This is a genomic window from Bradyrhizobium sp. OK095 (genome assembly GCF_900109945.1).
In the GTDB taxonomy this organism is placed as follows: domain Bacteria; phylum Pseudomonadota; class Alphaproteobacteria; order Rhizobiales; family Xanthobacteraceae; genus Bradyrhizobium.
Genome location: NZ_FOBX01000001.1, coordinates 1 through 57,671 on the forward strand (window position 1 = coordinate 1; position 57,671 = coordinate 57,671).

Below are 57,671 nucleotides of genomic sequence, written 5' to 3' on the forward strand. Positions count from 1 at the left end.
CCGAACTCGTCGGCCAGCTTCTGTTCACCCGCCGAGCCCTTGCCACGATCGACAAGCCCCCGCCCATCAACCCCAGCCGCCGCCAATCCTGCAAAATCCCCGGCCAGATCGAGTTCTGCTACGGCTGAGTTTCCCCGGACAGCCCTGCGTAAGAACGGGGCGAGGGAGCGTACCGCCGGCGTGGCGAGAGTTCAGCTCGATCTCATCAAATCACGTAGCCGTCTTCGGCCGCAGCCGGTCAACCGTCCGCGCGATCAGCGACGCGACTTCCGCGACCTTCGGTCCGATCCGAAACTCCGGCCCTGCGACAACCACCGAAAGTCTGCGATCCCCAATCGGCAACGGGATCGCGGCACCGGCGAGGTCGCGGCTGTAATCGGCAAAGCTCTGGCAATAGCCGCGATCGATCGAGTTGCGCAGCTCGGTCTCGACGGCCTCGATGCTGATCGGCGTCGACGGGCCGTACTGCTTGAACTCGATCTTGCGATAGACGGCGTCGCGCTCCTCCTGCGAATATTGCAGCAGCAGCGCGCGGCCGCTCGCGGTGGCGTGGATCGGCACGCGGTGGCCGATGGTCGCGAAATAGCGGATCGCGGCCTGGGATTCGACGACGTCGATGAACACGGCCATCGTCCCCGCCGGCGCCACGATGGATGCGGTTTCGCCGGTCTCGGCGGAGAGGTCGGCAACCAGCGTATGGGTCCACGGCGGCAGCGGCTCGACCTCCGAGATCATCCGCGCCATGGTCAGCAGTCGCGGCGTCGGATAGAAGCCTGCGCGCGGCCGCGGCTCATAGAGATAGCCCTTCTCGGACAGCGTCGCGAGCAGGTTGAAGGTTGACGAGCGCGGCCAGCCGAAATGATCCGCGATCTCGGCAAGCGTCGCCGGCTTCTTCACTTGCGCGAAGAATTCGATGATCTCCAGAACATTTGCGGCTTGGCGAACGATCATGGCGGGGCTTTGCGTCCTGATCTAGGGCTGACCGAGAATTTTCTTCGCGGCGCGAAGATGCGGCTTGTCGATCATCTGGCCGTCGAGGCGCAGCGTGCCGGAATCAGGATTGCTCGCGAAAGCCGCGATCACCTTCTCCGCCCAAGTGCGTTCGGCGTCGGTCGGCTCGAACGCGGCGTTGACCACGTCGACATGCTTGGGATGGATCAGCGCCTTTGCCGAGAATCCGTCGCGGCGCGCGGCGCGCGTTTCCTGTTCGAGGCCGGCGAGATTGTCGATGTCGGTATAGACGGTGTCGATCGGCGCCACCTCGGCCGCGGCCGCCGCCATCAGGCAGAGATCGCGTGCGAGACGGTAAGGGCTGTGGAACACGCCGCCCGTGGCCTTTTCAGTAGCACCCAGCGAGGCGGAGAGATCTTCAGCGCCCCACATCAGGCCGGCGAGGCGAGGGGAGCAGTTCTTGTAGCTGCCGAGACCGAAGATCGAGCTGGCGGTTTCGGTCGCGACGCAGACGATGCGCGTTGCGCCGACGGTGATGCCAGAAGCAGCTTCCAAAGCTTCGAGCCAGGTCGCGACCTGCCGCACATCGTCTCCGCCTTGCGATTTCGGCAGCACGATGCTGTCCGGCTTGCCTGGCATCACCGCGGCGAGGTCGGTCAGCGTCATGCCGGTGTCGAGCGCGTTGACGCGGACATAGAGCTGATGGAGCTTGCTGCGGCCCTTCAGCATCGCGAGCGTCAACCCGCGCGCCTCCGGCTTCTTGTCGGTGACGACGGAATCTTCGAGATCGATGATCAGCGCGTCGGCATTGCCTTCGCTGGCTTTCTCGAATTTGCGCGGGGAATCGCCCGGCACGAACAGCATCGAACGCATCAGACCGGCCTCTTGTGCATCATCGCCATGCGGCGGCATTTGCCGACGATCTCGTCGTTCTGGTTCAGAGCGTGGTGCTCGAACTCGACGATGCCCGCTTTCGGGCGCGATTTGGATTCTCTCAACGAAAGCACCTTCGTCGTCGCCCGCAAGGTGTCGCCATGGAAGACCGGTTTTGGAAAATTGACGTCGGTCATGCCGAGATTGGCGACGGTGGTGCCCATTGTCGTATCATAGACCGTCATGCCGATCATGATGCCGAGGGTGTAAAGGCTGTTGAAAATGCGCTGGCCGAATTCGGTCTTGGCCGAGAAATGCGCGTCGATGTGCAGCGGCTGCGGATTGAGCGTCAGCAGGCTGAACATGGTGTTGTCCATTTCCGTGACCGTCCGGGTCAGCGGATGCCTGAACTCCTGGCCTACGGAAAACTCTTCGAAATAAAGTCCGGCCATCGCAGTTTCCTCCCTGTATCTTTGCGATTTTGGCCAGCGCTGCCCTTAGGGTGGCGCCGCCAGATGAACTGCCTTTTGCTCTGCGAGCTGCTCGATTTCGTCAGCCGAGAAACCGGCCTCGCGCAAAATGTCGCGGCCGTGCTGGCCGAGCGTCGGCGCCGGACCGGCGGGTTCCGGCTGGGTCACGCTCCAGGTCGAGGGCACGCGCATCTGGCGGATGCGGCCTTCCACGGGGTGATCCACTGTCTTGAAGAAATCGATCGCTTGGAGATGCGGATCCTCGAGGATCGTTTCCAGTGTGTGCATCGGCATCACCGGAATGTCGGCGCGCTCCAGCAGCTCGCGCCATTCCGCGGTGGTGCGCGTTGCAAAGATGTGGCCGATCTCCTCATAGATCTCGTCGATGTGCTTCGTGCGCGACGCGTGGTTGGCGAAGCGGGGCTGCTGCAAAAATTCCGGCCGGCCGATCGCCTCGAAGAAGCTGCGCCAGTGCTTGTCGTTGTAGATGAGCACGCAGAGATAACCGTCGCTGGTCTTGTAGGGGCGGCGATAGCGCGAGAGCAGGCGGGCGTAGCCGCCATGGTCGAGCGGCGGATCGTAGGTCAGCCCGCCCAGATGATCGACCAGCACGAACTCGGTCATCGATTCGAACATCGGCACGTCGATGCGCTGGCCCACGCCGGTACGGGTCTGGTGCATCAGCCCGCCCATGATGGCGTTGACCATCATCAGGCCGACGATGCGGTCGGCGATGGTAACAGGGACGTAGCGCGGCGTGCCGTCGCCGGCGGCCGCGAGCAGCGTCGGAATCGTCGCCGCGCCCTGGATCAGATCGTCATAGGCGGGCTTCGCAGCATAGGGGCCGGACTGGCCGTAGCCGAAGGCGCCGACATAGACGAGTGCGGGATTGATCGCGGCAAGCGTTTCGTAGTCGAGGCCGAGCCGCGCCATCGCCTGCGGGCGCACATTATAGATGAGCGCGTTGGCGCGCTTCGCGAGCCGCAACAGCGTCTCGCGCCCTTCGGGCTTCTTCAGGTCGAGCACGATGCTGCGCTTGCCGCGATTGGCATTGAGAAACATGCCGCCCATGCCGGGCGTGCGGCCGGGGCCGATCTGACGAACGATGTCGCCCTCGGGGCTTTCGACCTTGATGATGTCAGCGCCCATGTCCGCCAGCACCTGGGTGCCATATGGGCCCATCAGCACCGAGGTCAGGTCGAGAATGGTGAAGCCGGCGAGCGGTCCCATGGGGCCTCGTGGGATAAATTCATATACGTGGAGTTAGAGTTCATAAAACACGGGTGTCAATCCAGTGGCGCCATCTGCCGCTGCATAGCCGTATGCACAGTTCATATACTTGACAGATAAATTCACATATATGTACATTTTCCTCAAGCAAGAAATGGAGTGAGGGCCGGACGGCTGGCGGCGAGAAGCTGCCGCCTTCGGCATGGGGACGCGTGAGGGAGAACGATATGAAGACGAATCTGGTCCGGGCTGCCGCAGCGCTCGCTCTTTCGCTGCCGGTCTCGACACTATCGGCGCAGGCGCTCGAGCTGAAGGTCGCCGATAGCTTCCCCGCCGGACACTATCTCGTCCGCCTGATGCTCAAGCCGTGGATGGACGACGTCACCAAGCGCACCAATGGCGCGGTGACCTTCACCTATTTTCCGAACCAGCAGATCGGCAAGGCGGCGGACATGTTGCGCCTCACGCAGTCAGGTGTGGTCGACATCGGCTACATCGGCCCGTCCTACGTCTCCGACAAGATGCCACTGTCGGAAGTCGCGCAATTGCCGGGCGCGTTTGCGACCAGCTGCCAGGGCACGCTCGCTTATTGGAAGACCGCGCGCGAAGGCATTTTGGCCAAGCAGGAATACGCACCCAACAAGATCAAGCTGCTGATGGCCGTGGTGCTGCCGCCCTACCAGGTGTGGACCATCAAGTCGAAGGTGGAAACGACCAAGGACATGCAGGGCCTGAAGCTGCGGACCACGGGCGGCGCACAGGACCTGACGCTGCGTGCCCTCAACGCCGTGCCGGTGCGCATGGCCGCGCCCGATGCCTATGAGTCGCTGTCGCGCGGCACCATGGATGGCCTGCTGTTCCCGCTCGACAGCGTCGTGTCCTACGGCCTCGACAAGCTGGTCAAGCACGCCACCGAAGGCGTCAGCTTCGGCAGCTTCATCGTCGCCTATTCCATCAACCAGTCGGTCTGGGACAAGCTGCCTGACGACGTGAAGAATGCGATGAATGAGGCCTCGGAAGCCATCACGCCGAAGGCCTGTGCCGACGTCGACAAGGAAGGCGCAGTCACCAAGAAGCAGATGCAGGACGAGGGCGTCAGCTTCGATCCGCTCCCCGAGGCAACGCGCGCCGAGATGAAGGACAAGCTGAAGGGCGTCGGCAAGGAGTGGGCGAGCGGGCTCGACAGCCGCGGCAAGCAAGCATCCGCCGCGCTAAAGGAGTTCGAAGACTTGCTCGCCGCCGGCGACACCAAGTAACGCGCCAGGCAATCCGATTGATAAAAAGGAGGCGTTAGAGGTGATCAAACGGGCAGGGGATGTGCTCGGCGCGCTGGAACGCGCGCTGACGGTGATCGCGGTGGTGTTCATGTTCGTGATCATGCTGCTGGTCGTGACCGATGTGTTCATGCGATACGCACTGAACAGTCCATTCTCCTTCACCTATGATTTGATCGGCCTCTATCTCCTCGCTGGCGTCTTCTTCTTCACGGTGTCAGACGCGTTGCGCGAGCACGTGCATGTCGGCGTCGACATCCTGCTGTCGCGCTTCTCTCCAGCGGGGCGGCGGCTGTCCGAAATCGTCACCGCGCTCGCCGGCCTGTTCGTGTTCGTCCTGATCTGCAAGGTCGGCTTCGAGCGCGCTCTGGAGAACTACGAGCAGCACGACGTTCTCTCCGGCGCGATTCCCTGGCCGACCTGGATCTCGGCGGCGCTGGTGCCGCTCGGTTGCGGCGTGCTGGTGCTTCGGCTGGTGTTGCAGCTCATCGGCAATGTGCTGAGCCTCATCAGCGGGCGCGACCTCTATCCGCTGCCGCCGGTGACCGGCGTCGGCGAAGTACGCAGCTTCGAGTAACGGCAGGCATCCATGACACCCTTCATCGTTCTCGCCTTGCTGTTCGGCCTGCTTGCACTCGGCACGCCTGTCGGCTTCGCCATGGCTTTTTCCGGTTCGGTCGGCCTCGTGATGGTCGGCGGCTGGCCCACACTGTTCGGCATCTTGCAGACCGCGCCGCTCTCGACGGTTTCGTCCTACGAACTGATCACCATCCCGATGTTCTTGCTGATGGCGGATCTCGTGCTGCTCTCGGGTGTCGCGGATGATCTGTTCAAGACGGCTTCTGCCTGGGTCGGCCGCATTCCCGGCGGCCTCGGCATGGCGACCGCGCTCGCCGGCGCCGGTTTTGGTGCGATCTGCGGCACCTCGACGGCATCTGCCGCGACGCTGTCGTCGACCAGTCTGCCGGCGATGATCCGCCAGGGTTACGAGCCGAAGATGGCGGCCGGCGTGGTTGCGATCTCCGGCACACTGGCGATGCTGCTGCCGACCAGCGTCGCGCTCGTCATCTTCGGGCTGCTGGCCGAAGTGAACATCGGCAAGCTCCTGATCAGCGGCATCATTCCGGCGATCCTGGTGATGTTCACCATCATGGCCACGATCTACTTCCTGGTTTGGCAGGATCCCTCGCGCGCCCCGGCCGCGAAGTCGGTGCCGTGGCGCGAGAAGTTTGCGCTGCTGTGGCAGGTCTCGCCGATGGTGGCGCTGTTCTCGGTCGTGACAGGGACAATCTATCTCGGCGTCGCCACTCCGACGGAAGCGTCCGCCTTCGGTGCGTTCGGCGCCTTCCTGCTCGCGATCGTCAAGGGCAAGATCACGCCGTCCTCGCTGTATCACACGCTGCTGCGCGCCAGCCACGGCACCTGCATGATCATCATGATCCTGGTCGGCGCTTCGATCTTCGGCTACTTCTTCACGCTCACGCATGTGACGCAGGATCTCGTCGCCTGGATCGGCGGCTTGCAAACCTCGCGCTGGGTGATCATCACGCTGATCCTGTGCGGCTACATCGTGCTCGGCTCGTTCATGGACCAGATCGCGATCCTGGTGCTGACCGTGCCGATCGTGCTGCCGCTGATCAAGACGCTCGGCTTCGACCCGATCTGGTTCGGTGTCATCAAGATCGTCACCGCCGAAGTCGGCATGATCACGCCGCCGGTCGGGCTCAATTGCTTCATTGTGGCCCGCTACGCCAACCGACCCGTCGCGGAAGTGTTCCACGGCACCTTGCCTCATTTCATCGCGCACCTGTTCGCGATCGCGATTTTGGTCGCGTTTCCCTCGATCATTCTCTGGCTGCCCTCGCAGATGGGGCGCTAGGATCGGAGCTCTCGCGGGCTCCCAATAAGGAGATCAAGAACATGGATTTCGCGCTCACCGATCAGCAGGAAGCCATTCGCGACGCCATCGCAAAGATCTGCGAAGGCTTTCCCGATGCCTATTGGCTTAAGAAGGACCACGACGGCGGCTTCCCGCACGATTTCCACAAGGCGCTCGCCGATGCCGGCTGGCTCGGCATCTGCGTGCCGGAGGCCTATGGCGGCTCCGGGCTCGGCATCACCGAAGCCTCGATCATGATGCGCACCATCGCGGAATCGGGCGCTGGCATGTCCGGCGCCTCCGCGGTGCACATCAACGTGTTCGGTCTCAATCCCGTCGTCGTGTTCGGCTCCGAGGAGCAGCGCAAGCGCATGCTGCCGCCGATGATCGAGGGACGCGAGAAGGCGTGTTTCGCCGTCACCGAACCCAATACCGGCCTCAACACCACGCAGCTCAAGACCCGCGCCGTCGCAAAGAACGACCGCTACATCGTCAATGGACAGAAGGTCTGGATCTCGACCGCGCAGGTCGCGCACAAGATCCTGCTGCTGGCGCGCACCACGCCGCTGGAAGAGGTGCGCTCGCCGACCCACGGGCTCAGCCTGTTCTACACGGACTTCGACCGCAACAAGATCAAGGTCCACGAGATCGAGAAGATGGGCCGCAAGAGCGTCGATTCCAACGAGCTGTTCTTCGAAGATTTCGAGATCCCGATGGAGGACCGTATCGGCGAAGAGGGCAAGGGTTTTCAGTACATCCTCGAAGGCATGAACCCCGAGCGTATCCTGATCGCGGCGGAAGCGGTCGGCCTCGGCAAGCTCGCGCTGGCGCGCGCGACCGAATACGCCAAGACGCGCGTGGTGTTCAACCGCCCGATTGGCAAAAATCAAGGTATCCAGCATCCACTCGCGGTGAATTGGGTCGAGCTCGAAGCCGCCTGGCTGATGGTGATGTCGGCGGCGTGGCAATACGACAAAGGCATGCCCTGCGGCGGGGCCGCCAATGCCGCGAAATACATTGCGGGCGAAGCCGGATACCATGCTTGCGAGCAGGCCGTGATGACCCATGGCGGCTTTGGTTATGCCAAGGAGTTTCATGTCGAGCGCTACTTGCGCGAAGTCCTGATCCCGCGCATCGCACCGGTCAGCCCGCAACTCGCGCTCAGCTTTATTGCGGAAAAGGTGCTGGGACTGGCCAAGTCTTACTAAGGTCGCGTGGATAGTTCGGCAGATGAACCTCGCTCATCATCTCCTGCGGGCCGCCAGGGCTGATGCGTCCGCACCGGCCCTGCTCAAGGGATTGACCCCGGTCGCCAACTACGGCCGGCTCGCCGCGACGGTGGCTTCGCTGGCGGCGTCGTTGCAGCAACGCTTTGGCCTGGCCAAGGGCGACCGCGTCGCGCTGCTGATGAAGAACGTGCCTGATTATGTCGCCTGCCTCTATGCCTGCTGGCACGCCGGGCTGGTCGCCGTTCCCATCAACGCAAAGCTGCACCCGCGCGAGGTCGCGTTCATTCTCGACAATTCGGGTGCGGCTATCGTGTTCGTGACCGAAGATATGTCGAGCGTCGCGTCGGAAGCGTTGGCACTTGGCGCGGCCAAGCCGCACATCGTTGAGATCGGCTCCGCCGAATATCGCGGGTTGGAGAAAGCCGACGGCATCGCAATTGCCGACGTTGCGATCACCGATCCCGCCTGGATCTTCTACACCAGCGGCACCACCGGCCGCCCCAAGGGCGCGGTGCTCAGCCATCGCAATCTGCTTGCGATGTCGCTGAACTATCTCGCCGAAATCAACCCGGTTGCGCCGGGCGAGGCGCTGCTGCACGCCGCGCCGATGTCGCACGGCTCTGGCCTCTACATGGTACCGCATGTGCTCGGCATGGGTGCGCAGATTATCCCCGAGAGCGGTCGCTTCGAGCCGGATGAAATCCTGGAACTGACGGCGAAGCGCGAAGGCATCTCCTTCTTTGCTGCGCCGACGATGGTACGTCGCTTGACCGTCGCGGCGGAAGCCGCGGGCGCCACCGCACCGGGGTTGAAGACCATCATCTATGGTGGCGGCCCCATGTATGTCGCCGATTGCAAGGCCGCGCTCGCCGTGTTCGGACCGAAGCTGGCGCAGATATACGGTCAGGGTGAGACGCCGATGACCATCACTTATCTCCCGAGATCCATGCATATCGACGCCGGTCATCCGCGCTATGAGGAGCGCTTGGCCTCGGTCGGCATCGCGCAGGGCGTTGTGCAGGTGCGCACCGTGGACGAATCGGGGCGGGACGTCGCGCCTGACGAGGTCGGCGAGATCATCGTGCGCGGCGATACCGTGATGTCCGGCTATTGGCAGAACCCGGAGGCCACCGCGAACACGCTTCGCGACGGCTGGCTCTATACCGGCGACATGGGCGCATTCGACGCCGATGGTTTTCTCACGCTGAAGGACCGCTCCAAGGACGTCATCATCTCCGGCGGCACCAACATCTATCCGCGCGAGGTCGAGGAGGTGCTGTTGCGGCACGAGGCCGTGGCCGAAGTCTCGGTGATCGGCCGGCCGCATCCGGAATGGGGCGAGGAGGTGGTTGCGGTCGTCGTTCCCGTATCGGGCAAGATGGTCACTCGCGACGAACTCGACCAAATCTGCAACGCCTGGATCGCGCGCTTCAAGCGGCCGAAGCATTATTACGCGACCGGCGAGCTGCCGAAGAACAGCTACGGCAAGATCGTCAAGACGGAGCTGCGTACGCTGCTCGGCGAGTCCTCCGCGCGCCTTGCGCCGATGGATTGAGGCGGCGATGGACGATCATGCGGCACCGATCGACTTCTCCGGCCTGATCCGTGAGGGTGATCTCGTCGTGTCTGGGCAGGCGACAGCCGAGCCGATGACGCTGACCGCAGCGCTGATGGCGCAGGCGGCCGATCTGCCGCCCTTCCGCATGATGGTCGGCCCGATTTTCTCTGACACATTTCCTGCAGGCGGCGCACTCAACGTCTCGTTCCAGAGCTATGGGGTCATCGGCAATGCGCGGCGGCTCGCAAAGGCCGGGCGGCTCGATGTGATTCCGAGCAATTACAGCGCCTTCTGTGCCGACTTCGCCTCTCGCCGCCATCGGGCGGATGTCGTCGTGGTGCAATTGGCGGAGTCCGGGGGCCGGCTCAGTGCTAGCCTTTCCAACGACTATGTCATCGACGCCGCGCGCAGCGCACGCCTCGTCATTGCCGAGATCAATCCGGAGGCGCCTTTTACGTTCGGCGCCGAATGGCCCGAGGACGTACCGATCCATATGCGCGTGCCGGCGCGCCGTCCACCGGTCGAATTGGCTTCACCACCGCTTGACGATGTCTCGTGCCGTATCGCCGCCCATGCGGCGGGCCTGATCGCCGACGGCAGCACGCTCCAGTTCGGCGTCGGCCGAATTCCAGACGCGATCCTCTCCTCGCTGTCCCATGCGCGCAATCTCGGCATCCATTCCGGCCTGATCAACGATGCCGTCGTCGAGCTGATCGAACGCGGCGCGGTGACGAATGCGGAGAAGGGGCTTGATCCCGGGATCACTGTCACCAACCAGGTGATCGGCACAAAGCGGCTCTACCGCTTCGTGCATGAGAACAAGGAGGTCTCGGTGCGGCCGACGTCCTACACGCATGGCCACGGCATACTTGCGCGGATCAACCGGCTGGTGGCGATCAATTCGGCGCTTCAGGTCGGGCTGGACGGCAGCGTGAATTCCGAGACGCTGAATGGCGTCGCGATCGGTGCGATCGGCGGCCAGCTCGATTTCGTGCGGGGCGCCAATGCATCGCCCGGGGGAAGAGCGATCATCGCGCTGCCGGCGACAGCTTCCGACGGGACCAGCCGCATCGTCGCCAATGTCGAGACGGCGACGACGCCCCGCGCCGATGTCGACGCCATCGTCACCGAATGGGGGATTGCCGAGCTGCGCGGCTGCGGCCTCGCCGAGCGGGCGCGCCGCATGATCGCGATCGCGGCGCCGGAGCACCGCGACGCGCTGTCGGCACAGCTCGGTGGCCTCTCGCGCTAGTTCATCATCGCCAGCGTCGGGCGCTGGCTCTCGTTGGATCCGATGATCCCGGGGAGATCCGTCGCCTCGCCGGCGATCATGTGCGACATTCCCCAGAACAAATGTGCAAGGCGGGAGAACACCAGCCGCTCGCGCTCGGCAGGAACGGTGCCATCGGGGATCGTTACGGTTTCCAGGCCGACCACTTTCTTGAAGTCGGGCCAGATCGTCATCGACTGCGCGATTACGGAATAGCAGCGCGGATCCTCGTCGCTCTCGTCGGGGGCCGGCGGCAGACCCGGATATTGCGTCGACGCGGCGTAGAATTTGTAGGCGCCATAACCAAGCCTGAGCATGAATTTTTCGGGGACGGCGACGTCGGCGGCGAAGGACACCAGCCGTGCCTCGCTCAGCACGTCCGGTGCGATGGAACTGAGGTCCGCTGCGCGCAGCGCGGAGCAGAAGGCGAGCTCGCGATTGTGCTCGCGGAGCAGATTGGCCAGCGGCTGCTGCTGTTGCACGGTGTCGGTGAGCAGGATGATGGTCTTGAGCATCGTGTGACGTCCCTCAGGGAAAGAGATGGCGGGCGGTCATGACTGCGTCGTCGGTCGCGTGGGCGGCAAAGAAATCGTTGGCGATGCGCTGCCCCGGTGCGATCTCCAGGATGCGGTAGCGTGCCATGGCCGCGGCATCGCGCGCGGCCCCGACGTCGTCCTGCCAGGCGCAGAGCGACAGCTCGAGCCGGCCATATCCGCCGCAATCGGCCGCATAGGCGCCGGTCACGGCTTCCACGGTCGCGGCGACTGCGCCCGCGTCACCGGCCGAGACGTCGCGCAGGATCACGGCGATGCCGTTGCCGGTCTCGGCTTTCGAGGTCATCACCATGAAGGCGTCGCGGGCGCCGGTGCGTCCGGCGCGGCGGGCCGCACGCACGATGCCTGCAAAGGCCGGATCGGGCCCGAGCTCCAGCGTCGTCGTCTGCTGGTCGTGCAGGATTGTCGCGCGCATCGCACCGAGGTCGCCCTTCAACGCGTGATAGGAGCGCGGCAGCCAGACGGTATCGAGCGGCATCTGCGAGGATGTCAGGCTCCAGGCCTGATCGAGCAGATAACCCTCCCAGATCGCAGGATAGGACGCGGCAAGCTGTTGCCAGGTACGCAGCAGCCGTTCGGCGCGCTCGGTGCGGCCGACATAGAGCGTGCGGGCCGACATCTCCCAGCGATTCCACTTGTGGAGCGCGACGTCGCAGCCGAGTAAGGACGGCAGCAATGGCGCCTCGCGCAGCACGGCGCCGGTTTCGACGAACAGCAGCGGCTCGCGATATTTGTTCCACATCCGCAGCATGAACTCGGCCTTCTCGAAGCAGAGCAGGCGGTCGCTGAACTCCGTATCGATCGGCTCGATATGGCAGGCGAGATCGAACCGCTCGAGCGAGTGCCGGAGCGCGAAGGCGGCGGTTGCGTCGCCGCGGCGCGGATAGCAAGAGACGATCCGCGGGCGCAGGGCGGATGCGTCAGCCGCGGTGAGGAATTTCGACCAGCCGATGCCGCCCCACCACATCTCGTGCGGGCCGTCCGGGCCGCTAGGGCCGACGGTGCCGAACTCGGTCAGCTTGGACTTGAGGAAGTCGAAGCCGGGATTCTCGCTTCTGGGAATGACGATGGCGCAGCCGGGCGTGAGCGAGCGGTAGAGCAGCTCGGCTGCCGCGCCGCTCAGTGGCTCCTTGAGGATGATGACGCCGTTCCGCCGGCGCTCGCTGACATCACCCAGCGTCGGCGCGCCGTACTGGCCGACCAGCCAGACCAGGCGGTCGCGCTGGGCCCGGCCGAGCCTGACACCGCCCGTTAGCAGCAGCCGATCAAGGTTCTCGTGCGTCTCGTCCGTCAATTCCGTGCCCCTCACATCGCCAGCCCCTCGCACTTGAACGGCCGGGGCGGCACGGTCAGGCGCACTATTTGGGGCTGGAGCCGAGCGGTGTGATCGCGACGGAATAGATCGCGATCTCCTGCGTCATCGGGCCGACCGGGATCAGCAGGCAGCCGTCGTGGCTCTCGGCGCGATATTGCGCACCGGTCCGCTGCACCCCGGCATAGACCAGGCTTTCGATGCCGATGACGTCCTGGCTCTCGGCGGCATCGCGAACATCGTCACCCTTCTGCACCGTGACGCCATGAAGAAGCCCTTCGGGCGCGAATGTTGCCAGCGGCAGCGCGATCATGCCGATCGCCATGGTTCGGGACAGGGGGATGCGCAGGCGCAACTCGCCGAGACCGGTGCGATGGACGGTCACCGTCTCCAGCGTCGCATCGGCGCCTGCACGAAACAATCCGACCTGAACCGGGCCGCACGGCCGTTCCTCAAAGACGTCGGCGGGCAGACGGTTGGCGCCGAACAACACATAGAGATAACCGTAGGACGGTGACAGGCCGGCAAAGCTGCCGGCGAGCCACATCGGCGGTGCCGCCGAGGTGCAGGCGGCAGAGAGGCCGCGGGCGGTGATCTGATCGCGCACGAATTTTTCGTCGAGCATTGGCGCCAGCGCATCGGTGCCGAGATTGACGTCGTGCTTCAACGGGCCGAGCAGCGCGAGCTCGTCATCGTCGGGGAGCAGCAGAAGCCGGCCCAGCGTTGCAGCGCACCAGCGGGCGGCGACGTCGGACACGGCATAGGGATCGAGGCCGTGGTCGAGCGCGACGTCGTCTGCGCTCCGCGCGAAGGCATGCGCGCCGGCCTGGATCTCCGCGGTAAGCACCATTTGCTCCGCGGGACGCGGATTGATCTCGCGCAACACCGCGCCGCCGTCGTAATCGCGAACCGAACCATCGGACGAGCAGCAGGCCTGCTCCAGCAAGGCCACGTTGCGGATCAGCATGCGCTTGACATGCGGCGTGACCACGAGGTCGGAGACAAAGCCCTCCGCGCTGTCCTCGTCGGCGATATCGTCGAAGGCGTCGTCGAGTGACATCAGATAGGCGCCGTGGAGACGGATATTGATGCCCTCGCCGTCGAAGACCCGGCGCAGCGCCTTCTGCACGCTGCCGGAATAGCCGAGATCGGCGAGCACGAGGTCGGTACAATCGTCGAAGCCCGGGATGGCGTGACGGAGATAGGCGAGCAGCCGCGCCCGCAGGCCCGCGGCGAGCGCGACGATTTCAGCGGGATCCATCAGACCAGGCAGCGCTTCGGCGAGCTCTTCGCCGGCGGCGATGCCGCCGGGATGGCCGGCAAAGAACGCTGCGACCTTCGGCGGCATGATCTTCACCATGTCGAGAAAGGTCGGCGCGTCGATCTTGAAGACCTTGCTGAGCAGATCGACCAGCGGCTGCATCGTGTCGGCCGACGCGATCAGGCTGACGCGGCGGTTGATCTCGACATAGGCCGACGACATGCCGTGCAGATCCTGCCAGATCCGGTACGACAGGAAACCGTCGCGGCCGAGGAAGCCGAGCGCGACCTTCCGGCCGGGTCCTGCGACCGCTTCACAGCGCCTTGCGACGAAGGCGTCGAATGCCGTCATCACCGGGCCAAGCACCGTGACGCCCAGGTGAAAGGCCGGCGACCTCTCAGCGCTGCGCGCGGCGACCATGCGCCGCAAGGTGCGGGCGCCGTGGTCGAGCCGGGACGGCGCGCCCGTGCAGATGAGCTCGAATAATGCGGTTTCGCGCTGAAACGTCGATGCGAGCCGGGCAGTCGCCTGCGGATAATAGCGCGCGCCAATGCCGTGGCGCTTGGCGCCCTTGATATCGGCCTTGTCATTGTCGCCGACGTGAAAGGAGGCGTCGGCGTCGATGCCCTCGTTGGCGAGGTATGTCGCGAACAGCGCCTCGCTCTTGCTGCTGCCGTGGTCGCAGGAGGCGTAGAGAAAGTCCCAGGCCAGGCCGGGGCGGCAGGCCCGCAGCAGCCGCGCCAGCCGGTCGGAATCCCAATAGGTGTCGGAAATGAATCCGACGCGGTGGCCGGCGCGTTTCATGTCCAGATATTGCCGAAGCATGTCGGGATTGGTGCGGCAAAGCGCGAGCTCGGCGGCGAACTCTGATTCGGCCAGGACGCTCAGGTCGCGGCGCGCAAGACCGAACAGCTTGAACGGAAAACAGGAATAGATCTCGTCGATATGAACTTCGCTTGTGCCACGCTTCTCCTTCGCGGTCCTGCGCGCCCGCGCTTCGGCCTGAATGCGATGCTGAACGAAACTCGCGGAAACATTCGGACAAGTTCTTGAAATGCCAGAAAGCTCGTAAGTCCTTTCAAATACGCCATCCGGCGTCGTGCAGGCACGAAGAAGAAATGTATCGAAAACATCGAATGACCAAGCAGAAACAATTTCTGCGCGGCGCTCGAGGCCGGCCGTAGCGATCTTCATGCTGCAATTCCCCGTCCACCATGACGATTAACGTGCGCGGGCGTGAGGTCAGGCGCCACAAATGCGAAAAAAGTTCACGCGCGATTCAAAAACGCGTTCGTCGCGACTGACAGATTCAAAAAAATCGCTAGGTTCGAAAAAGGTGATTCGGAAAAAATTGCCGAGTGCAGAAGCGGTCTCGCGTTCATTCACACTCGGAAACAATCGCGTCTTCACGCGCCGCGCGCGTGTCGCACTTGATCACCTAGTGCCGCGTAATGTCAGCGTTTTCTTCCTACTACATCTGTTCAGGATGGATGATCCGTCATGGCGCGAGACGATGTGATGATTGCAGGTGTGAAGCGCGAGGCTGTCGCGCAGTCGGCAATTATTGCCCGATGCTCGGCAAAAGATGCCGGCTAACATCTTGAAAAATAACAAAAATTCTTCGCCTGGATTGTTTTGGCCCCGCGTTCAACGCTTGGAAGCCGTGTGGCATATGCGCCGCCGGCATTGCGGGTTGGAGATTGCGGGATGAGTTACGCTGCTGATGTCATGGCGCCCGCCGAGGCCGAGATCGCAACGACGGTGCCGATCGAAGCGACCGTGCCGATGATGCCGTCGGCGCCGCTCGCGCCGGACAGCGCGCCTGTTAGCGACGATGTCGTCTTTGATGAAGACAGCGAACTCCTGGACAGGCTCGCGACCGGCGACGAAGTGGCCTTTCGGCTGCTGGTCGAGCGTCACATCGATCGCGCCTACGCGATCGCGCTGCGCATCGTCGGCAATGCAGCGGATGCCGAAGACGTGGTGCAGGACACCATGCTCAAGATCTGGAGCCATCGCGGACGCTGGCAGCACGGCCGCGCCAAATTCTCGACCTGGCTCTACCGCGTCATCTCCAACCGCTGCATTGACCTCAGGCGCAAGCCGCGCAACGAGAACGTCGAGACGGTGCCGGAAGTCGCCGACGATCAGCCCGGCGCCGTCGAGATCATCGAGCGCAACGAGCTGAACGGCATGCTGGAGCTCGCGATGCAGCGCCTGCCGGAGCAGCAGCGCATCGCAGTGATCTTCTCGTACCACGAGAACATGAGCAACGGCGAGATCGCCCTGGTGATGGACACCACGGTGGCCGCGGTCGAGTCGCTGCTCAAGCGCGGCCGCCAGCAACTCCGGCAGCTGCTGCGCAAGCACGAGCGCGACATCCGCACCGCGTTTACCGATTGCTAACCATAAAAATCGCCTCACGAAAATTTTCGCGCCTGATCTCCTTGCACTCCGCCGTTTGATCGAACGGACGGGGCTGCGGTCTGCGTCGTCAATCGTCTTCAACGATGCGGCACGCCATGCCCATCAGCACAGGAGCTTCCAATGCCCGCAATCAACACCAACACCGCCGCAAACTCCGCGGTCCGCTACCTCAACATCAATTCGGCGCAGGAGAGCAGCTCGCTCGCGAAGCTGTCGAGCGGTTCGCGCATCACGTCGGCCTCCGATGACGCCGCCGGCCTCGCCATCTCCACCCGCATCTCCTCGGACGTCACCACGCTGCAGCAGGCCGCGACCAACGCCTCGCAGGCTACCGCGATCCTCCAGACCGCCGACGGCGGTGCCTCCAACATCTCCGACATCCTGGCGCGCATGAAGTCGCTGGCCTCCGAGTCCGCCTCGGGTACCACGACCGATTCCAGCCGTGCCTACATCAACTCGGAATTCACGCAGCTCACGAGCGAAATCGATTCGATCGCGAGCGGCACGCGCTATTCCAGCCAGAGCCTGCTCGACGGTTCCAGCGTGTTTTCGTCGGGCGTGTCCGTGCTGGTCGGTTCGTCCGGCTCCGACACGATCACCATCACGCTGTCGAACCTGACGGCGTCGTCGCTCGGCGTGTCCTCGCTCGACGTCAGCTCACTGTCGGACGCGACTTCGGCGCTGACGACGCTCGATACCGCGATCGATACCGTCTCCGCCGCCCGCGCCAGCATCGGTGCGCAGGAATCGCGGTTCAACTTCTCGTCCGACTCGATCTCGACCCAGACCCAGAACCTGCAATCCGCGAACTCGGCGATCAAGGACGTGGACATCGCGTCCGAGCAGGCCAAGCTGTCTTCCGCCGAGGTGAAGACCCAGGCTGCGGTATCGGCCGAATCCGCGGCGAACCAGATGCCGCAATATCTGCTCAAGCTGCTCGGCTAAGGCGCGAGGCCGGAGCGACCGTCATGCCGGGCCGGCTTGATGCCGGCCCGGTTCTTCCTGGGATGGAGCGGGCACCAAAGTGACCAGCGTCAGTTCGAGCACCAGCAGCACGTCGACCGCCTCGACGTCATCGAGCAGTTCGTCGGTCACCACGACCGGGACCACGACATCGACCAGCGTCGACTGGAGCGCGCTGATCACCGCGGCGGTGAACGCCAAGCTGGTCCAGGCGACGACGATCTCGACCTCGATCACCAACAACGAAGCCAAGATCTCCGCCTACCAGACGCTTCAGACCAATCTTTCCACGCTGTCGAGCGGGCTTTCCTCGCTCGCGACCTCCGTCATCAATTCGCTGGCGACCAACGCGTTTGCCACGCGCGCGGCGACCCTCAGCTCGACCGGCGACGTCAGCGCGTCCTCGGCGCTATCGATGTCGGTCAGCAGCGGCGCTGCGACCGGCGCCCACACGCTGACGATCAGCCAGGTCGCGACCGCGCAGAAGGTGGTCGGCACCTCGCAGTCGAGCCAGACCAGCGAGCTCGGCTATTCCGGCACGTTTTCCATCGGCCTCGTTGGCGGCACTGCGTCCGACATCTCCATCACCAGCACGATGTCGCTCCAGGATGTCGTCGACAGCATCAATGCCCAGACCTCGACCACCAACGTCCAGGCCTCGATCGTGCAGGTGTCGAGCGGGTCCTACGAGATGGTGCTGACGGGGACTGAGGACGCCGCCGACATCAGCTATTCCAGCACAACCGGCGACGACATCCTGAACAAGCTCGGGGTGACCGACAGCACCGGCGCCTTCGCCGATGTGCTTCAGACCTCGCAGGCCGCGATCTTCGCCCTCGACGGAATCTCGATGACCCGGGATACCAACGACATCACCGACGTGCTCACGGGCGTGACGTTCAACCTGCTCCAGGCGACGCCCAGCGGCTCCACGCTGAACGTCAGCATCGAGGCCGACACCAGCCAGATCGAGACGGCGGTCGAGAACCTCGTCACCAATTACAACACGTATCGCGATGCGGTGATCGCGCAGCAGGCGACCGGATCGGATGGCACGGCGGATTCGAGTGCGGTGCTGTTCGGCGACGGCACCATGCGCGACATCATGGACGCGCTCCAGAACGCGCTCAACAGCACCGTCGGCGGCCTCACCATGGCCGACCTTGGCCTGTCCTTCAACGAGAAGAACGAGCTCGAGCTCGATACCTCGACGCTTTCAGATATCCTCAGCACGAATCTGAGCGGTGTCACCACACTGCTGTCGGCGCAGACCAAGACGTCGTCGAGCCAGCTCAGTGTCGTCAACACCGGAACGTCGCCGCAATCCTTCACGCTCGACCTCACGGTGGATTCGGACGGAAACCTCTCCTCCGCCTCGATCGGCGGCGATTCCTCGCTGTTCACGGTGAGCGGCACGACGATCCTCGGCGCTACCGGAACCGCTTATGCCGGCATGGCTTTCACCTATTCGGGCTCGACCTCGCAGTCGATCACGGTGACCTCGACCCAGGGCATTGCCACGCAGCTCTACCAGGTCGCCAAGACCTATTCGTCGACCTCGGGTGCGTTGCAGACCCTGATCACGAACCTGACCGACCGCGACAACGTGCTTCAGCAGAAGGTCGACGACATCGATAGCGCCGCGTCCGCCTATCAGGCGCAGCTCCAGGTGCAGTATGCGGCCTACCAGGCCGCAATCGAAAGCGCCAACAATACGCTGACCTACCTCAAGGCCCTGCTCAACTCCAGCTCGAGTAATTGATGATGCATAATCCGATGGCGTACATGGCCAACCAGGCCTATCGGGGCGCCGCGACGAGCGTGCCGCCGCTCAAGGTGATTTCGATGCTGCTCGGCGGCGCGATCACCTTCCTCCAGAAGTCGCTCGCTGCGCAGGAAGCACGGCGCTTCGAGGAGGCGCACGAATATCTGATGAAGGCGACCGCGATCTTGCGCGGGCTTGGCCACAATCTAGATTTCGCCAAAGGCGGCGCGGTGGCCGAGCGGCTGTTCCAGACTTATAACGCCCTGATCCTGGCCAGCCACAAGGCCTATGGCCGGCCGCATGCGCGCGAGAGCTTTCGCCGCATCATTGCCGGGCTGACCGAGCTGCGCGAGGCCTGGGAGCACGTCGACGCGACGGTACGCGGCGGCAAGGCCGCGCCGGCCGATTCGGCCCGCACGGGCTGACGAAACCAGCTCCTTCGCGACGCGAAGAGGGGGAGCGACAGGGGCGACCGGCCGTCTGGCCGCTTTCCGTAGTGCTGCGGGCGGTTTTGGCGCCCGGACCCGCCGAAATCCGGTTTCCGCCACGCCTGCAATGCTTTATGACGGGCCTGACGAGGCGGGACCGGCAGGCGATGGACGTCACCGAGTTTGAGGAATTGATCGATCGGCTGGGCGAGGATCTCTCCCTCTGGCCTGACGATCGACGTTTGCCCGCCGAACAGCTGCTGGCGCAATCGCCCGCCGCGCAAGCCGTGCTGGAAGAGGCGCGCGCCTTGCGCCTTGCGCTCGCTGCGCCTGCGGTCCGCGCACCCGCGGGGCTGGCCGATCGCATCGTCGCTGCGGCCGCGAAAATGAAGAGCGACACCGCCGAGCCGCGCACCGAAGGCGAGACGGCGGAGAGCTGAACGGCTTTTTCTGCGAGCGCTGCTCTCTTCCCCTCGCCCCGCCGCCGCAGCCTCAAATCGACCTGACATCATCGCTCCTCTAACGCGCGCACGCGGCAGATTTTGCCGTGTCGAAAGCCGTTTTCGCGCGCGTGAATCCTCGCCTGAATCCGCGCGCCCACCCGTTTCATCAGCACACAGATTTCAAGCGCCGCCGACCGACATCTGGTCGCTGCCCGCGCAAGAAAGCCGGAGTTTCTGATGACCGTTTCCGCCACGAGTTCTGCAACGACTGCGACCACGACGACGTCATCGTCATCGAGCACATCGTCCAGTTCGTCGCTGACCTCCAGTGATTTCCTCAGCCTGCTCGTCAGCGAGCTGCAGAACCAGGATCCGCTGAACGCGACCTCGACGACCGACTTCATCAATCAGCTAACGTCCTATGCCAATTTCACCCAGCAGCAGTCGATCAACTCCAACATGTCGTCGCTGGCGAGCTCGTTCTCGAGCCTCGTGACGCTCAATTCGGTGAACTATATCGGTCACACCGTCGAGGCGAAGACCGATACGTCGACCTTGAGCAGCGGCTCGGCGACCTTCGGCTACTCGCTGTCCTCGGCCGCTTCGAACGTCTCGGTCAGCATCTCCGATTCTTCCGGCAACGTCGTCTACACCGGAACCGGCACGGGTAATTCCGGCTCCAACAGTTTTACCTGGGACGGCAAGGACTCCAGCGGCAACCAGCTCTCGGATGGCGGCAAGTACACCATCTCGGTGACCGCGACCAACTCCGCCGGCACCTCGGTCCTCAATTACACGACCATCACCGGCACGGTGACGGGCATCGACACTTCGACGTCCACGCCTTCGCTCACGGTGAACGGTGTCTCTGTCAGCGCCGCCAATATCCTCGGCGTCACGTCCTGATCCCTTGTCCTGATTTCCTCGGAGTTTTCATCATGAGTCTCACCGGTGCATTGTCCTCGGCGATCTCGGCGCTCAGCGCCCAGAGCCAGTCCTTGTCGATGATCAGCGACAACATCGCCAACTCCGACACGACCGGCTACAAGACGACGTCGGCGATGTTCGACGCGCTCGTAACCGCGTCGAGCAACACGACCTCCTACGCGTCGGGCGGCGTCACCGTCTCGGGCCGGGCCAACATCACCCAGCAGGGCCTCTTGGCCGCGACTTCCAACGCCACCGACGTGGCGATCCAGGGCACGGGCTTTTTCGTGGTGAATAGCGCCACGTCGGGTGGCATCACGTCCTATACCCGCAACGGCGCCTTCACGATCGACAATGCCGGCTACCTCGAGAGCAACGGAAGCTATCTGGAGGGATGGCGCACCGATGCGGACGGCAATGTCGTCGGCAGCGAATCGGCGAGTAATCTTTCCGCCATCAACACTCAAATCGCCTCGACCAGCGGCAGCGCGACGACCAAGACCACGATCGCGGCCAATCTGCCGTCGGATGCCGCCACCGGCGACACCTATACCAGCTCGATGACGGCGTATGACTCTCTCGGTGCCGCAAACACGATGCAGATCACCTGGACCAAGACCGGCACCAACGCCTGGAGCGCGAGCTTTGCCAACCCGACCTCGTCGTCAGATACCACGACCGCAACAGGCACGGCGTCCGGCTCGATCGCCATCACCTTCAATAGCGACGGCTCGCTGGCCAGCACCAGCCCGAGCCCGGCGACCGTCGCGGTCACGGGCTGGACTGACGGCGCCGCCGATAGCACCATCACCATGAACCTCGGCACGGTCGGCGGCACCGATGGCCTGACGCAATACGCCTCCGGCGAGACGACGCCGTCGGTCAACGTCACCAGCATCGACTCCGATGGGCTGTCCTACGGCAAGCTGTCGAGCGTCTCGATCGGCAAGAACGGCGTTGTCGACGCCACCTATTCCAACGGCGAGACCGTCGCGATCTACAAGATCGCGGTGGCGACCTTTGCGGATCCGAACGGCCTTTCCGCCGCCAGCGACGGCCTCTATTCGGCGACCGTGACCTCGGGCAACGCCGCGTTGCAGGCTTCCGGCGAGAACGGTGCGGGCACGGTCTACGGCAGCGAGCTGGAATCCTCGACCACCGACACCTCCAGCCAGTTCTCGAGCATGATCTCGGCGCAGCAGGCCTATTCCGCGGCGTCCCAGGTCATCTCCACCGTCAATAAGATGTACGACACCCTGATCTCGGCGATGAGGTGAGTGATGCCGGGTGAAAAAGCGAGCGCCGCTGGAGAGGCGCTGCTGCGCCGGCTCCAGCGGCTGGTGGCACGGGCTACGACCGCCAAAGGCGGCGACCGCAAGCGATTGCTCGCGCTGCTCGACGACGTTGAAACGACTCGCTGCGGTCTGCTGCGGGAATGCGCGGAGATCGAAGGCGAGATGAAGCAGGCAACCGTCAGGGCGACCGCGATCGGCGCGTATTTGCGCGGCTCGCAAGTCCAGCGCGGCAAACGGCACAATTAGAAGAAGGCGATGACCATGACTGCAGCCCAGGCCAAGAGCCAAGCCACGAGGACGAACGCCGCGAACGGCGATATCAGGATCAAGTCGCTGATCACGCTGATCGACACATTGACCGCGCTGGTCGCCGAGGAGAACGCCGAACTCGCCATGGGTCTGCCGGCCTCGCGCCTCAAGCAGGTCGACGAGAAGAACCAGCTGGCTGAGATGTTCGAGCGCACCGTCGCCGAATGCGCGGGGGGCACGACCAGCCTCAATGTGCACGACCGAATCCTGCGCGAGCAGTTGATGGAGCGGATCCTGAAGCTGCGTACGGCGATGGACGAGAATCTGGTGCGCCTGCGCGCGGCGATCGAAGCCAGCAACCGCCGGATCGAGGCCGTCATGCAGGCGATCCGCGAGCAGATCGCAGCGGTTTCGCCCTATGGCGCCTCCGGCCGTCTCGCCGCGCGCGCGGTCTCCAGCGGCACCAGCCGCAGCGCCTGACGGAACGAGAGGTTCGCCGTGTCACTCGATATCGCACGATCGATCGCCTTCAGCGGCCTCTCGGCCACCTCGGTGCAGATCAGCGTGACGTCGTCGAACATCTCGAACGCCGACACGACGGGCTATACCGAAAAGACCGCGAACCAGTCGAGCAGCGTCACCAACGGCGTCGGCACCGGCGTCACGGTGACGGGCATCACCTCGACGGTCGACAAGCTGTTGTTGAAGTCGCTGATCTCCGCGACCTCCGACCTCGGGTCGGCCGACACCACCAACACCTATCTGACGTCGCTCGAGAAACTCTACGGCTCGACCAGCAGCACCGACAGTTCGTCGACCGGAACTTCGCTTGCCAACAGCATCGCTTCGCTTGAATCGGCGCTGTCGTCTTTGGCGAGCACGCCGAGCAGCGCCTCGCTGCAATCCAACGTCGTCAGTGCGCTCGACGACGTCGCGAGCCAGTTGCGGGAGACGTCGAGCAGCATCCAGAAGCTGCGCTCCAATGCCGACCAGGACATCTCGTCCTCGATCGGCGACGTCAATACCGACTTGCAGCAGATCTCGGATCTGAATGCCCAGATCAAGCAGACGGCGGCGGTCGGCCAGTCGACCTCGGACCTGGAGGACCAGCGCAACACCGCGCTCCAGGATCTCGCCTCGAAGATGAACGTCAGCTACTTCACGGCATCGAACGGCGATCTCCAGATCTACACCAAGTCCGGCCAGGCGCTGGTCGACAGTTCCGCGCACACGATCAGCTATACCGCCGCGGCCAATGTGACGGCGGCGACGACCTACACCGCCGGTTCCTCGTCCAGCGGCTTCAGCGCGATCACGGTGAACGGGGTGGATATCACCTCGCAGATCACGGGTGGGGACATCGGCTCGCTCATCACGCTCCGCGACACGACGCTGCCGGCGGCGCAGTCGCAGCTCGATCAGCTCGCCCAGCAGCTTGCGTCCGCGATGAACAGCGTCTCGAACAGCGCCTCCGCGGTGCCGGCGCCGACGAGCCTCACCGGAACGACCAGCGTCACCAGCAGCACGGCGCTGTCCGCCACCGGCACGGTACGCCTTGCCGTCACCGACCAGAGCGGCAGTCTGGTCTCCTACAGCGATCTCGACCTGTCGTCCTATTCCACGGTCGGCGACCTCGTCACCGCCATCAACGGCATTTCCGGATTGTCGGCCTCGGTCGATGCGGACGGCCATCTCGCGATCACGGCAACCGGCTCGGGCAACGGTGTCGCCATCAACGAGATGACGAGCTCGGTGGGAAGCTCGGCAGAGGGATTTTCGGAGTATTTCGGTCTCAACGACCTCGTGACCGGTACGACCGCGGCTGATATCGCGGTCAACAGCAAGATCCTGTCCGGGACCAACGAGCTTCAGCTCGGCACACTGGATTCCTCGTCGAGCCTGACCGTCGGCAGCACCGTACTGTCGTCGGGGTCGGCCACCGTCGTCAACGCCTTCTATGATGCGCTGACGAGCTCGCGGACATTCGCCACGACCGGTGGGATCGCCGCCACCACCGGCTCGCTGGCCGATTATGCCTCGGCCATCGTGGCCGATGTCGCCAGCAAGGCCTCGCAGGCATCCAGCAATTACACGGCGAAGGAAACCACGCAGTCGACCTATGCGAGCTCGCTGTCCTCGCAATCCGGCGTCAACCTCGACGAGGAATCCGCCAAGCTGAGCACGCTCCAGAACAAATACACCGCGGCGTCCGCGCTGATCCAGGCCATCAACACCATGTACTCGGCGCTGCTGTCCGCCGTGCAGTCGTAACAGCCGGGAGCGGGCTCATGGTCGCGATGCGGGTCGCCACCTTCGCGCAGTCGAACAGGATGATCGCCGACGCGATGCGCGTGGAGACGGTCATGGCCAACAAGCAGATCCAGGAATCGTCGGGTGTAATCTCGGGTGATTTCGGCGGCTATGGCTCGGATGCGCAGCACGTCGTCAACCTCCAGGTCTCGGTGACGCGCGCGCAATCCTATGTCGACGCCGCGACGCTCGCCGACAGCAAGGTGCAGGTGATGTACTCGGCGGTCGGATCGATGACCGACATCCTCACGCAGCTGCGCTCCCAGCTCAGCGCGGCCTCGACCGGCAGCTCGACCGAGACCAATTCGGTGATCACCACCGCCCAGCAGATGCTGCAGGAAATGGGCTCGCTGATGAACACGCAATATGACGGCCAATATGTGTTCGCCGGCGGCAAGACCGACACCGCGCCGGTCGATCTCACGAGCTTTGCGTCCGGCACCGGCTCGCTGACCGCGACCGATTCCAGCTATTACAACGGCGACGACGAGGTCGCCTCGGTGCGGGTCGCCGCCGACGAGACGGTGTCGTATGGCGTCAACGCCGACAATTCGGCGTTCGAAGAGGTGATGCGGGTCCTCAAATTCGTGGCCAACAGCACCTCGCTGTCGTCCTCGGATATCACCAGCGCGCTCGATCTCGCCAGCACGGCGATCGACGACACGGCTGCGGTGCAGGCCAAGCTGTCGAACAACGCGTCCTCGATCGAGACGGCAAGCACCCGCCAGACCGATTACAAGAGCTATGCCGAGACCCTGTCGAACGACCTGACCGGGGTCGATGTCGCCGCCGTCACGGCGCAGCTCTCGACCTATCAGGCACAGCTCACCGCATCCTATTCGGCGCTCGCCAAGATCCTGAGCATCAATCTGGCGAGCTATTTGAAATAGCCGAGGCCTATTCGGCGGCGATCCGCTCCATGGCGATGGTGCGAAGCCTGGCGCGCTGGATCTTGACGCCATTGGCGCTGTCGGTGACCGGGAAGGCATCTACGACGTAGATCCGTGCCGGCACCTTGTAGCCGGCGAGCCGCTCGCGCAGCCGCGCGATCAGCGTCTCCTGATGCGGCGGCTCCTGGTGCGGGATCACGAAGGCGACGCAGCGCGCATGGCCCTTCAGATCGACCGCCACGACCTGGGCATCGGCCACGCCGGTGCAGGATTTGAGCTCGTCCTCGATCTCGCCGGGCGCCACGAGAAATCCGCCAAGCCGCATGGCGTCACCCGCGCGGGTCTCATAGACGAAGGCACCGTCGCCGCGCAACCGGCCGATGTCGCCGGTGCGAAAAAAGCCATCTGCGATGATCGCATCGCGCGTCGCATCCGGGTTGTTGAAATAGCCAAGGAAGCGTGACGGTGCGCTGATCTCGATCTCGCCGGAGACGCCGGGAGCTGCGAGCTCGCCGGTCTCGGTGTCGCGCACGCGGACCTGCGCGTCGGGTGACATCGGCCAGCCGCCGCCCTCGATCCGATCGGCAAAGGCATCACTGGCGCGAGCGATCGAGAACAGCGCCTGCACTTCGCTCGAACCGTAAAGGCCGAACAGCGGCAGGCCGCGCGCTTCCGCCTCCGCGGCAAGCTCGCGCCAGCCGGGCTGGAACGCAGCGTAGCCGCAGATTTCGAGATGCGGGAACGGCCGAGGTGCATCGGTGAGCGCGAGAATGCGGCGGAACATCTCGTCGGAGCCGAACGCGTGCGTGATCCTGTGTTCACCGAGGATCTTCAGCGCCGGCGCGGCCTCGAAGGCATCGAGCACATGAACCGTCGCGCCCGCTGCGATGAAGCCGAGCAGGCTGGTCATGCCAAACGTGCCGCAGAACGGCAGCATGGCCAGCAGTGAGTGGCGCTGCGGGTCGAGCGTGAGTGCCCTGGCGACGGAGGCGGCGTGGGTCGCCAGCGTCCGCTGCGAATGCGCAACGAGTTTTGGCCCCTTGGTCGTGCCCGATGTGGTGTAGAGCAGCACCGGCAGGTCGACGTTGTCCTGCGCTGGCGGCGCCGGTGGATAGGCCGTGTCGAACGCATCGAACCGGACGCAGGGCCAGTGCGCGGGAATCGCATCCGCACCGACCACCGCGAGCTTTTGCAGCGCGGGCACCTCGTCGCCTGCGATATCGGCGAGGATCGCGGCAAAATCGATCGAGCGGAAGGCGGCCTCGACCACCATCAGCTTCGCGCCGGACAAGCGAAGCAGATGCGCGACCTCCGCGCTGCGGTAGCGCGTATTGACTGCGGCGACGATGGCCCCACGCCGGGCGGCGGCGAACAGCAGGGCGATCCATTCGACCCGGTTGACCAACCAGACCGCGACGACGTCGCCCTTGCCGATGCCTTGCGCGGCGAGCCAGGCAGCGGTCTGCTCGACCTTTGCTGTGAATTCTGCGCGCGAGACCCGTGTGCCGTCGAACACGAAGGTTGGCTCGGCAGCCTCGGTCTGGATCAGCGATTGCAGCGAAAAGTCGTTGGCTCTCATGCAACCGGAGTAACCCGATCGCGCAAACCTGTCTACTTGGTGCCGAACATCCGGTCTCCGGCATCGCCCAGGCCCGGCACGATGTAGCCGTGGTCGTTGAGCCGCTCGTCGATCGCGGCGGTCCAGACCGGCACGTCGGGATGCTCGCTCTGGAACTGCGCGATGCCTTCAGGCGCGGCGAGGAGACAGACGAAGCGGATGTCGCGGGCGCCGCGGTCCTTGAGCAGGGACGCGCCGGCGCAGGCCGAGTTACCGGTCGCCAGCATCGGGTCCATCAGGATCACGGTGCGGTCGGACAGGTCCTGCGGCGCCTTGAAGTAATATTCCACGGCCTGCAATGTCTCGGGGTCGCGGTAGAGCCCGATATGGGCGATGCGCGCCGAAGGCATCAGCGCCAGCATGCCGTCGAGGAAGCCGACACCGGCGCGCAGGATCGGCGCCAGCGTGAGCTTCTTGCCGGCGATCTTCGGCGCCCGCATCGGCGAGATCGGCGTCTCGATATCCACCAGCTCCAGCGGCAAATCGCGCGTCACCTCGTAGCCGAGCAGCATCCCGATCTCGTTCAGGATCTCGCGAAAGCTCTTGGTCGAGCGGTCCTTCTCCCGCATCAGGGAGAGCTTGTGCTGGACCAGGGGGTGGGCGACGACGTTGACGTTGCTGGTGCTCATGAAACCGCTCTACACGGTTCCATGGCGTTTCGCCAGATCGGGCGGGTCTTTTCCGCGGGATAGGTGGCCTCAGGCGGGCATCGCGACCGCGCTGCGCGCCCGGCTGCTTGCCTCGTAGGCAGCCATGGTCAATTCGCGGTCGATCGCCGCGCGCATCGCGTCCATGGCCGGCTGGCGCAGACGCTTTTTTGCGGTGGCATGCGACGGCTTGTGGATCGCGCGCAAGGCCGCGATGATTTCCTCGAGAGTGTCGTCGATCGCGTCAGGCGCAACCACGCGGTCGAGGAAGCCTGCGGTCATCGCCGCTTCGGGCTCGTACATCTCGCCCAGCGTCGCGGTGCGGCTGAGCCAGGCCGGATGCACGCGGCTGCGCGCCAGCTCGATCGCAAAACTCGGCGGCGCAATGCCGATTGCGACCTCGTTCAGCCCCATGCGGTGTGGCCCGCGCGCGCCAAGTCTGACGTCGCAAGCGAGCAGCAGGAACGTCCCCATCGGAAAGGCATGGCCCTCCATCACGCCGATGGTCGGATGCGGAAACGACATCAACCGCAGCGCAAGCTCCGCGCCGGCCCGGACCATCTCGAGGCTTTTGGCGGCATCGCCCGATGCGAACACCTTGAGATCGAAGCCCGCGGAGAAGATGCCCGGCCGCGCCGAGCGCAGCACCACGATCTCCGCCTCTGTCTCGGCCCGGTCAAAGGCGGCGCCGATCTCGCCCAGCATCGCGGTCGACATCACGTTGACCTTGCCGTCGTCGAGCCTGATCCGCGCCACGCCGTCTTTCAGCTCGTAGGTCACTCCCTTTGGCATCTGCCTCTCCCTGGTGTTATCATGCCTTGACTGTCGGAGGCTGATGTAGACCAATCAATATAATTTTGACGGGAGAGCGCCATGCCGGCCGTGCCGAAACACCGCCAACCTATCATCAATGCCGCGGTGACCCTGTTCCGCCGCCAGGGATTCGCCCGCACCGGCCTCAACGACATCGTCGATGTCAGCGGCGCGCCCAAGGGGTCGCTCTATCATTACTTTCCGGAGGGAAAATCCTCGATCGCGGTGGCTGCGGTCGAGGAGGCCGGCCGTCGTGTGGCCGCGACCGTTGCAAAGCTCGCCGAGGAGTGCGGCTCGACCGGCGAGCTGCTGCGCGCCCATGCGCGTCTGCTGGCGGGATGGATGCAGGGCTCCGGCTTCCGCAACGGCTGTCCGATCACCACCGTGCTGCTCGAGCTCGCACCGCGCGAACGTGCGGTCACCGATGCCGGCCGCAAGGCCTATGCGGCGCGGATATCGCTGCTTCGCGACAGGCTGATTGCGGATGGGTTTGCGAGGCCGCGAGCGGAGACCCTCGCCGTGCTCTGCACCTCGGCGCTCCAGGGCGCGCTGATCCAGGCCCGGGTCGAACGCAGCGGCCGGCCGATCGAGATCACGGCGGCGGAACTGGCGCGGCTGATCGCGGCGGAAGCAGACAGGTGAGAACTATACTCCAAGCCCGCGCGCAACGAGCGTGATCACGATCGTCAGGACCGCGCCCCAGACCAGGCTCAGCGTCATGGTCAGGACAGTCGTCGTGACCGCGTGCTCGAGATTTCCCTTGAGGAGCTGCACGCTATTTGTCCGATGCAGGCGCCGGTCCGATGCGCAAGCCGAGCAACAGCGAACCGATCAACGTAACCAGGATGGCGATCTTGAGCTCGATCATGCCTTCAGCCTTGCCAGCGTGCGCGTGAGAATCTGCCTGGCCCCCTCAGCCAGCACGATCAGAAAATTGCCGTGGTTCTCGACGTCGAGCTCAAAAGTCTCGGTGGGGAATACCAGGGCGCAACGCACCGGCGCGTTCTGGCGGTTGGCGAAATCAACCGCCGAGTTCTTGAACAGGAACAGCCCGCCGATGCGTCCATTCGCTTCGCGCGCGACCCAGAGGCCGGCGCCGTTGCGTCCAATGAAGAAGGCGGGAATGGCGGCACTGACAACATCCGGATCGAGCGGCTTGAGCGCGACCGCCGGCTTGGTGCTCGGTCGGTGACGAGAAGCTTGAAGGGCAATGGCGGCCATCGCGGCCTCCTCACACATCTGTAAGGTCATGGGAGCCTCCCTGCTGCTCAGGCGTGCATATGCCAGACATAGATTGCCGTCCTCAGCGCGAACAGCGCCGTGAGCACGCTGCCCATTGAGAACAGCGTGAGTGCGCCGAGGGCGAAGCGCTTGAGCTGGGCTTTGCGCGCCGTCGAAATTTGCGGCGAGCGGTCGGCGCCATCGAAGGGCAGGCTATTTGTCAGCATCGACATCCTGGAAGTCCTCGTCCGTGGAGCAGCGAGACGGCCGCTCCAATCTGCCTTCCATGATGGCCATCGCCGCGTAGGATTGCGAGATGAACGCCGCAGCTGCCGTATAGGAATGTCATAAGGACGCGGGCGGTCGTGCCGGCAGTCCTCTGAGGAGGTTTTGGTTACGCTTCGGTGGCGGTTTGGACCGCGCATGCTTTGCACGCGCCAGCCCGACGACGGCGGCGCCTCGCTCAGCTGAAATTCTCGCAAGCAACCGGCTCGTAGAGCGAGTCCAGGGCGGGACGCACTGTGGGAACGCTTGGCCGCGCCACCTCCACGGCCAACGCCTGGACCTCGATGAACGCCGACAGTAGAGCGAGCGCGAGGTCGGCATGGTGCGCCTCGACCGCGGCGTCCAGCCAATCCGGCAACTCGCGTTCGCGCGAGAGCGCGCAGTGCCATTCGCCCTCGTCATAGGCGAAGCGGCGAACCTGCCACAGCGGCAGCTCGAGCTCCATCAGCGCCAGCGCCGCGTCGGCCCACGCCTCCGCCTCGATCAGGCGCATGACGCGCGTGGTGCGCTCGTTCCCGCCGAGCGAGGCGAAGCGCCGGCAGGCATGCACGATGTCGAGCATCAGCGGCCGTGTCATTGCCTGCGCGTGACGGAGGCGCGCACTGAGCGATGGTGGATCGTCGTGCCGGAGAGCGGCGGTCATGTCAGGCCTCCTGGAACGGGCGTCGGTCAGTCGGCCGGCCTCTCCAAGATCGCCGGAAGGGCATTTGAAAACGAGATGGGGAGGGGACGAAAGATATAGGGATTTCATAAATGCACGGACGCTGCCGGATACGACACGGACTTAAGCCCCCATGTCCGACTGCCATTTTTGCGAAACGCCCGCAGCTTTTGGCGGCAGGCGTTTATGGAAGACCGCGACGATTGCCCGCCGCAATAATCGGCAACGAAAGTGATGCTGGTCGGCATCTCCGAGCTGCCTGTCTCGGGTCCGCCCTCAACCACGGGCCGGTCTTTATGGGATTCCTATAAGGTCGCCATAGGGCTCATCTCGAAAACCTATGCGCGTGATGGCACTTCAGCGCAGTGAAAGTTCCGGCCTATTGCCGGAGACATGCATTGCATTGGCGCAGCGGCCGGCCGGAATTCTAAAGACAGGTTACGCCGGATATCGTCGCGCAATGAGGAGAACGCCATGATGGACATTCTGATGCTGGCGCTGGGCTTCGTCTTCTTCGCCCTTGCGATCGGCTACACCTATGCCTGCGAACGGCTGTAAGGGAGCGGACCATGATCTTCGATTATGCGCTCGCTAGTACCGTCTCGTTCGGCCTCCTGGTCTACCTCACCTACGCACTGCTGCGGCCCGAGCGGTTCTGAACCGTGTTGCTGCTTCTCGAATTGCTGATGGCCGACGTCGTGCTCGTCGCCGGTCTGTCTGCTTTATTGCTTCCGCTCCTGCGCCGGACACAAGGTCTAAAGGGTTAATGCCATGACTATGATCGGTTGGCTCCAGATCATTCTCTACTGCGTCATCATCGTCGCGCTGACCAAGCCGCTCGGCGGGTACATGACGCACGTCTTCAACGGCGAGCGGACATTCCTGTCGCCGGTGCTGCGCCCCATCGAGGCCGGCATCTACTGGATTTCCGGCGTCGACGAGAAGCGCGAGCAGCATTGGTTGACCTATACGGTCGCCATGCTGCTGTTTCATGTCGGCGGCTTCCTGATCATCTACGGCGTGATGCGGCTCCAGGCCGTGTTGCCGTTCAATCCGGCGGGGCAATCGGCGGTCGCCGAGGATCTCTCCTTCAACACCGCGATCTCCTTCATCACCAACACCAACTGGCAGAACTACGGCGGCGAGAGCACGATCTCCTATCTCGTGCAGATGGTCGGCCTGACGCACCAGAACTTCCTGTCCGCGGCCACCGGCATCGCGCTCGCAGTCGCCTTGATCCGCGGCTTCTCGCGCGCCTCGATGCGCACGGTCGGCAATTTCTGGGTCGATGTCACCCGCACGACGCTCTACGTGCTGCTGCCGATCTGCGTCGTCTACACGCTGTTCCTGGTCTGGCAGGGCATTCCGCAGACGCTCGGGCCGTATGTCGAGGCAACCACGCTCGAAGGTGCCAAGCAGACCATTGCGGTCGGCCCGGTGGCTTCGCAGGTCGCGATCAAGATGCTCGGCACCAATGGCGGCGGCTTCTTCAACGCCAATGCCGCACACCCCTTCGAGAACCCGACCGCATTGTCGAACTTCGTGCAGATGCTGTCGATCTTCACGTTGGGCGCGGCTCTCACCAATGTATTCGGCCGCATGGTCGGCAACCAGCGCCAGGGCTGGGCGATCCTGTCCGTGATGGGCGTGCTGTTCATCGCCGGCGTCGCCGTGACCTATTGGGCGGAAGCCAACGGCACCTCGACCCTGCACGCGCTCGGCCTGACCGGCGGCAACATGGAGGGCAAGGAGGTTCGCTTCGGCATCGTCGCGTCCTCGCTGTTCGCCGTGATCACGACGGCGGCCTCCTGCGGCGCGGTCAATGCGATGCATGACAGCTTCACCGCGCTCGGCGGCATGATCCCGCTGATCAACATGCAGCTCGGTGAGATCATCATCGGCGGCGTCGGCGCCGGCCTCTACGGCATGCTGCTGTTCGTCGTGCTCGCGATCTTCGTGGCAGGCCTGATGGTCGGTCGCACCCCGGAATATGTCGGCAAGAAGATCGAGGCGCGCGAGGTCAAGATGGCGATGCTGGCGATCCTGGTGCTGCCGCTGATGTATCTCGGCTGGACCGCGGTCGGCGTGGTCTATCCGGCCGCCGTCGCCTCGATGGCCAATGCCGGCCCGCACGGCTTCACCGAGGTGCTCTATGCCTTCACCTCGGCGACCGGCAATAACGGCTCGGCCTTCGCGGGCCTCACCGGCAACACCTTCTTCTACAACCTCGCGCTCGCCAGCGCGATGTTCGTCGGCCGCTTCTTCATGATCATCCCGGCGATGGCGATCGCAGGCTCGCTCGCGGCCAAGAAGTCCGTCCCGCCGTCGGCGGGCACGTTCCCGACCACGGGCGGGCTGTTCGTCGGTCTCGTCGTCGGCGTGATCCTGATCATCGGCGGCCTGACCTTCTTCCCGGCGCTCGCGCTCGGCCCGATCGTCGAACATCTCGCGATGAACGCGGGCCAGATATTCTGATCGCAAGCGTTCCGATTGAACCTCTTCTGATTGTTTGGAGTGACCTCCATGGATACGATGAAACTGCAAAAACGTGCCCCGATGTCGGCGATGCTCGATCCCAAAATCGTGCTCCCCGCGATCCGGGCGTCCTTCACCAAGCTCGACCCGCGGCTGATGGTGAAGAACCCCGTGATGTTCGTGGTCGAGATCGTGGCCGCGCTCACCACCGTAATCTTCCTGCGCGATGTCGTCGCGGGCGGTGGGAATCTCGCCTTCACCTTCCAGATCATCCTCTGGCTCTGGTTCACCGTGCTGTTCGCAAATTTCGCCGAGGCCGTCGCGGAAGGCCGCGGCAAGGCGCAGGCTGAATCGCTGCGCAAGACCCGTACCGAGAGCCAGGCCAAGCTGCTGACCGGCGCCGGCCAGGCTTTCAAGCTGGTTCCGGGCACGAGCCTCAAGGTTGGCGACATCGTGCTGGTCGAGGCGGGAGACACCATCCCGTCCGATGGCGAAGTGATCGAGGGCGTCGCCTCCGTCAACGAGGCCGCCATCACCGGCGAATCCGCGCCTGTGATCCGTGAATCCGGCGGTGACCGCTCGGCGGTGACTGGCGGCACGCAGGTGCAGTCCGACTGGATCCGCGTCCGCATCACCGCGGCGCAGGGCTCGACCTTCATCGATCGCATGATCAAGCTGGTTGAAGGCGCCGAGCGGCAGAAGACGCCGAACGAGATCGCGCTCAACATTCTGCTTGCCGGCCTCACCATCATCTTCGTGTTCGCCACCGTCACCATTCCGAGCTATGCGGCCTATGCCGGCGGCTCGATCTCGGTGGTCGTGCTGGTCGCGCTGTTCGTGACGCTGATCCCGACGACCATCGGCGCACTGCTGTCGGCGATCGGCATTGCCGGCATGGACCGCCTGGTGCGCTTCAACGTGCTGGCGATGTCCGGCCGTGCGGTGGAGGCAGCCGGCGACGTCGACACGCTGCTGCTCGACAAGACCGGCACGATCACGCTCGGCAACCGGCAGGCGACGTCCTTTCGCCCGGTGCGCGGCGTGACCGAGCAGGAGCTCGCGGACGCAGCCCAGCTCGCCTCGCTCGCCGACGAGACGCCGGAAGGCCGTTCCATCGTCGTGCTGGCGAAGGAGAAATACGGCATCCGCGGCCGCGACATGGCCGAACTTGGCGCGACCTTCATTCCGTTCACGGCGCAGACCCGCATGAGCGGGGTCGATGCCGGCGGCTCGTCGGTGCGCAAGGGCGCGGTCGATGCCATGCTGAACTATGTCGGCGGCGGTGCGCCTCTGGCGGTAGCGTCGGGCAACACCGCGCGGGCCATTCAGCCTGCGGGACTGTCGGACATCGGCCGCGAGATCCAGACCATCGCGGACGAGATCTCGAAGTCCGGCGGGACGCCGCTGGCGGTGGCCAAGGACGGCAGGCTGCTCGGCGTCATCCAGCTCAAGGACATCATCAAGGGCGGCATCCGCGAGCGCTTTGCCGAACTGCGCCGGATGGGCATCCGCACCATCATGATCACCGGCGACAATCCGATGACCGCGGCGGCGATCGCAGCGGAGGCCGGCGTCGATGATTTCCTGGCGCAGGCGACCCCTGAGGACAAGCTCAAGCTGATCCGGGACGAGCAGGCCAAGGGCAAGCTGGTGGCCATGTGCGGCGACGGCACCAACGACGCGCCGGCGCTCGCCCAGGCCGATGTCGGTGTCGCCATGAACACCGGCACACAGGCGGCGCGAGAGGCCGGCAACATGGTCGATCTCGACTCCAACCCGACCAAGCTGATCGAGGTGGTCGAGATCGGAAAGCAGCTGCTGATGACGCGCGGTGCGCTGACGACGTTCTCGATCGCCAACGACGTTGCGAAATATTTTGCGATCATCCCGGCGATGTTCCTGGCGTTCTACCCGCAGCTTGGCGTGATCAACGTCATGAACCTGTCGAGCCCGCAGAGCGCCATCCTGTCGGCGATCATCTTCAACGCGCTCATCATCATCGGGTTGATTCCGCTGGCCCTGAAGGGCGTCGCCTATCGCGCGGTCGGTGCAGGTGCGCTGCTCCGCCGCAACCTCTTGATCTACGGGCTTGGCGGCATCGTCATTCCCTTCATCGGCATCAAGGCGATCGACCTCGTCGTCGTCGCTTTGCACCTGGCCTAACCCCGTCCTTGCGAGCGAAGCGAAGCAATCCAGAGATGCTTCCACGGTCTAAAGCCTGGATTGCTTCGTCGCTTCGCTTCTCGCAATGACGAAAGAAATAGGAGAAACACATGCTCAGAGAAATCCGCCCCGCCATAGTCCTGCTGCTGGTGCTCACCGCCATCACGGGTCTGGCCTATCCGCTCGCCATGACCGCCATTGCTGGCGTAGTCTTCCCCGAGAAGGCGCAAGGCAGCCTGATCGAGCGCGACGGCAAGGTGGTGGGCTCCGCCCTGATCGGGCAGGAGTTCAAGGACGACAAATATTTCCACGGCCGCCTTTCGGCGACGCTGGCGCCCGACCCCAATGATTCGATCAAGACGGTGTCTGCGCCCTACAACGCCGCCAACTCCGGCGGCTCCAATCTCGGCCCGACCAGCAAGGCGCTGGCCGACCGGTTGAAGGAGGACGTGGATAAGCTGAAGGCCGAAAACCCGAACGCCGCCGTGCCGGTCGATCTGGTCACCAGCTCGGCCAGCGGCCTCGATCCCGACATCTCCCCGGAAGCCGCGCAATTCCAGGTGCCGCGCATCGCCAAGGCCCGGAATATGCCGGAGGATGCAGTGAAGCAGCTTGTGGCTTCCAACGTTCAGGGCCGTCTGCTCGGCTTGCTTGGCGAACCCCGGGTTAACGTTTTGGCGCTGAATCTGGCGCTCGACCGCGCGCCCGCGAAGTAGCGGTCTAGGCTCGCGGCGCCCAGATGATTATATTGGCCTGATGGTTCAACAGCGGCGCGATCCCGAACAACGTCCATCGCCCGAGGCGCTGCTGGAAGCAGCGCGCCGGGAGGAGAGTGCGAACGGCAAGCTGAAGATCTTCGTCGGGGCCGCGCCCGGCGTCGGCAAGACCTACGAGATGCTGCAAAGCGCCCACGCCAAGCGCAAGGCCGGTGTCGATGTCGTGGTTGGATTCGTCGAGACCCATGGCCGCGCCGAGACCGAGGCGCTGGTGCGGGGGCTGGAGGTGATCCCGCGCAGGAAGATCGACTACCGTGGACAGACGGTCGAGGAGATGGACCTCGATGCCGTGATCGCGCGCCGGCCGAAAATCGCTCTGGTCGACGAGCTTGCCCACACCAACGCGGTCGGCAGCCGCCATCCCAAGCGTTATCTCGATGTCGAGGAGCTGCTGTCCCACGGCATCGACGTCTACACCGCCGTCAACATCCAGCACATCGAGAGCCTGAACGACGTCGTCGCCCAGATCACCCATGTACGGGTACGCGAGACCGTCCCGGATTCGGTGTTCGATCGCGCCGATGCGATCGAGCTGATCGACCTCACGCCCGACGATCTGATCCAGCGGCTGCGGGAAGGCAAGGTCTACGTTCCCAAGCAGGCCGAGCGGGCGCTGGAGCATTATTTCTCGCCGGGCAATCTGACCGCGCTGCGCGAGCTTGCGCTACGCCGCACGGCCGAGCGGGTCGATGAGCAGCTTCTCACCCACATGCAGGCGAACGCCATCGCCGGCCCCTGGGCGGCGGGCGAGCGCATCCTCGTCTGCGTCAGCGAGGATCCGCGCGCGGCCGGGCTTGTCCGCTACACCAAGCGGCTGGCCGACCGGCTGCATGCACCATTCACGGCGGTCTCGATCGAAACGCGGCGGTCGCTCCAGCTTTCCGACGAGGAGCGCGACCGGTTGGCTGATACGCTGCGGCTCGCAGAATCGCTCGGCGGCGAGGCGATGACCATTCCGGCCGTTGGCCGCCGCATTGCCGACGACGTCATCAACTTCGCGCAAGGCAACAATGTCACCCAGATCGTGATCGGCAAATCGACGCGCTCGCGCTGGTTCGAGATGACGCGTGGTTCCGTCGTGCATGATCTGGTGAGTCGCGCCGGCAATATCAGCGTTCATGTTGTTCCCGGCGATAAGTTGCCCGGTGAATCCGCGCCCAAGACGTCGATGCAGACCGCGGCAGGGTCCGAGCCATTCGATGCACGCCCCTATCTGAAGGCGCTCGGCATCACGGCGCTTGGCCTTGCGGCAGCGGTTGTCATCAAGCCCTATTTCGGTGTCGAGAACGTTGACCTGATGTTCCTCACCGCGGTCGTGGCGGTTGCGGTTCGCTACGGATTGTGGCCATCGTTGCTCGCGAGCGTCGCGGCGTCCCTGGCTTACAATTTCTTCTTCTTGCCGCCGGTTTACACGTTCACCATCACCGACCCGACCAACGTCGCGGCATTCTTCTTCTTCATGCTGATTGCGTTTGTGGTGTCGAACGTTGCAGGACGGGTCCGCACGCAAGCCGATACCGCGATCGGCCGCATCAGGACCACCGAACAGCTTTATGCCTTCAGCCGCAAGCTCGCCGGCACCGCCACGCTCGACGACGTCTTGTGGGCAACCGCCTATCAGCTCGCGCTGATGCTGAAGGTGCGCGTCGTGCTGCTGCTGCCGGAGGATGGCCTGCTCACGGTGAAATCCGGCTATCCGCCGGAGGACCAGCTCGACCAGGCCGACCTCGCCGCCGCCAACTGGGCATGGAGCAACGACCGCACGGCAGGCCGCGGCTCGGACACGCTGCCGGGCGCAAAGCGGTTGTTCCTGCCGATGCGCACCGGGCGCGGCCCGATCGGCGTCATCGGCATCGACAACGATCGCACTGGTCCGCTGCTGACGCCGGACCAGCGCCGGCTGCTCGACGCGCTGGTCGACCAGGGCGCGCTCGCAATCGAGCGCGTGCTGCTGGTCGAGGACATGGACCGCGTCAAGCGCACGGTCGAATCCGAGCGGCTGCGCTCGGCGCTGCTGACTTCGATCTCGCATGATCTGAAGACGCCGCTTGCTTCGGTGCTCGGCGCCGCCTCGACCATGCGCGATCTCGCCAGTGCCTTGTCCGATACCGAGAAGCGCGATCTGCTTGCGACCGTGATCGACGAATCCGAGCGGCTCAACCGCTTCATCGCCAATCTGCTCGACATGACCAAGCTCGAATCCGGCGCCATCGTGCCCAATACGGCGCTGCATGATCTCGGCGAGATCGTCGGCAGCGCGCTGCGGCGCGGAGCCAAGATCCTAACCGCCCACAAGGTCGAGCTGGTGCTGGCGGCCGATCTGCCGATGCTCCAGCTCGATGCCGTGCTGTTCGAGCAGGTGCTGTTCAATCTGCTCGACAATGCCGCAAAATATTCGTCGCCCGAGACCACGATTTCGATCAAGAGCCGGCGCGAGCGGGATCAGGTGGTGCTGGGGATCACTGATGAAGGCGCTGGCATTCCGCCCGATGAGCTCGAGAGCGTGTTCGACAAGTTCTATCGCGCGCAGAAGGGCGATCACGTCCGTCCCGGCACCGGGCTGGGCTTAGCCATTTCCCGCGGCTTCGTCGAAGCGATGCGGGGTACGATCGTGGCAGCCAACCGCAGCGACCGCAGCGGTGCGGTTCTGACCATCCGCCTGCCGGTCCCGGCACAGACCCACGCATTGGATACCGCCGCATGAGTGCTGCCCCGATCAAGGTTCTTGTCATCGACGACGAGCCACCGATCCGAAAATTGCTGCGGATGGGGCTGTCGACACAGGGTTATGAGATCCTGGAAGCGTCGAACGGCAAGACCGCGCTGGAGAAGCTCGCTGAGGAGCCCGCGCTGATTATCCTCGATCTCGGCCTGCCCGATATCCAGGGCCATGAGCTGCTGCGCACCATCCGCGCGCGCAATGAAGCCGTGCCGATCGTGGTGCTGTCGAGCCGCGGCGACGAGGCAGGCAAGGTGCAGGCACTCGATCTCGGCGCCGACGATTATTTGACAAAGCCGTTCGGCATGGACGAGCTGCTGGCGCGCCTGCGCGCCGCGCTGCGGCACCAGCTCCAGGTGCAGGGCGAACGTCCGGTGTTCCGCACCGGCGATCTCTCGGTCGATCTGGTCCGCCGCATCGTCAAAATCGGCGAGCGCGACGTGAAGCTGTCGCCGAAGGAATATGATCTCCTGCGCGTGCTGGTGCAGCACGCGGGCAAGGTGCTCACCCATCGCTTTCTGCTCAAGGAGCTCTGGGACGAATTGACCGACGCACAATATCTCCGCGTCTATGTCCGCCAGCTCCGCCAGAAGATCGAAGCCGATCCGGAACGCCCGCAATATGTGCTCACGGAGACGGGGATCGGGTACCGGCTGAAGGCGGGGGATTAAGCCCCTGTCATTCCGAGCTAACCCGCCTTCCTCTGGCGGGCCGTCGACCTGCGCGTCTTCTTCGCGGCTCGCCGCCCGTCGGTCGTCCGTCGCGCATGCGATTTCGCTGTCTTCTTCCCACCGCGCCCCTTCAAGCTCTGCTTCAGCGCATCCATCAGGTTGACGACGTTGCTCGGCTTCTCCGCCGGTTCCGGCAATGCGATCGTCTTGCCGCTCGCCTTGCGCTTCACCAGCGCCTTCAGCGCATTCTCATACTGGTCCTTGAACTTGCTTGGGTCGAAATGCGCGGCCTTGGTGTGCAGGATGTGGCCAGCAAGCTCGACCATATCCTTGGTGATCTTCGGGCTCTTGATGTCGTCGAAGAACTCGCCCTCATCGCGAAGCTCGTAGGGAAAGCGCAGCGTGGTGCCGAGCAAGCCCTTGCCGAGCGGTTCGAGTGCCATGACATGCTCGCGGTTGGTGAGCACGATCTTTGCGAGCGCGACGCGCCCCTGGTCCTTCATGGCGTCGCGGATCACGGCAAAGGCGTCGATGGCGGCTTTGCCTTCGGGCGCGATGTAGTAGGGGTTGTCGAGATAGCGCTGATCAATCTCGTCGCTCGGGACGAAGCTTTCGATGTCGATGGTGTGGTTGCTCTCGATCTGCACCGCCTCGAGCTCCTCCGGCTCGATCTCGACATATTTGCCCTTGCGCAGCTCGTAGCCGCGGCCCTTCTGGTCGCTCTCGACGATGTCGCCGGTCTCGGAATCCACCATCTGCTGCTTGAGCCGGTTGCCGGTCTCGCGGTTGATCATGTGAAACCGCGTCTTCTCGGCCGCCGTGGTCGCGGGATAAAGCACGACCGGGCAGCTGACCAGCGACAGCTTCAACGTTCCCTTCCAATAGGCGCGCGGGGCCATTCCATTCTCCAGTGATTTCAAGGCGATTTGGAACCCCAACCACCCCATAGGGTTTTGGTTCCGGTTGGGACTTTTGCCATGATAGGGTTCAACATCGAAAGAGAAGCGGGACCTGCTCGTGCTGCGAAAGCTCTCCACCTACCGCCAGAAGCGCGATTTCGAGAAGACGCCGGAGCCCTCGGGCAAGACGGCAGTGACACCCTCCAAGCAGCGGCGCTTCGTGATTCAGAAGCACGACGCGACCCGGCTGCACTACGACTTCCGGCTCGAGTTCGACGGTGTCTTCAAATCCTGGGCCGTGACCAAGGGACCGTCGCTCGATCCGCACGACAAGCGGCTGGCGGTCGAGGTCGAGGACCATCCGCTCGATTACGGCGATTTCGAAGGCACGATTCCGGAAGGTCAATATGGCGGCGGCACGGTCATGCTGTGGGATCGCGGCACCTGGGAGGCCGATGATCCCGAAGCTGGTTTCAAAAAGGGTGACCTGAAGTTTACGCTTCACGGCGACAAGCTGCACGGCAGCTGGGTGCTGGTGCGGATGCGCAACGACCGCACCGGCGGCAAGCGCACCAATTGGCTGCTGATCAAGCACCGCGACGAATATGCCGGCGAGGGCGAGGACATTCTCAGCGAGGACAAGTCCGTCGCCTCCGGCCGCGCCATGGCGCAGATCGCGGGTGGCAAGGGCCGCGCGCCAAAACCGTTCATGCTGGCGAAGGGCACGGGCAAGGCCGATGCGGTCTGGCAGTCCAACCGCGCCGAAGAGACCAAAGAACGAACCGTCAAGCCGGCGCCGCGCGCGGCGTTGAAGAGCGGCAAGACTGCAAGGAAAAAAGCGACGACCGCAACGACCGCGAAGAATATCTCCGAGATGCCGGACTTCGTCGCGCCGCAGCTCTGCACGCCGGTCGAACGGCCACCGGCCGGCGAGGGCTGGTGCCACGAGATCAAGTTCGACGGCTATCGCGTGCAGCTCCGGGTCGAGGATGGCGAGGCGACGCTGAAGACGCGCAAGGGCCTCGACTGGACCGAGAAGTTCGGCGCGATCGCGAAGGAGGCGGGTGTGCTGCCCGACGCCATGATCGACGGCGAGATCGTCGCGCTCGACCACAACGGCGCGCCGAATTTTTCCTCGCTCCAGGCAGCGCTGTCGGACGGCAAGACCGAAGACCTGATCTTCTTTGCCTTCGACCTGCTGTTCGCCGAGGGGCGCGATTATCGCCGCCTGCCGCTCGGCGAACGCAAGGAGCGTCTCAAGGCGTTGCTGGAGGCGCGCAAGACAAAATCGGCCCAGATCCGCTATGTCGAGCATTTCGAGAGCGGCGGCGACGCGGTGTTGCAATCGGCCTGCAAGCTCGAGCTCGAAGGCGTAGTGTCGAAGAAGCTCGATGCGCCGTATCGATCGGGACGGAGCGAAAGCTGGACCAAGGCAAAATGCCGGGCCGGCCATGAGGTCGTGATCGGCGGCTGGAAGACGACGGCAGGGAAATTCCGTTCCCTGATGGCCGGGGTCTACCGCGGCGATCATCTCGCCTATGTCGGCCTTGTCGGCACCGGCTTTGGCGCCGACAAGGTCAAGCGCATCATGCCGTTCCTGAAGGACGCCGCGTCGAGCGAAAGCCCCTTCGGCGGCAAGAACGCTCCAAAGAAGACTCGGGATGTGCACTGGCTCAAGCCGGAACTGGTCGCCGAGATCGAATTCGCCGGCTTCACCGCCGACGGCAATATCCGCCAGGCCGCCTTCAAGGGCCTGCGTCAGGACAAGCCGGCCGAGGAGGTCGAGGCGGAGATGCCCGCCAAGGCCAAGCTCGCGCAGCCATCCGCTGGAAAGCGCGTTCCGGCGAAGTCGGGGAAGAAGAAGGACGCCGGCACGTCCGAGGTCATGGGCGTCACCATCTCCAAGCCGGACAAGGAGCTGTGGCCGGATGGCGGCGAAGGCGAAGGCGTCACAAAACTCGATCTCGCGCGCTATTTCGAGGCCGTCGGCGCGTGGATGATCAAGCATATCAAGGGCCGCCCATGCTCGATCCTTCGCGCCCCTGATGGTATCGGCGGCGAAAAGTTCTTCCAGCGGCATGCCATGCAGGGCACGTCGAACCTGCTTGAGCTTGCAAAAGTGTCTGGCGATCGGAAGCCGTATTTGCAGATCGATCGCGTCGAGGGGCTTGCTGCCGTCGCGCAGATCGGCGGCGTCGAGCTGCATCCCTGGAATTGCGCACCTGACGCCTACGACACGCCCGGCCGTCTGGTGTTCGATCTCGATCCCGCGCCGGATGTCGAGTTCGCCGATGTCGTCGACGCTGCCAAGGAGATGCGGCAACGCCTCACTGACGTCGGCATGGAGAGTTTTTGCAAGACCACCGGCGGCAAGGGCCTGCACGTGGTGGTGCCGCTGCTTCACGGCGCGCGCGACAAGGTGAGCTGGAAAGAGGCAAAAGCGTTCGCGCAAGGCGTTTGCCAGTGGATGGCCGATGACGAGCCCGAGCGCTATCTGCTCAACATGTCCAAGAAGCTGCGCAACGGGAAGATTTTTCTGGATTATTTGCGCAACGATCGGCTGGCGACGGCGGTGGCGCCGCTCTCGCCGCGTGCGCGCGATGGCGCGACAGTGTCGATGCCGGTGACCTGGGCGCAGGTGAAGGGCGATCTCGATCCGAAGCGATATACGGTGAGGACTGTGCCCGGCCTGCTGGCGCGGTCGAAGGCGTGGGAGGGTTATGACGATGCGGCCGCGTCGATCAAGGCGGCGATGAAGAAGTTGGCGGGGAAAATGAAGTAGTGTGGGTTAGCTCGCGGCTGCGCGGAGCGCAGTCCGCTAGCGTAACCCACCACTTCTGCTTCCGCGGAGACCAAAGAGGTGGGTTACGCCTTCGGCTAACCCACCCTACGAGGTCCTACGAGCTCTCGCCTAGATCCGTCCGAGCAACAGCAAGATCAGCAGGATGACGATGACAAGCCCGAGGCCGCCGCCGCCGTAATAGCCGGTGCCGTAGAACGGCCCGCCGCCGACGCCGCTGAAGCCGCCGAGCAGCGCGATGACCAAGATGATCAGAATGATCGTACCGATAGACATAACAATCTCCTCCAGCCCTTTGTTGAAAGGGTCGCTTGCACCTGTCCCGTGGTGCGAGGGCAACTTGCCGCAGGTTTTAAAGTTCCGCCGATGAAACACCGGTTGTACGACCAACTTGCATGGAACCTTTGCGCGTCCTACCGGCATGACTATGTGAGGATCAATCGCCACAGGCAGGAATCATGTCAGCACCGCTTGTCGTCTCCATTCCACATAAGCTCGGCCGCGAGGAGGCCGTGCGCCGGCTCAAGACCGGGCTCGGCCGCGCCGCAGCGAGCATTCCCGTGATGCAGGTCGAAGAAGAGCGCTGGAGCGGCGATACCTTGAACTTCCGCATCCGCGCACTCGGTCAGATCGCGAGCGGGCAGGTCGATGTCGCCGACGATCACGTCAAGGTGCAGGTCGTGCTGCCGTGGCTGTTGCAGCGCTTTGCCGAGATGGCGCAGGCGACCATCCGCAAGCGCGGGCAGCTTCTGCTGACCAAGGATGATGGAAAGTAGATCTCAGGCGCGCGCGCGCTGCCGGGCAGGCCTGATGGCACTCGCTGCGCGCGCCTCGATGATTCCGGCGGGAAAGTCGCGGAGAGCCTGCCCGAGCGGCAGTTCATTGCCCGCGAGGCCCGGTGCGGTGTATCCGGTGATGTCGATGATGGCGTCGAGAGCCTCGAGCGCAGGCCATTCCCGCCCCGCCTGCGTGAACGGTGCGAATTGGCGCCCGACCACCACGATCGCCGCGGCGCGGCCGTGCCGGCGCGCGAAGGCGATGACGTGATCTGCGTGCGCGCCGCGCACCTCGAGCGGCTGGTAATCGCCTTGCGCAAAGACGTTGGCGAGCTCATTGCGCAGCTCGAGGAGGTGCCGCGTCCAGGCCAGCTTGATCCGGCCGTCCGGCCAGCTCTTGATCAAGGCGCGCCAATCCGGCGCTTCCAGTGACGCCAGGGCTGCGTGGCGAGCAGCAAAATCCACGGGGCGGCGGTTGTCGGGATCGACCAGCGAAAGGTCCCAGAATTCGGTGCCCTGGTAGAAGTCGGGGACGCCGGGCAGGGTGGCCTTCAGCGTAAGCTGGCTCAGCGCGTTCAGCGCGCCGAGCAGCGCGACGCGGCGCGCTAACGTCTGCAGCGCCTCCAAAAATTCGCCCGATAGCGCGGGATCGAGAATCTTCTCGATGAAGCCTTTGATGCCGCTCTCATAGGCGTCATGCGGATTGAGCCAGCTCGTTTCTTCCTTGCCCTCGCGCGCGGCCTTCAACGCATAGGCCTGGATGCGCTCGACGAATCCGGCATCGACCGGTCCCTGGAGCGGCAAGGCGCCGAGCAGGGTCTGGTAGAGCATGTATTCGAACGTCGCCGACGGCGCGCGCAGATTGCCGTTGAGCGCAAGGTGTGGCGCGTTCAGCACCTTCCAGCGCGACACCGCGCTGGTCCATTCGCCGGGAATCTCGCTCAACGCCGCGATCCGCGCCCGCGCGTCCTCGCCGCGCTTGGTGTCGTGGGTCGCGGTCGCCGTCATCCCCTGCGGCCATTCCTTGGCGCGGGCCCGCATGGCCTCGTGGAAGGCGGGAATGGTGAGGCCCGCGCTGGCGGGATCGCCACCGACTTCGTTGAGCGCGAGCAGCCGGTGAAACTGGTAGAACGCGGTGTCCTCGAGCGACTTCGCCATCATCGGCCCGGTGAATTGCTGAACCTTCAGCGCGAAGCGGCGAACCCGTGGGGTGCTGTGCGGTGGGCGGCCGGGTTTGAGCAGGTCCATGGTCAGCGCATCGCGCAGGAAGTCGAAAATGCCTTCGTCCGCGGCGAACCATTCTCCGCGCGCGCGCGCGATGGTATCGTCGATCAGCTTGCGGTCGAGCGCGGTCGGGCCACTATGCGTGAGATAGGTGCGGTAGACCGGGAAATGCAGCACATAGAGTTCGAGCGCCTGCCGCAAACTGTCTGCGGAAAAATCGCGGGTCGAGTAGTGTCCGTTGGCGATGCGCGCGAGCAGCCGCGTCAGCACGGTGAATTCGCTGGTCAGCAGCGTCTCCAGCACGCGCCGCTTGGCGTCCTTGACGTAAGGCGCCAGCCGCGGCGGGCGGTTGCTGATCTGCCGCCAGGTCTCGTCCAGCGCCTCCAGCCCCTTGGCATCGACCAGCACCTGCGTGATGACGTTCATCCACTCATAGCCGGTGGTGCCCTGGACGCCGGCGAAGTGTGGCAGGCGCTCGTGCTCGCACAGGATCTTTTCGATCACCGTGTAGAACGGTTTGGTGTTGCCTTGCGCATCGCGCACCAGCCGGCGCAGCCGCTGGCAATATTGCGCAGGATCGCGCAGGCCGTCGATGTGATCGAGGCGGATGCCCTGAAGCTTGCCGTCGGCAACGAGCTGCTTCACCAACCCATGCGTGGCGGCGAACGTGCCCGCGTCCTCGACGCGCAGGCCCGCGAGCCCATTGACGTCGAAGAAGCGGCGATAGTTGATGTCGCTGGACGCCAGCCGCCAGTGTCCGAGCTTGTAGTGCTGCCGCTCCAGCAGGTGATGCAGCGCCAGTGTCTGCGCCGGGCGGTCCTTGCCGGTGCGGTAGGCTGCGAGGCCGCGCGCGATGATATCCGCAGCGTCCGCAATCTGCTTTAGCTCCGCCTTGAAGCCGGGCGCTTCCTTGCGGTTGGGACGGCGTAATCCGGTGTAGCGTGCCGCGAGCGAGAGCAGGCGTTTGCCAGCCTCGGTCTCGGCGGCTTCCGCTTCCTTCACGATCATGCGCAGCAATTCGCCATAGCGTTCCGGCGCGATCGGCAGGCGATGCTCGAAATACCACGACGAAAAGCTGCCTTCGTCGGGATCGTAGCGCAGCTCGATGTCGCCGCGTTCGAGCGCCTCGCCATAGAACGAGCCGAGGATCGGCAGCAGCACGCCGCCGCGGGCGCGGTAGGCCAATTGATCCCAGTCGATATCGAAAGACACCGCGTGGGGCGAGGCCTGGCCCCATTCCAGCACGTCCAGCCACCAGGGATTGTCGGCAAAATGCACGCCGACATGGTTCGGCACGAAATCGATGATGAGGCCGAGGTCGTGCTTGATCAGCGCTTCGCTCAGCCGCGTAAAACCGGCCTCGCCGCCGAGCTCGGGATTGAACTGGCTGTGATCGACGGTGTCGTAGCCGTGGGTCGAGCCTTTGCGCGCCTTCATCACCGGCGAGGTGTAGAGATGCGTGATCCCGAGCGCCTTGAGATAAGGCACGACGGCAGCGGCCTTGTCGAAACCGAAATCCGCGGTGAGCTGGAGCCGGTAAGTCGCAAGAGGAATGGCAGGAGGCATGCTAACCTCCGAGATGCCAGATTACCGACCACGGCGGAAGCCGATCGCCGGTCATGCCGCCCCAGATCGGCGCGCCCGGAGCCTTGCCGGAATAAGTGATGTCCTTGTCAGACAAATTAGCGGTCAGGCTCAGCGTCGTGCCGTCGCCCATGCGCCAATGCGCCGTCAGCAAGCCATTATCGGCCGCAGCCGCATCGCCGAAGCTCGCACCGTTCAGCCGCGGCGCGATCTCTTTGCGGCGGAGCGCGAGCAACTCGCGCACCAGCGCGAGCCGCGCCTCCTGCTCCGGCTTGCGGCCAGTCCAGTCGAGCACAGCCGATTGCATCGTTGCGGGATCGAGCGGATCCGGCACCTCGTCGCCATATTTCTCGTAGGCCCAGGCATATTCCTGCTTGCGCCCCTTGCGCACGGCGTCGGCAAGTCCCCCCTGGAAATCGCAGAAAAACGGGAAGGGTGCTGTCGAACCCCATTCCTCGCCCTGAAACAGCATCGGCACCATCGGCGCGAGCAACGTCACCGCAAGCGCGGCTTCGATCTGCTGCGGTGATGCCAGGCTTTCGAGTCGGTCGCCGAGCGGCCGGTTGCCGATCTGGTCGTGGTTTTGCAGGAAGTTGACGAAGGTCGCCGGCGGCAGCTCGCCGCTCGCTTCACCACGTGGCTTCTTGCCCCAGAATTCCGAGATTTCACCCTGGTAGACGAAACCCGAGGCGAACGCGCGCGCAAGATCCATGCGCGGCGTCTGGTAATCCGCGTAATAGCCGCCGAGCTCTCCGGTCAGCATTACATGCCAGGCGTGGTGATAATCGTCGTTCCACTGCGCGCGATATTTGCCGTTCGGCGGCTCCTGCGCGGCATCCAGCATGCTGGCGCGGTTGTCGCCGTTCTCCAGCACGAGATGGATATGTTGTCCCGTTGCCTTGGCAAGCTCGCCGACGGCGACGCTGAGATCGTGCAGCATCGATTGCTCGCCGGGAAGTGCCAGGATGTGGTTGGCGGCATCCAGCCGTAGGCCGTCGAAGCGATAATCTGTCAACCAGGACAGCGCGTTCTCGACCGCGAAGGCGCGGACCTGCGGCACGCGATAGTCGATCGCGCTGCCCCAGGGCGTGTGCGCGTCGGTGAAGAAGGTTGGCGCATAGCGGCCGAGATAATTTCCTTCGGGACCAAAGTGATTGTAGACGACGTCGAGAAACACCATCAGCCCGCGCAGATGCGCTTCGTCGATCAGCGTCTTCAGATCTTCGGGACGGCCATAGGCATTGTCGGGCGCGTACCACAGCACGCCGTCATAGCCCCAGCCGCGGCGGCCGGCGAAATCGGCCAGCGGCATCAATTCCAGCGCGGTGATGCCGCTTGCTGCGAGATGATCGAGCTTGTCGATCATGGCGCGGTAGGTGCCATCACGCGTGAAGGTGCCGACATGGGTTTCGATCAGCACCGTCTCTTCCCAGGGGCGCCCACGCCAATCTTGCGCGCGCCACGCGAAGGAATCATGATCGATCACCTCGCTCGGGCCGAACACGTCCTTGGGCTGGAAAGCAGAGGCGGGATCGGGCACGTCGATCTCGTCATCGATCCTGAATTTGTAACCGCTGCCGATATTCAGGCCGGCAATCTCGGCGACATACCAGCCATCCTGCCGGCGCTGCATCGTGTGCCTTCGCTCGAGCAGCAGATCGACGCGTCGCGCAGCGGGCGCCCACAGCCGGAACGATACGCCGTCTTTCGTCGGCCGCGCCCCGAATGACGGCCTCATAGCGCCCCCGCGAAAGCGAGCACGGAGCGCGGCGGCGCCTTGCTGTCGCTTCCGGGCAGAAAATCAACACTGTTCAGCTTGGCATCCGTCGTGTTCAGGATCTGTTGCCAGCTCTTGTATTCGGGCATTTTGGGCAATCTGAATGCAATCTCTTCGGGGGCGGCGTTCAGTACGATAAAGATCGCGGCGCTCCCCGGTTCCATCGGCCCCATCACATAGGAGAGGAACCGCCCTTCCGGAAATTTCCAGTCGTTCTCCGTCATCTCGTCGCCCGCGGGCGTCAGCCACAGTGCGCCGTAGGAGAGACCGTCCTTGGGCCGGCCGTCGAGCCAGCGGTGGCTGCGAAGCTGCGAGAAGCGGCGGCGAATGTCGGCGAGATCGGCGACGAAATCGACCATGTCGTCGCCGTCCTTGCCGAGATTGTCCCAGCCGACCCAGCCGACCTCGTTGTCCTGGCAATAGGCATTGTTGTTGCCGGATTGCGAATTGCCGACCTCGTCGCCGGCAAGCATCAGCGGAACGCCCTGCGCCAGCATCAGGCAGGCCAGCACGTTCTTGCGAAGCTGCCGCCGCAGGGCGATGATCCCGGGATCGTCGGTCGGGCCCTCGACACCGCAATTGTTGCTGTGGTTGTCGCTGGAGCCGTCGCGATTGTCCTCGCCGTTGGCCTCGTTGTGCTTCTCGTTATAGCTGAAGAGATCGGCCAGCGTGAAACCGTCGTGCACCGTGATGTGGTTGATGCTGGCGCGCGGCCGTCGTCCGTCATGGTTGAACAGGTCGGAGGACGCGGTCATGCGGCTGGAGACATCGCCGATCAGACTGCCTTCGCCGCTCCAGTAGCGCCGCATGGCGCTGCGATAGCGGTCGTTCCACTCCGACCATTGCGAGGGGAATGCGCCGACCTGGTAGCCGCCGAGACCGAGATCCCAAGGTTCTGCGACGAGCTTCACAGTCGCCAGCACCGGGTCCTGCCGGATCGCGGTCAGGAACGAAATGCCGCGATCATAGCCGTTGGCTCCGCGCGCGAGCGTGGTGGCGAGATCGAAGCGGAAGCCGTCGACATGGCAGACCTCGACCCAGTAGCGCAGCGAATCCATCACCATCTGGAGCACGCGCGGATGGGTGAGGTTCACCGACGAGCCGCAGCCGGTGAAGTCGTCGTAATAGCGCGGGTTCTCGCGGTTCAGCCAGTAATAGGAGGCGTTGTCGATGCCGCGATAGCATAGCGTCGGACCAAGATGGTTGCCCTCCGCGGTGTGGTTGTAGACGACGTCGAGCATCACCTCGATGCCGGCATCGTGCAGCCGTGCCACCGTGGTGCGAAAGGAATCGAGCGCATTGTCCTGGGCGTAGCGCGCCTCCGGCGCGAAAAAGGACAGCGTGTTGTAGCCCCAGTAATTGGCGAGCTTCTTCTCGACCAGAACCCGGTCGTCGACGAAGGCGTGGATCGGCAGCAGCTCCACCGTGGTGACGCCGAGCTTCTTCAGGTGCTCGATCATCGCCGGCGACGACAGCCCGCCATAGGTGCCGCGCAGATTCGGCGGCACGTCGTCGCGCTTTTGCGTCAGGCCCTTGACGTGAGCCTCGTAGATGATGGTGTCTTCCCAAGGAATATTGGGGCGGATCTCGCGCCGGCCCCAATTAAAAGTCTCGTCGACGACGACGCCCTTCGGCATGCCGCGCGCGTTGTCGCGCCGGTCGAACGAGAGATCCTCGCGCGGTGAGCCGGTGCGGTAGGCGAAATGCGCGTCGCTCCAGACCAGCCGCCCTGAGAGCCGCTTGGCATAGGGGTCGAGCAGCAGCTTGTTGGCATTGAAGCGGTGGCCGTGCTCGGGCTCGTAGGGGCCGTGCACGCGATAGCCGTAGAGCTGGCCCGGCGAGACGTCGTTGAGATAGCCGTGCCAGACGTCCTCGGTACGCTCCGGCAATTCGATACGTTCGAGCTCGCGTCGCCCCTGCGGGTCGAACAGGCAGAGCTCGACCTTTTGCGCATTAGCCGAGAACAGCGCGAAATTGGTGCCGCGTCCGTCCCAGCTTGCGCCGAGGCGTGCGGGCGATCCAGCAGTCAGGCGCATATGTCAGCTTTCCGGAACGAGGAAGATCGCGGCGAGCGGCGGGATGGTGAGGCGAAGCTCGGGCGTCTTGCCGTCAACGGTATGGACCTCGCCGATGTTCCCGACATTGGTGCCGCCATAATGGGCGGAGTCCGAGTTGAACACTTCTTTCCACTTGCCGGCAAAGGGTACGGGGACGCGGTAGTTGCGATAGACGTTGGGGGAGAAGTTGACGATCACCAGGCACCGCGCGTGCTCGTCAATTCCCTTGCGCAGCCAGGCGAAGACGTTGCGGTTGGCGTCATCCGTGATCAGCCATTCGAAGCCGGCCGGATCGCAATCCATCTGATGCAACGCCGGCACCGCGCGATAGAGCCGGTTGAGATCGCGGATCAGCGCCTGGATGCCGGAATGGGTCTTGTATTCGAGCAGGTGCCAGTCGAGCGATTGGTCGTGATTCCATTCGCGGCTTTGCGCGATTTCCGCGCCCATGAACAGCAGCTTCTTGCCGGGATGGCCGAACATGAAGCTGTAATAGGCGCGCAAATTCGCAAAACGCTGCCACTCGTCGCCGGGCATGCGTCCGAGGATCGAGCGTTTGCCGTGCACGACCTCGTCATGCGACAGCGGCAGGATGAAGTTCTCCGAGAACGCGTAGTGCAGGCCGAACAGGATGTCGCCGTGATGATGCTTGCGGTGGATGGGATCCTTGCTGATGTAGTTCAGCGTGTCGTGCATCCAGCCCATGTTCCACTTGTAGCCGAAGCCGAGCCCGCCGAATTCGACCGGGCGCGAGACCTGCGGCCATGCGGTGGATTCTTCGGCTGCCGTGGTCGCCTGCGGGAAGCGTGCGAACAGCTCGGTGTTGAAGCGGCGCAGGAATGCGACCGCCTCGATGTTTTCGCGGCCGCCATACTGGTTCGGAATCCAGGCACCGGGCGGACGGCTGTAGTCGAGATAGAGCATGGAGGCGACGGCATCGACGCGCAAACCGTCGATGGCGTAGCGCTCAAGCCAGAACAGCGCGTTCGACACCAGAAAGTTCGTCACTTCGGTGCGGCCATAATTGTAAATCAGCGTGCCCCAGTCGAGGTGGCGTCCCTGAAGCGGATTGGCATGCTCGTAGACAGCAGTGCCGTCGAACTGGCCGAGCCCGTGTGGATCGTCGGGGAAGTGGCCGGGCACCCAGTCGAGCAGCACGCCGACGCCCTCGCGGTGGCAGGCATCGACCAGCGCTGCAAAATCCTCAGGCGTGCCAAAGCGGCTGGTTGGCGCGTAGAGGCCGGTCGGCTGATAGCCCCAGGAGCCGTCGAACGGGTGCTCGCTGACGGGCAGGAATTCGAGGTGGGTGAAGCCCATGTCGCGGGCATAGGCCGGCAGCTGCTCGGCCAGCTCGCGATAGGTCAGCCATTCATCGCCGTTCTTGCGCCGCCACGAGCCGAGATGGACCTCATAGATCGACATCGGCGCCGACAGCGCATTGATGCCATCAGGCGCCGGGCGTGGCCGCCGAAGATGCGCTTCGTCGAACACGATCGACGCCGTCTTCGGACGGACTTCGGCCGCAAATGCGAGCGGATCGGATTTCATCGGCAGCTGATGGCCGTGCGGGCCAATGATGTCGAACTTGTAGTGATCGCCCGCCTTGGCGTGCGGAATGAATAATTCCCAATAGCCGGCGCCGCGCACGCGCATGGGATGGCGCCGCGCGTTCCAGAAATTGAAATCGCCGACCACGGCGACGCGTCGCGCATTCGGCGCCAGCACCACGAAGCCGATGCCGTCGATACCCTCGAGTGTCATCGGATGCGCGCCGAGCTTGTCGTAGAGCCGCTGATGCGTGCCTTCGCCGAGCAGATAGAGATCGAAGTCGGTCAGGATCGGCGGGAAGCGATAGGCGTCCTCGAACTCGACGACGCTGTCACCGAATTTTGCGCGGAGCTGGTAGCGCTTGGAGCCGTTCGGTAGAGCGCCGATAAACAGGCCTGAAGCGTGGACGCGGTCGAGCTGGGCCACCTCGCCATGCTCGCCGACCGCCTCGACATTGGAGGCCTCGGGCAGAAACGCACGCACCACGCTCTTGCCGCCCTCGGGATGCAGTCCGAGATAATGGAAGGGATCGGAGTGGCGGCCCTCGATGATCGCGTAGGCCTCGGCTGGCAGTTTAGGCATGGGCTTCGCTCTCGGCACTGGACAGGATGCGAAGCAGGCTGGTCAGCGGCGCATGGAGCCCCTCCGGCCGGTGGAGCAGTTCGTACTCTACTTCGTCGAACGCTTGATCAAGCAGGAAAAACCTTAACATGCCGTCCGCGGCCTGCCGGTCTTGCGGCCACAGAAGCCGATCGGTCATGGCCTCGCGATAGGCGGACAGGAACGTCGCGGTGGCGCGTTCGCGCCATTTCCCGAGCGCGGCGGTGAGCCGGCCCTGCTCTAGAGTCCCACCCGAGAGCGCCCGGTTAAGCGCCGCGTTAACCGAAAGATCAATCGAGCGGATCAGGCCGGCGACGTCACGCGCGGCAGGCAGCTTGCGCCGCTTATCGGCCAGCGGCAGGCGCGGATCGCCGTCGAAATCGATGATGAAGATGTCGTCCTTCACGATCAGAGTTTGCCCGAGGCGGAAGTCGCCATGATGACGGATGTTCAACCCAGCGATGCCGGATGGCAAGAGCGCATTCAGATGGTCCGACAGGGTCGCGCGGACCGCGGCCAGTTGGTCGATCAGGGCACGATCGCCCTCGCGCAGGCCGTCGCTTCTGTCGGCGAGCCGTTCGAAAACCCGCTCGGCCCGTGCCTTGAGGTCGGATACCCAGCGCCTGGTGTGTGCGGAGCCGATCGGCTCCGGCGCGAGATTTTCGGCCTTTGCGGCAGCGAGCGCCACATGCAGTTCGGCGAGGCGCCGGCCGATCTGCGCCATGAAGTGCAGATAGGGTGCCTGCTCCTGCGTCTCGCGGCGCGCTTCGTCCACCAGCGCCAGCCGCTGCTCGTCGATATAGCGGTCGAGATAGCCGTTGGTGACGGCCCAGCCGTCGCCCTGATTCTCGACATAGGCGTGCAATACGCCGAGCGCGCTGTGGCTATCGCCCTCAACCAGCTCGACGCTGCCAAGCAGCGCCGGAGCGTTTGCAAAGCGCGCGATCTCGGTGAGGTAGCAGCCGATCTCGATCTCGGGATTGATGCCGCTTTCGAGATGGCGATAGATTTTTGCGACATACTGGTTGTCGACCAGCGCCGTGCTGTTCGACTGCTCGATCGCGCGGATGCGTCCGGGCTCCTTGATGGTGTAGTCGGCGAACCGGCTGGTCGCTTTGAATTCCAGCCGCAGATTGTTCTCGTCCACCACCAGGTTCTGCGAAAGACCACGCAGGAACAGCCCGATGAAGATCTGCTCGGTCGCGACGTCGAGCAGCGTGCCCTCGCGCGCGCCCTGGCGCACGGCGGCGAGGGCTTTCGGGTTGAAGCGTTCGCGGTCGAAGCGCACCCATTCGATTTGCATGGGCAGCACGTAGCGCGTAGTCACATCGTCCTGTGTGGTCTCGAAAAACGCGATCCAGGGTCTGTTGTCGCCGATGTCGCTGAAGGGCACCGCCGAGGTCAGGGTGGCCTTGATGTGCTTGGGATTGTGCTCGGGGTACCAGCGTGTCCGCGACAGGAAGCCCGGCAGCACGTCGCGCTCGAACATGCCGCGCTCCCGCGCAAGCGATACCCAGTTCGAATTGACCGGTACGACCAGCGTCTCGAATTCCGGCACCGCGCGCGGCGTCACCGGCTCGGACTTGTCGCGCTCGGTGAGCTGGAACCAGTAGAAGCCGTAGGGCCCGAGCGTGATCATGTAGGGCAGTTCGCCGATCGCAGGGAAACGCGTGCGGCCGAGCATTTCCTGCGGAATGCGGTCCGTCCACGGCGAGAGATCGAGCTCGGTCGCCTGTGCGGCGCGCGAGAGGTTGGCGACGCAGAGGATCACCTCATCGCGATACTGCCGGACATAGGCCAGCACCGCGCGATTGGACGGTCGGATGAAGGTCATGGTGCCGCGGCCGAAGGCCAGCGTCGACTTGCGTACCGAGATCAGCCGCTTGGTCGCGTTGAGCTGCGACGACAGGCTGCGCGACTGCGCCTCGACGTTCACCGAATCATAGCCATAGACGGGGTCCATGATCGGCGGCGCGTAGAGGCGGGCGGGATCAGCGCGGGAGAAGCCGCCATTGCGGTCGGGGCTCCACTGCATTGGCGTGCGCACGCCGTTGCGATCGCCGAGATAGATGTTGTCGCCCATGCCGATCTCGTCGCCGTAATAGATGATCGGCGTACCGGGGAAGGACAGCAACAGCGAGTTCATCAGCTCGATCTTGCGGCGGTCATTGTCCATCAGCGGCGCGAGGCGCCGGCGGATGCCGACATTGATGCGGGCGCGCGGGTCGTTGGCGTAAGTGGTCCAGAGATAGTCGCGCTCGACGTCGGTGACCATTTCCAGCGTCAGCTCGTCATGGTTGCGCAGGAACAGCGCCCATTGGCAGCTCGCGGGAATGTCCGGCGTCTGGCGCAAAATGTCGGTGATCGGGAAGCGGTCTTCCTGCGCAATCGCCATGTAGATGCGCGGCATCAGCGGGAAGTGATAGGCCATGTGGCATTCGTCGCCACGGCCGAAATATTCCTGCACGTCCTCCGGCCATTGATTGGCCTCGGCCAGCAGCAGCTTGCCCTTGGAGTAGGAGTCCAGCTCCTGGCGCAGGCGCTTGATGATGGCATGTGTCTCGGGGAGGTTCTCGTTATTGGTACCGTCGCGTTCGCAGAGATAAGGAATGGCGTCGAGGCGGAATCCGTCGACGCCGGCATCGAGCCAGCGCTTCATCACCTGGATGAGCGCGCTGACGACGCGCGGATTGTCGAAATTGAGATCGGGCTGGTGCGAGAAGAAGCGATGCCAGTAGAAGGCGCCGGCCTCGGGATCCCAGGTCCAGTTGGATTTCTCGGTGTCGGTGAAGATGATCCGCGTGCCCTGGTATTTCTGGTCGTTGTCGCTCCAGACATACCAGTCGCGGGCGCTCGAGCCCGCCGGGCTGCGGCGGGCGCGCTTGAACCAGTCGTGCTGGTCCGAGGTGTGGTTGACGACGAGCTCGGTGATGACGCGCAGGCCGCGCTTCTGCGCTTCCTGGATGAAACGCTTGAAATCCTTCATCGTCCCGAAATCGGGATTGATCGAACCGTAGTCGGCGATGTCGTAGCCGTCGTCGCGGCCGGGCGAAGGATAGAACGGCAGCAGCCACAGCGCGGTGACGCCGAGCTCCTGGAGATAGGGCAGCTTCTCGGTCAGCCCGGCGAAGTCGCCGATGCCGTCATTGTTGCTGTCGGCAAACGCCTTGACGTGAAGTTGATAGATAATGGCGTCCTTGTACCAGAGCTCGTCCACGGTCTCTGCAGCCTCGGCCTTCTTGGTGTCGACGGAAGACAATACATTCATGGCGTGATCCTTACGCCAGGCAGCGGAACAGCAGCGCCGGATCGCGGTCGGGATCGATACGCAATTTGATCCCGCCCCATTCGATGCGGGACTGTTCGCCTGTCAGGAGATTTTCGAGGGCGGTGACGGGGCGGCGTTCGCCGCCGGCGTCGATGGTGAGGTCGCCGAGCGGCAACCAGAATTCGCGCACATGGCGCGAGAGGGCGATGACGACAACGACGGTGTTGGTCGCGTCGGCCGCCTCCTTGGCGAAGGCGATCGTCTCGCCGTCCTCGATGCCGAGGAAGCGCAAATCCGCCGTCTGCCGAAGCGCTGCGTTGTCGTTGCGGATACGGTTGAGTACTGTGATGTAAGGCTTGATGTTGCCGGGCTTGTCCCAGTCGCGCTGCTTGATCTGGTACTTTTCGGAATCGAGGTATTCTTCGCGGCCGGGCACAGCCTCGTGCTCCAGCAGTTCGAATCCGCCAAAGATACCGAAATTGCCGGACAGCGTCGCCGCCAGCGCGACGCGGGATTTGAACGCCCAGGGCTCACCGCTCTGGAGATGATAGGGCAATAAATCCGGCGTGTTCACGAACAGGTTCGGCCGATAAAAATCCCTCTCGGGATAGCGTGTCAGCTCCGCAAAATATTGCTCAAGCTCCCACTTGGCCGTGCGCCAGGGGAAATAGCTGAAAGACTGCGCAAAGCCGAGCTTGGCGAGGCCCTTCATCGGCTTCGGCCGCGCATATGTTTTGGAGAACAGGATTACCTCGGGATGCCGACGGCGGATGTCGCCGATCAGCCACTCCCAGAACGGAAGTGGCGCGGTGTCGTGATTGTCGATGGCAAAGATCGTGACGCCATGGTCGATCCAGAACAGCATGGTATCGCGGAACGCATTCCACAGCCCGGCCCTGTCGACGGAGGCAAAATCGGGGATGACGATGTCCGAATACGGACCATCCGCCGTCCGCACCGAGCGATCCGGCCGCCATTTGAACCATTCCGGATGCTGTGCCAGCCAGGGATGGTCCGGCGAGCATTGCACGGCAAAGTCGAGCGCCAGCTCGAGGCCGTACTCAAGACACGTCGCGACCAGCGCGCGAAAATCCTCGATCGTGCCGAGCTCGGGATGCAGCGCGTCGTGTCCGCCCTCGGCGGCGCCGATCGCGTAGGGCGAACCAGGATCGCCTTCGCTCGCCACCGGCGCATTGTTGCGGCCCTTGCGGCGGGTCTTGCCGATCGGGTGGATCGGCGTGAAGTAGAGCACGTCAAAACCCATCGCGGCGATGTCGGGCACGCGCGCGATGCAGTCGCGGAGCGTGCCGTGCCGGCCGGCGACCTGGCTGAAGTCTTGGCTCTGACTGCGTGGCATCATCTGATACCAGGCGCCGCAGCGGGCCTTGTCGCGGTCGATGATCAGCGGGAAGTTTTGCGAGCGGGTAAGGTCGGGCCGCGACTGGCTGTCGGCCATGGCTTCGCCGAGATCGGCTGCAAGCAGCGAGGCGACATCGCCGCTCTGAAGATAATCCTCGCACTGCCTGACGAT

At 64.0% G+C, this 57,671-nt stretch carries 49 protein-coding genes and 1 pseudogene (1 of these 50 running past the window's edge); 27 read left to right on the forward strand and 23 right to left on the reverse strand.

What is annotated here, in order from left to right; translation table 11 throughout:
* Positions 1-210: 210 nt before the first annotated feature.
* From BMW89_RS00005 to BMW89_RS00020, 4 genes and pseudogenes are all read right to left on the reverse strand, one after another.
* Entirely contained in the window at positions 211-951 is a 741-nt protein-coding gene (locus tag BMW89_RS00005; protein WP_092021390.1) for an IclR family transcriptional regulator, read from the reverse strand.
* A gap of 21 nt (positions 952-972) precedes the next feature.
* Positions 973-1,824 (reverse strand): HpcH/HpaI aldolase/citrate lyase family protein, encoded by an 852-nt coding sequence (locus BMW89_RS00010; RefSeq protein ID WP_177195738.1) that lies wholly within the window; start codon positions 1,822-1,824, stop codon positions 973-975.
* Positions 1,824-2,291: pseudogene (locus BMW89_RS00015) on the reverse strand (MaoC family dehydratase); the annotation flags it as partial. The gene BMW89_RS00010 and the pseudogene BMW89_RS00015, both read right to left, overlap by 1 nt.
* Before the next feature lie 30 nt (positions 2,292-2,321).
* Complete coding sequence (locus BMW89_RS00020) at positions 2,322-3,524, reverse strand: CaiB/BaiF CoA transferase family protein (protein WP_092021396.1); 1,203 nt, start codon at positions 3,522-3,524, stop codon at positions 2,322-2,324.
* Between the two features lie 227 nt (positions 3,525-3,751).
* Here BMW89_RS00020 and BMW89_RS00025 point away from each other — a divergent pair, with 227 nt between their 5' ends.
* Genes BMW89_RS00025 through BMW89_RS00050 form a run of 6 tightly spaced genes read left to right on the forward strand, consistent with a single transcriptional unit; the run spans position 3,752 to position 10,716 of the window.
* On the forward strand, positions 3,752-4,780 hold the full coding sequence (locus tag BMW89_RS00025) for a TRAP transporter substrate-binding protein (protein WP_092021398.1): 1,029 nt from the start codon (positions 3,752-3,754) through the stop codon (positions 4,778-4,780).
* A 40-nt stretch (positions 4,781-4,820) separates the two neighbouring features.
* Positions 4,821-5,375: a TRAP transporter small permease gene (locus tag BMW89_RS00030; protein ID WP_092021400.1), complete on the forward strand. Its 555-nt coding sequence runs from the start codon at positions 4,821-4,823 to the stop codon at positions 5,373-5,375.
* Positions 5,376-5,387: 12 nt separating this feature from the next.
* On the forward strand, positions 5,388-6,677 hold the full coding sequence (locus BMW89_RS00035; protein ID WP_092021402.1) for a TRAP transporter large permease: 1,290 nt from the start codon (positions 5,388-5,390) through the stop codon (positions 6,675-6,677).
* A gap of 41 nt (positions 6,678-6,718) precedes the next feature.
* On the forward strand, positions 6,719-7,885 hold the full coding sequence (locus BMW89_RS00040; protein ID WP_092021404.1) for an acyl-CoA dehydrogenase family protein: 1,167 nt from the start codon (positions 6,719-6,721) through the stop codon (positions 7,883-7,885).
* 22 nt (positions 7,886-7,907) lie between these two features.
* Positions 7,908-9,461, forward strand: coding sequence for a class I adenylate-forming enzyme family protein (locus tag BMW89_RS00045; protein WP_092021406.1), 1,554 nt, complete (start codon positions 7,908-7,910; stop codon positions 9,459-9,461).
* 7 nt (positions 9,462-9,468) lie between these two features.
* Complete coding sequence (locus BMW89_RS00050) at positions 9,469-10,716, forward strand: acetyl-CoA hydrolase/transferase family protein (protein WP_092021408.1); 1,248 nt, start codon at positions 9,469-9,471, stop codon at positions 10,714-10,716.
* Here BMW89_RS00050 and BMW89_RS00055 read toward each other — a convergent pair.
* The 3 genes from BMW89_RS00055 to BMW89_RS00065 all read right to left on the reverse strand — a co-directional run bounded on the left by BMW89_RS00055 (position 10,713) and on the right by BMW89_RS00065 (position 15,055).
* Positions 10,713-11,249, reverse strand: a complete 537-nt coding sequence (locus BMW89_RS00055) for a hypothetical protein (protein WP_092021410.1) — start codon at positions 11,247-11,249, stop codon at positions 10,713-10,715. The genes BMW89_RS00050 and BMW89_RS00055 overlap by 4 nt on opposite strands.
* Before the next feature lie 13 nt (positions 11,250-11,262).
* Entirely contained in the window at positions 11,263-12,582 is a 1,320-nt protein-coding gene (locus BMW89_RS00060) for a hypothetical protein (RefSeq protein ID WP_092021412.1), read from the reverse strand.
* A 64-nt stretch (positions 12,583-12,646) separates the two neighbouring features.
* A complete protein-coding gene (locus tag BMW89_RS00065) occupies positions 12,647-15,055 on the reverse strand; it encodes a hypothetical protein (RefSeq protein ID WP_092021414.1) in 2,409 nt (802 codons plus the stop codon).
* A gap of 513 nt (positions 15,056-15,568) precedes the next feature.
* On the opposite strand from BMW89_RS00065, the gene BMW89_RS00075 reads away from it, so the two are divergent.
* Positions 15,569-16,267, forward strand: a complete 699-nt coding sequence (locus BMW89_RS00075) for an RNA polymerase sigma factor (RefSeq protein WP_092021416.1) — start codon at positions 15,569-15,571, stop codon at positions 16,265-16,267.
* Between the two features lie 141 nt (positions 16,268-16,408).
* Complete coding sequence (locus BMW89_RS00080; protein ID WP_092021417.1) at positions 16,409-17,233, forward strand: flagellin; 825 nt, start codon at positions 16,409-16,411, stop codon at positions 17,231-17,233.
* A 21-nt stretch (positions 17,234-17,254) separates the two neighbouring features.
* On the opposite strand, the gene BMW89_RS38300 is transcribed toward BMW89_RS00080, so the two are convergent.
* On the reverse strand, positions 17,255-17,452 hold the full coding sequence (locus tag BMW89_RS38300) for a hypothetical protein (RefSeq protein ID WP_244547470.1): 198 nt from the start codon (positions 17,450-17,452) through the stop codon (positions 17,255-17,257).
* On the opposite strand from BMW89_RS38300, the gene fliD reads away from it, so the two are divergent.
* The 9 genes from fliD to BMW89_RS00125 all read left to right on the forward strand — a co-directional run bounded on the left by fliD (position 17,442) and on the right by BMW89_RS00125 (position 25,558).
* On the forward strand, positions 17,442-19,013 hold the full coding sequence (fliD, locus tag BMW89_RS00085; RefSeq protein WP_244547471.1) for a flagellar filament capping protein FliD: 1,572 nt from the start codon (positions 17,442-17,444) through the stop codon (positions 19,011-19,013). The two genes, BMW89_RS38300 and fliD, sit on opposite strands and share 11 nt — an antisense overlap.
* Positions 19,013-19,441 (forward strand): flagellar export chaperone FliS, encoded by a 429-nt coding sequence (locus BMW89_RS00090; RefSeq protein WP_177195739.1) that lies wholly within the window; start codon positions 19,013-19,015, stop codon positions 19,439-19,441. Before fliD ends, BMW89_RS00090 begins: the two co-directional genes overlap by 1 nt.
* Positions 19,442-19,611: 170 nt before the next feature.
* On the forward strand, positions 19,612-19,884 hold the full coding sequence (locus BMW89_RS00095) for a hypothetical protein (protein ID WP_092023265.1): 273 nt from the start codon (positions 19,612-19,614) through the stop codon (positions 19,882-19,884).
* Between the two features lie 240 nt (positions 19,885-20,124).
* Positions 20,125-20,793 (forward strand): flagellar hook assembly protein FlgD, encoded by a 669-nt coding sequence (locus BMW89_RS00100; RefSeq protein WP_092021423.1) that lies wholly within the window; start codon positions 20,125-20,127, stop codon positions 20,791-20,793.
* Positions 20,794-20,825: 32 nt separating this feature from the next.
* The gene (flgE, locus tag BMW89_RS00105) at positions 20,826-22,091 is read left to right on the forward strand and encodes a flagellar hook protein FlgE (protein WP_092021425.1); all 1,266 of its coding nucleotides are present in this window, start codon (positions 20,826-20,828) and stop codon (positions 22,089-22,091) included.
* 3 nt (positions 22,092-22,094) lie between these two features.
* On the forward strand, positions 22,095-22,355 hold the full coding sequence (locus BMW89_RS00110) for a hypothetical protein (RefSeq protein ID WP_092021427.1): 261 nt from the start codon (positions 22,095-22,097) through the stop codon (positions 22,353-22,355).
* Positions 22,356-22,364: 9 nt separating this feature from the next.
* Positions 22,365-22,838, forward strand: coding sequence for a flagellar protein FlgN (locus BMW89_RS00115; RefSeq protein WP_177195740.1), 474 nt, complete (start codon positions 22,365-22,367; stop codon positions 22,836-22,838).
* 18 nt (positions 22,839-22,856) lie between these two features.
* A complete protein-coding gene (gene flgK, locus BMW89_RS00120; RefSeq protein WP_092021429.1) occupies positions 22,857-24,629 on the forward strand; it encodes a flagellar hook-associated protein FlgK in 1,773 nt (590 codons plus the stop codon).
* Between the two features lie 17 nt (positions 24,630-24,646).
* Complete coding sequence (locus BMW89_RS00125) at positions 24,647-25,558, forward strand: flagellin (protein ID WP_092021431.1); 912 nt, start codon at positions 24,647-24,649, stop codon at positions 25,556-25,558.
* Between the two features lie 7 nt (positions 25,559-25,565).
* Here the strand turns inward: BMW89_RS00125 and BMW89_RS00130 are convergent, their stop codons facing one another.
* From BMW89_RS00130 to BMW89_RS00140, 3 genes are all read right to left on the reverse strand, one after another.
* Positions 25,566-27,137: an AMP-binding protein gene (locus tag BMW89_RS00130; RefSeq protein ID WP_092021433.1), complete on the reverse strand. Its 1,572-nt coding sequence runs from the start codon at positions 27,135-27,137 to the stop codon at positions 25,566-25,568.
* Positions 27,138-27,169: 32 nt separating this feature from the next.
* On the reverse strand, positions 27,170-27,805 hold the full coding sequence (gene upp / locus BMW89_RS00135; protein ID WP_092021436.1) for a uracil phosphoribosyltransferase: 636 nt from the start codon (positions 27,803-27,805) through the stop codon (positions 27,170-27,172).
* Positions 27,806-27,874: 69 nt separating this feature from the next.
* The gene (locus tag BMW89_RS00140; RefSeq protein ID WP_092021438.1) at positions 27,875-28,615 is read right to left on the reverse strand and encodes a crotonase/enoyl-CoA hydratase family protein; all 741 of its coding nucleotides are present in this window, start codon (positions 28,613-28,615) and stop codon (positions 27,875-27,877) included.
* Between the two features lie 81 nt (positions 28,616-28,696).
* Here BMW89_RS00140 and BMW89_RS00145 point away from each other — a divergent pair, with 81 nt between their 5' ends.
* Entirely contained in the window at positions 28,697-29,278 is a 582-nt protein-coding gene (locus BMW89_RS00145) for a TetR/AcrR family transcriptional regulator (RefSeq protein WP_092021440.1), read from the forward strand.
* A gap of 3 nt (positions 29,279-29,281) precedes the next feature.
* Here BMW89_RS00145 and BMW89_RS38530 read toward each other — a convergent pair whose 3' ends face one another.
* The 4 genes from BMW89_RS38530 to BMW89_RS00165 form a co-directional block, all read right to left on the reverse strand.
* Positions 29,282-29,410 carry a hypothetical protein gene (locus tag BMW89_RS38530; RefSeq protein WP_283805317.1) on the reverse strand — a complete coding sequence of 43 codons (129 nt, stop codon included), beginning with the start codon at positions 29,408-29,410 and terminating at the stop codon, positions 29,282-29,284.
* 90 nt (positions 29,411-29,500) lie between these two features.
* Positions 29,501-29,887, reverse strand: a complete 387-nt coding sequence (locus BMW89_RS00150; protein ID WP_092021442.1) for a hypothetical protein — start codon at positions 29,885-29,887, stop codon at positions 29,501-29,503.
* Positions 29,888-29,904: 17 nt separating this feature from the next.
* Positions 29,905-30,090, reverse strand: coding sequence for a hypothetical protein (locus tag BMW89_RS00155; RefSeq protein WP_092021444.1), 186 nt, complete (start codon positions 30,088-30,090; stop codon positions 29,905-29,907).
* A gap of 230 nt (positions 30,091-30,320) precedes the next feature.
* Positions 30,321-30,785 carry a hypothetical protein gene (locus tag BMW89_RS00165; RefSeq protein ID WP_177195741.1) on the reverse strand — a complete coding sequence of 155 codons (465 nt, stop codon included), beginning with the start codon at positions 30,783-30,785 and terminating at the stop codon, positions 30,321-30,323.
* A gap of 411 nt (positions 30,786-31,196) precedes the next feature.
* On the opposite strand from BMW89_RS00165, the gene BMW89_RS37665 reads away from it, so the two are divergent.
* The 7 genes from BMW89_RS37665 (at position 31,197) to BMW89_RS00195 (ending at position 39,607) form a co-directional block, all read left to right on the forward strand.
* Positions 31,197-31,361, forward strand: a complete 165-nt coding sequence (locus tag BMW89_RS37665; protein ID WP_177195737.1) for a hypothetical protein — start codon at positions 31,197-31,199, stop codon at positions 31,359-31,361.
* An 11-nt stretch (positions 31,362-31,372) separates the two neighbouring features.
* Positions 31,373-31,462: a K(+)-transporting ATPase subunit F gene (locus BMW89_RS00170; RefSeq protein ID WP_092021448.1), complete on the forward strand. Its 90-nt coding sequence runs from the start codon at positions 31,373-31,375 to the stop codon at positions 31,460-31,462.
* A gap of 112 nt (positions 31,463-31,574) precedes the next feature.
* Positions 31,575-33,278, forward strand: a complete 1,704-nt coding sequence (kdpA, locus tag BMW89_RS00175; RefSeq protein ID WP_092021450.1) for a potassium-transporting ATPase subunit KdpA — start codon at positions 31,575-31,577, stop codon at positions 33,276-33,278.
* Positions 33,279-33,326: 48 nt separating this feature from the next.
* Complete coding sequence (gene kdpB, locus BMW89_RS00180) at positions 33,327-35,441, forward strand: potassium-transporting ATPase subunit KdpB (protein WP_092021452.1); 2,115 nt, start codon at positions 33,327-33,329, stop codon at positions 35,439-35,441.
* A 110-nt stretch (positions 35,442-35,551) separates the two neighbouring features.
* Positions 35,552-36,157 (forward strand): K(+)-transporting ATPase subunit C, encoded by a 606-nt coding sequence (locus tag BMW89_RS00185; RefSeq protein WP_092021454.1) that lies wholly within the window; start codon positions 35,552-35,554, stop codon positions 36,155-36,157.
* Positions 36,158-36,197: 40 nt separating this feature from the next.
* Positions 36,198-38,921: a DUF4118 domain-containing protein gene (locus BMW89_RS00190; RefSeq protein WP_092021456.1), complete on the forward strand. Its 2,724-nt coding sequence runs from the start codon at positions 36,198-36,200 to the stop codon at positions 38,919-38,921.
* Positions 38,918-39,607 (forward strand): response regulator, encoded by a 690-nt coding sequence (locus BMW89_RS00195; protein ID WP_092021458.1) that lies wholly within the window; start codon positions 38,918-38,920, stop codon positions 39,605-39,607. Before BMW89_RS00190 ends, BMW89_RS00195 begins: the two co-directional genes overlap by 4 nt.
* Before the next feature lie 17 nt (positions 39,608-39,624).
* Here the strand turns inward: BMW89_RS00195 and ku are convergent, their stop codons facing one another.
* Positions 39,625-40,506: a non-homologous end joining protein Ku gene (gene ku, locus BMW89_RS00200; RefSeq protein ID WP_092021460.1), complete on the reverse strand. Its 882-nt coding sequence runs from the start codon at positions 40,504-40,506 to the stop codon at positions 39,625-39,627.
* Positions 40,507-40,624: 118 nt separating this feature from the next.
* Between ku and ligD the strand changes: the two genes are divergently transcribed.
* Entirely contained in the window at positions 40,625-43,288 is a 2,664-nt protein-coding gene (ligD, locus tag BMW89_RS00205) for a DNA ligase D (RefSeq protein WP_092021462.1), read from the forward strand.
* A gap of 129 nt (positions 43,289-43,417) precedes the next feature.
* Here ligD and BMW89_RS00210 read toward each other — a convergent pair whose 3' ends face one another.
* Positions 43,418-43,582: a DUF3309 family protein gene (locus tag BMW89_RS00210; RefSeq protein WP_092021464.1), complete on the reverse strand. Its 165-nt coding sequence runs from the start codon at positions 43,580-43,582 to the stop codon at positions 43,418-43,420.
* Positions 43,583-43,764: 182 nt separating this feature from the next.
* Here BMW89_RS00210 and BMW89_RS00215 point away from each other — a divergent pair, with 182 nt between their 5' ends.
* Positions 43,765-44,082, forward strand: a complete 318-nt coding sequence (locus BMW89_RS00215; RefSeq protein ID WP_092021466.1) for a polyhydroxyalkanoic acid system family protein — start codon at positions 43,765-43,767, stop codon at positions 44,080-44,082.
* A 3-nt stretch (positions 44,083-44,085) separates the two neighbouring features.
* Here the strand turns inward: BMW89_RS00215 and treY are convergent, their stop codons facing one another.
* The 6 genes in view from treY to BMW89_RS00245 are tightly spaced (at most 10 nt apart) and all read right to left on the reverse strand, a layout consistent with a single transcriptional unit that may run on beyond the window.
* Positions 44,086-46,872 carry a malto-oligosyltrehalose synthase gene (gene treY, locus BMW89_RS00220; RefSeq protein WP_092021468.1) on the reverse strand — a complete coding sequence of 929 codons (2,787 nt, stop codon included), beginning with the start codon at positions 46,870-46,872 and terminating at the stop codon, positions 44,086-44,088.
* 1 nt (position 46,873) lies between these two features.
* Positions 46,874-48,628, reverse strand: a complete 1,755-nt coding sequence (treZ, locus tag BMW89_RS00225; RefSeq protein ID WP_092021470.1) for a malto-oligosyltrehalose trehalohydrolase — start codon at positions 48,626-48,628, stop codon at positions 46,874-46,876.
* Positions 48,625-50,703, reverse strand: a complete 2,079-nt coding sequence (glgX, locus tag BMW89_RS00230) for a glycogen debranching protein GlgX (RefSeq protein WP_092021472.1) — start codon at positions 50,701-50,703, stop codon at positions 48,625-48,627. Before glgX ends, treZ begins: the two co-directional genes overlap by 4 nt.
* 3 nt (positions 50,704-50,706) lie before the next feature.
* The gene (gene glgB / locus BMW89_RS00235) at positions 50,707-52,854 is read right to left on the reverse strand and encodes a 1,4-alpha-glucan branching protein GlgB (protein WP_177195742.1); all 2,148 of its coding nucleotides are present in this window, start codon (positions 52,852-52,854) and stop codon (positions 50,707-50,709) included.
* Complete coding sequence (treS, locus tag BMW89_RS00240; protein ID WP_092021477.1) at positions 52,847-56,140, reverse strand: maltose alpha-D-glucosyltransferase; 3,294 nt, start codon at positions 56,138-56,140, stop codon at positions 52,847-52,849. Before treS ends, glgB begins: the two co-directional genes overlap by 8 nt.
* A 10-nt stretch (positions 56,141-56,150) precedes the next feature.
* A protein-coding gene (locus BMW89_RS00245; protein WP_092021479.1) for a maltotransferase domain-containing protein crosses the window boundary here: on the reverse strand, positions 56,151-57,671 show its 3' portion. The gene runs 438 nt beyond the window's last position; the window shows 1,521 of its 1,959 coding nt (coding positions 439-1,959); its start codon lies beyond the right edge, outside the window; the stop codon is at positions 56,151-56,153.

What these genes read in the sequence shown, in the direction of transcription:
- BMW89_RS37665 (WP_177195737.1), top strand. Translation starts at nt 31,197, where the DNA reads ATGCATTGCATTGGCGCAGCGGCCGGCCGGAATTCTAAAGACAGGTTA.
- BMW89_RS00045 (WP_092021406.1), top strand. Translation starts at nt 7,908, where the DNA reads ATGAACCTCGCTCATCATCTCCTGCGGGCCGCCAGGGCTGATGCGTCC.
- BMW89_RS00145 (WP_092021440.1), top strand. Translation starts at nt 28,697, where the DNA reads ATGCCGGCCGTGCCGAAACACCGCCAACCTATCATCAATGCCGCGGTG.
- BMW89_RS00130 (WP_092021433.1), bottom strand. Translation starts at nt 27,137, where the DNA reads ATGAGAGCCAACGACTTTTCGCTGCAATCGCTGATCCAGACCGAGGCT.
- BMW89_RS00050 (WP_092021408.1), top strand. Translation starts at nt 9,469, where the DNA reads ATGGACGATCATGCGGCACCGATCGACTTCTCCGGCCTGATCCGTGAG.
- glgX (WP_092021472.1), bottom strand. Translation starts at nt 50,703, where the DNA reads ATGCGCCTGACTGCTGGATCGCCCGCACGCCTCGGCGCAAGCTGGGAC.
- BMW89_RS00090 (WP_177195739.1), top strand. Translation starts at nt 19,013, where the DNA reads ATGATGCATAATCCGATGGCGTACATGGCCAACCAGGCCTATCGGGGC.
- BMW89_RS00195 (WP_092021458.1), top strand. Translation starts at nt 38,918, where the DNA reads ATGAGTGCTGCCCCGATCAAGGTTCTTGTCATCGACGACGAGCCACCG.
- treS (WP_092021477.1), bottom strand. Translation starts at nt 56,140, where the DNA reads ATGAATGTATTGTCTTCCGTCGACACCAAGAAGGCCGAGGCTGCAGAG.
- BMW89_RS00020 (WP_092021396.1), bottom strand. Translation starts at nt 3,524, where the DNA reads ATGGGACCGCTCGCCGGCTTCACCATTCTCGACCTGACCTCGGTGCTG.
- BMW89_RS00190 (WP_092021456.1), top strand. Translation starts at nt 36,198, where the DNA reads ATGGTTCAACAGCGGCGCGATCCCGAACAACGTCCATCGCCCGAGGCG.
- BMW89_RS00025 (WP_092021398.1), top strand. Translation starts at nt 3,752, where the DNA reads ATGAAGACGAATCTGGTCCGGGCTGCCGCAGCGCTCGCTCTTTCGCTG.
- flgE (WP_092021425.1), top strand. Translation starts at nt 20,826, where the DNA reads ATGAGTCTCACCGGTGCATTGTCCTCGGCGATCTCGGCGCTCAGCGCC.
- BMW89_RS00215 (WP_092021466.1), top strand. Translation starts at nt 43,765, where the DNA reads ATGTCAGCACCGCTTGTCGTCTCCATTCCACATAAGCTCGGCCGCGAG.
- BMW89_RS00140 (WP_092021438.1), bottom strand. Translation starts at nt 28,615, where the DNA reads ATGCCAAAGGGAGTGACCTACGAGCTGAAAGACGGCGTGGCGCGGATC.
- treZ (WP_092021470.1), bottom strand. Translation starts at nt 48,628, where the DNA reads ATGAGGCCGTCATTCGGGGCGCGGCCGACGAAAGACGGCGTATCGTTC.
- BMW89_RS00185 (WP_092021454.1), top strand. Translation starts at nt 35,552, where the DNA reads ATGCTCAGAGAAATCCGCCCCGCCATAGTCCTGCTGCTGGTGCTCACC.
- kdpB (WP_092021452.1), top strand. Translation starts at nt 33,327, where the DNA reads ATGGATACGATGAAACTGCAAAAACGTGCCCCGATGTCGGCGATGCTC.
- BMW89_RS00100 (WP_092021423.1), top strand. Translation starts at nt 20,125, where the DNA reads ATGACCGTTTCCGCCACGAGTTCTGCAACGACTGCGACCACGACGACG.
- kdpA (WP_092021450.1), top strand. Translation starts at nt 31,575, where the DNA reads ATGACTATGATCGGTTGGCTCCAGATCATTCTCTACTGCGTCATCATC.
- BMW89_RS00095 (WP_092023265.1), top strand. Translation starts at nt 19,612, where the DNA reads ATGGACGTCACCGAGTTTGAGGAATTGATCGATCGGCTGGGCGAGGAT.
- BMW89_RS00035 (WP_092021402.1), top strand. Translation starts at nt 5,388, where the DNA reads ATGACACCCTTCATCGTTCTCGCCTTGCTGTTCGGCCTGCTTGCACTC.
- BMW89_RS00150 (WP_092021442.1), bottom strand. Translation starts at nt 29,887, where the DNA reads ATGACCTTACAGATGTGTGAGGAGGCCGCGATGGCCGCCATTGCCCTT.
- BMW89_RS00210 (WP_092021464.1), bottom strand. Translation starts at nt 43,582, where the DNA reads ATGTCTATCGGTACGATCATTCTGATCATCTTGGTCATCGCGCTGCTC.
- ku (WP_092021460.1), bottom strand. Translation starts at nt 40,506, where the DNA reads ATGGCCCCGCGCGCCTATTGGAAGGGAACGTTGAAGCTGTCGCTGGTC.
- BMW89_RS00075 (WP_092021416.1), top strand. Translation starts at nt 15,569, where the DNA reads ATGAGTTACGCTGCTGATGTCATGGCGCCCGCCGAGGCCGAGATCGCA.
- BMW89_RS00010 (WP_177195738.1), bottom strand. Translation starts at nt 1,824, where the DNA reads ATGCGTTCGATGCTGTTCGTGCCGGGCGATTCCCCGCGCAAATTCGAG.
- BMW89_RS00165 (WP_177195741.1), bottom strand. Translation starts at nt 30,785, where the DNA reads ATGACCGCCGCTCTCCGGCACGACGATCCACCATCGCTCAGTGCGCGC.
- BMW89_RS00080 (WP_092021417.1), top strand. Translation starts at nt 16,409, where the DNA reads ATGCCCGCAATCAACACCAACACCGCCGCAAACTCCGCGGTCCGCTAC.
- treY (WP_092021468.1), bottom strand. Translation starts at nt 46,872, where the DNA reads ATGCCTCCTGCCATTCCTCTTGCGACTTACCGGCTCCAGCTCACCGCG.
- BMW89_RS00115 (WP_177195740.1), top strand. Translation starts at nt 22,365, where the DNA reads ATGACCATGACTGCAGCCCAGGCCAAGAGCCAAGCCACGAGGACGAAC.
- BMW89_RS00110 (WP_092021427.1), top strand. Translation starts at nt 22,095, where the DNA reads ATGCCGGGTGAAAAAGCGAGCGCCGCTGGAGAGGCGCTGCTGCGCCGG.
- BMW89_RS00125 (WP_092021431.1), top strand. Translation starts at nt 24,647, where the DNA reads ATGGTCGCGATGCGGGTCGCCACCTTCGCGCAGTCGAACAGGATGATC.
- BMW89_RS00155 (WP_092021444.1), bottom strand. Translation starts at nt 30,090, where the DNA reads ATGTCGATGCTGACAAATAGCCTGCCCTTCGATGGCGCCGACCGCTCG.
- BMW89_RS00005 (WP_092021390.1), bottom strand. Translation starts at nt 951, where the DNA reads ATGATCGTTCGCCAAGCCGCAAATGTTCTGGAGATCATCGAATTCTTC.
- BMW89_RS00065 (WP_092021414.1), bottom strand. Translation starts at nt 15,055, where the DNA reads ATGAAGATCGCTACGGCCGGCCTCGAGCGCCGCGCAGAAATTGTTTCT.
- BMW89_RS00170 (WP_092021448.1), top strand. Translation starts at nt 31,373, where the DNA reads ATGATCTTCGATTATGCGCTCGCTAGTACCGTCTCGTTCGGCCTCCTG.
- BMW89_RS00040 (WP_092021404.1), top strand. Translation starts at nt 6,719, where the DNA reads ATGGATTTCGCGCTCACCGATCAGCAGGAAGCCATTCGCGACGCCATC.
- glgB (WP_177195742.1), bottom strand. Translation starts at nt 52,854, where the DNA reads ATGCCTAAACTGCCAGCCGAGGCCTACGCGATCATCGAGGGCCGCCAC.
- BMW89_RS00055 (WP_092021410.1), bottom strand. Translation starts at nt 11,249, where the DNA reads ATGCTCAAGACCATCATCCTGCTCACCGACACCGTGCAACAGCAGCAG.
- upp (WP_092021436.1), bottom strand. Translation starts at nt 27,805, where the DNA reads ATGAGCACCAGCAACGTCAACGTCGTCGCCCACCCCCTGGTCCAGCAC.